The 57,671-nt window shown below is 40.4% G+C and carries 58 protein-coding genes and 1 other RNA gene (1 of these 59 running past the window's edge); 21 read left to right on the top strand and 38 right to left on the bottom strand.

Going from position 1 to position 57,671, the window contains the following annotated elements; genetic code table 11:
* On the top strand, positions 1 to 80 hold the end of the coding sequence (locus Q0O89_RS03535) for a co-chaperone GroES (RefSeq protein WP_293730336.1). It extends 211 nt beyond the left edge of the window; the window shows 80 of its 291 coding nt (coding positions 212-291); its start codon lies beyond the left edge, outside the window; the stop codon is at positions 78 to 80.
* Between the two features lie 75 nt (positions 81 to 155).
* A complete protein-coding gene (groL, locus tag Q0O89_RS03530) occupies positions 156 to 1,799 on the top strand; it encodes a chaperonin GroEL (protein WP_293730335.1) in 1,644 nt (547 codons plus the stop codon).
* Positions 1,800 to 1,903: 104 nt separating this feature from the next.
* Here the strand turns inward: groL and pepP are convergent, their stop codons facing one another.
* Both pepP and Q0O89_RS03520 read right to left on the bottom strand, forming a co-directional pair.
* Positions 1,904 to 3,229 carry a Xaa-Pro aminopeptidase gene (gene pepP / locus Q0O89_RS03525; protein ID WP_293730334.1) on the bottom strand — a complete coding sequence of 442 codons (1,326 nt, stop codon included), beginning with the start codon at positions 3,227 to 3,229 and terminating at the stop codon, positions 1,904 to 1,906.
* A 9-nt stretch (positions 3,230 to 3,238) separates the two neighbouring features.
* A complete protein-coding gene (locus tag Q0O89_RS03520; protein WP_293730333.1) occupies positions 3,239 to 3,784 on the bottom strand; it encodes a YecA family protein in 546 nt (181 codons plus the stop codon).
* Positions 3,785 to 3,888: 104 nt separating this feature from the next.
* On the opposite strand from Q0O89_RS03520, the gene zapA reads away from it, so the two are divergent.
* The 3 genes from zapA to Q0O89_RS03505 all read left to right on the top strand — a co-directional run bounded on the left by zapA (position 3,889) and on the right by Q0O89_RS03505 (position 5,044).
* Positions 3,889 to 4,206, top strand: coding sequence for a cell division protein ZapA (gene zapA / locus Q0O89_RS03515; RefSeq protein ID WP_135709338.1), 318 nt, complete (start codon positions 3,889 to 3,891; stop codon positions 4,204 to 4,206).
* 66 nt (positions 4,207 to 4,272) lie between these two features.
* Positions 4,273 to 4,456, top strand: a non-coding RNA gene (ssrS, locus tag Q0O89_RS03510) — 6S RNA.
* Positions 4,457 to 4,471: 15 nt separating this feature from the next.
* Entirely contained in the window at positions 4,472 to 5,044 is a 573-nt protein-coding gene (locus Q0O89_RS03505; RefSeq protein ID WP_293730332.1) for a 5-formyltetrahydrofolate cyclo-ligase, read from the top strand.
* Between the two features lie 49 nt (positions 5,045 to 5,093).
* On the opposite strand, the gene ispC is transcribed toward Q0O89_RS03505, so the two are convergent.
* The 3 genes from ispC to pyrH all read right to left on the bottom strand — a co-directional run bounded on the left by ispC (position 5,094) and on the right by pyrH (position 7,712).
* A complete protein-coding gene (ispC, locus tag Q0O89_RS03500; RefSeq protein ID WP_293730331.1) occupies positions 5,094 to 6,281 on the bottom strand; it encodes a 1-deoxy-D-xylulose-5-phosphate reductoisomerase in 1,188 nt (395 codons plus the stop codon).
* Between the two features lie 109 nt (positions 6,282 to 6,390).
* Entirely contained in the window at positions 6,391 to 6,948 is a 558-nt protein-coding gene (gene frr / locus Q0O89_RS03495; RefSeq protein WP_293730329.1) for a ribosome recycling factor, read from the bottom strand.
* Positions 6,949 to 6,998: 50 nt separating this feature from the next.
* Positions 6,999 to 7,712: a UMP kinase gene (gene pyrH / locus Q0O89_RS03490; RefSeq protein ID WP_293730328.1), complete on the bottom strand. Its 714-nt coding sequence runs from the start codon at positions 7,710 to 7,712 to the stop codon at positions 6,999 to 7,001.
* A 166-nt stretch (positions 7,713 to 7,878) separates the two neighbouring features.
* Here pyrH and Q0O89_RS03485 point away from each other — a divergent pair, with 166 nt between their 5' ends.
* The 6 genes from Q0O89_RS03485 to menC all read left to right on the top strand — a co-directional run bounded on the left by Q0O89_RS03485 (position 7,879) and on the right by menC (position 12,884).
* A complete protein-coding gene (locus Q0O89_RS03485) occupies positions 7,879 to 9,450 on the top strand; it encodes a phosphoethanolamine transferase (protein ID WP_293730350.1) in 1,572 nt (523 codons plus the stop codon).
* Positions 9,447 to 10,175 (top strand): 2-succinyl-6-hydroxy-2,4-cyclohexadiene-1-carboxylate synthase, encoded by a 729-nt coding sequence (gene menH / locus Q0O89_RS03480; RefSeq protein ID WP_293730349.1) that lies wholly within the window; start codon positions 9,447 to 9,449, stop codon positions 10,173 to 10,175. The genes Q0O89_RS03485 and menH overlap by 4 nt, the downstream gene beginning before the upstream one ends.
* Positions 10,176 to 10,264: 89 nt before the next feature.
* Entirely contained in the window at positions 10,265 to 11,122 is an 858-nt protein-coding gene (menB, locus tag Q0O89_RS03475; protein ID WP_135709344.1) for a 1,4-dihydroxy-2-naphthoyl-CoA synthase, read from the top strand.
* Positions 11,123 to 11,179: 57 nt separating this feature from the next.
* Positions 11,180 to 11,599, top strand: coding sequence for an HI0074 family nucleotidyltransferase substrate-binding subunit (locus tag Q0O89_RS03470; protein WP_273314579.1), 420 nt, complete (start codon positions 11,180 to 11,182; stop codon positions 11,597 to 11,599).
* Positions 11,581 to 11,895: a nucleotidyltransferase domain-containing protein gene (locus tag Q0O89_RS03465; protein ID WP_293730327.1), complete on the top strand. Its 315-nt coding sequence runs from the start codon at positions 11,581 to 11,583 to the stop codon at positions 11,893 to 11,895. The genes Q0O89_RS03470 and Q0O89_RS03465 overlap by 19 nt, the downstream gene beginning before the upstream one ends.
* Positions 11,896 to 11,897: 2 nt before the next feature.
* Positions 11,898 to 12,884, top strand: a complete 987-nt coding sequence (gene menC / locus Q0O89_RS03460) for an o-succinylbenzoate synthase (RefSeq protein WP_293730326.1) — start codon at positions 11,898 to 11,900, stop codon at positions 12,882 to 12,884.
* 61 nt (positions 12,885 to 12,945) lie between these two features.
* Here menC and fis read toward each other — a convergent pair whose 3' ends face one another.
* The 9 genes from fis to plsY all read right to left on the bottom strand — a co-directional run bounded on the left by fis (position 12,946) and on the right by plsY (position 20,350).
* Positions 12,946 to 13,248 (bottom strand): DNA-binding transcriptional regulator Fis, encoded by a 303-nt coding sequence (gene fis / locus Q0O89_RS03455; RefSeq protein WP_135709348.1) that lies wholly within the window; start codon positions 13,246 to 13,248, stop codon positions 12,946 to 12,948.
* Entirely contained in the window at positions 13,241 to 14,224 is a 984-nt protein-coding gene (dusB, locus tag Q0O89_RS03450; RefSeq protein WP_273398341.1) for a tRNA dihydrouridine synthase DusB, read from the bottom strand. The genes fis and dusB overlap by 8 nt, the downstream gene beginning before the upstream one ends.
* Positions 14,225 to 14,394: 170 nt before the next feature.
* Positions 14,395 to 15,276 carry a 50S ribosomal protein L11 methyltransferase gene (gene prmA / locus Q0O89_RS03445; RefSeq protein ID WP_293730325.1) on the bottom strand — a complete coding sequence of 294 codons (882 nt, stop codon included), beginning with the start codon at positions 15,274 to 15,276 and terminating at the stop codon, positions 14,395 to 14,397.
* A gap of 50 nt (positions 15,277 to 15,326) precedes the next feature.
* Positions 15,327 to 16,811, bottom strand: coding sequence for a sodium/pantothenate symporter (panF, locus tag Q0O89_RS03440; protein ID WP_135709351.1), 1,485 nt, complete (start codon positions 16,809 to 16,811; stop codon positions 15,327 to 15,329).
* Entirely contained in the window at positions 16,808 to 17,101 is a 294-nt protein-coding gene (locus Q0O89_RS03435; RefSeq protein WP_293730324.1) for a DUF997 family protein, read from the bottom strand. Before Q0O89_RS03435 ends, panF begins: the two co-directional genes overlap by 4 nt.
* Before the next feature lie 76 nt (positions 17,102 to 17,177).
* A complete protein-coding gene (gene accC, locus Q0O89_RS03430; RefSeq protein ID WP_273314567.1) occupies positions 17,178 to 18,521 on the bottom strand; it encodes an acetyl-CoA carboxylase biotin carboxylase subunit in 1,344 nt (447 codons plus the stop codon).
* A 70-nt stretch (positions 18,522 to 18,591) separates the two neighbouring features.
* Positions 18,592 to 19,053, bottom strand: coding sequence for an acetyl-CoA carboxylase biotin carboxyl carrier protein (gene accB / locus Q0O89_RS03425; protein WP_293730348.1), 462 nt, complete (start codon positions 19,051 to 19,053; stop codon positions 18,592 to 18,594).
* Between the two features lie 171 nt (positions 19,054 to 19,224).
* Positions 19,225 to 19,677, bottom strand: coding sequence for a type II 3-dehydroquinate dehydratase (aroQ, locus tag Q0O89_RS03420; protein WP_293730347.1), 453 nt, complete (start codon positions 19,675 to 19,677; stop codon positions 19,225 to 19,227).
* Positions 19,678 to 19,753: 76 nt separating this feature from the next.
* On the bottom strand, positions 19,754 to 20,350 hold the full coding sequence (gene plsY, locus Q0O89_RS03415; RefSeq protein WP_135709355.1) for a glycerol-3-phosphate 1-O-acyltransferase PlsY: 597 nt from the start codon (positions 20,348 to 20,350) through the stop codon (positions 19,754 to 19,756).
* Positions 20,351 to 20,433: 83 nt separating this feature from the next.
* On the opposite strand from plsY, the gene folB reads away from it, so the two are divergent.
* Complete coding sequence (folB, locus tag Q0O89_RS03410) at positions 20,434 to 20,790, top strand: dihydroneopterin aldolase (RefSeq protein WP_293730323.1); 357 nt, start codon at positions 20,434 to 20,436, stop codon at positions 20,788 to 20,790.
* Positions 20,791 to 20,983: 193 nt separating this feature from the next.
* Here folB and fadR read toward each other — a convergent pair whose 3' ends face one another.
* Positions 20,984 to 21,721, bottom strand: a complete 738-nt coding sequence (gene fadR, locus Q0O89_RS03405; protein ID WP_135709357.1) for a fatty acid metabolism transcriptional regulator FadR — start codon at positions 21,719 to 21,721, stop codon at positions 20,984 to 20,986.
* Between the two features lie 135 nt (positions 21,722 to 21,856).
* Here fadR and nhaB point away from each other — a divergent pair, with 135 nt between their 5' ends.
* Together nhaB and dsbB are read left to right on the top strand one after the other, a co-directional pair.
* On the top strand, positions 21,857 to 23,425 hold the full coding sequence (gene nhaB / locus Q0O89_RS03400) for a Na(+)/H(+) antiporter NhaB (protein ID WP_293730322.1): 1,569 nt from the start codon (positions 21,857 to 21,859) through the stop codon (positions 23,423 to 23,425).
* Positions 23,426 to 23,442: 17 nt separating this feature from the next.
* Complete coding sequence (gene dsbB, locus Q0O89_RS03395; protein ID WP_273314559.1) at positions 23,443 to 23,976, top strand: disulfide bond formation protein DsbB; 534 nt, start codon at positions 23,443 to 23,445, stop codon at positions 23,974 to 23,976.
* A gap of 221 nt (positions 23,977 to 24,197) precedes the next feature.
* Here the strand turns inward: dsbB and Q0O89_RS03390 are convergent, their stop codons facing one another.
* The 14 genes from Q0O89_RS03390 to Q0O89_RS03325 form a co-directional block, all read right to left on the bottom strand.
* Positions 24,198 to 25,256: an AI-2E family transporter gene (locus Q0O89_RS03390; RefSeq protein ID WP_293730321.1), complete on the bottom strand. Its 1,059-nt coding sequence runs from the start codon at positions 25,254 to 25,256 to the stop codon at positions 24,198 to 24,200.
* Positions 25,257 to 25,449: 193 nt separating this feature from the next.
* Positions 25,450 to 25,824, bottom strand: coding sequence for a cytochrome b562 (locus Q0O89_RS03385; RefSeq protein ID WP_273318679.1), 375 nt, complete (start codon positions 25,822 to 25,824; stop codon positions 25,450 to 25,452).
* A gap of 24 nt (positions 25,825 to 25,848) precedes the next feature.
* Entirely contained in the window at positions 25,849 to 26,187 is a 339-nt protein-coding gene (gene glnB, locus Q0O89_RS03380) for a nitrogen regulatory protein P-II (RefSeq protein WP_273383963.1), read from the bottom strand.
* Positions 26,188 to 26,199: 12 nt separating this feature from the next.
* The gene (locus Q0O89_RS03375) at positions 26,200 to 26,661 is read right to left on the bottom strand and encodes a DMT family transporter (protein ID WP_135709363.1); all 462 of its coding nucleotides are present in this window, start codon (positions 26,659 to 26,661) and stop codon (positions 26,200 to 26,202) included.
* A gap of 12 nt (positions 26,662 to 26,673) precedes the next feature.
* A complete protein-coding gene (mog, locus tag Q0O89_RS03370) occupies positions 26,674 to 27,267 on the bottom strand; it encodes a molybdopterin adenylyltransferase (protein ID WP_135709364.1) in 594 nt (197 codons plus the stop codon).
* Positions 27,268 to 27,287: 20 nt separating this feature from the next.
* On the bottom strand, positions 27,288 to 29,144 hold the full coding sequence (locus Q0O89_RS03365) for an SLC13 family permease (RefSeq protein WP_273318683.1): 1,857 nt from the start codon (positions 29,142 to 29,144) through the stop codon (positions 27,288 to 27,290).
* A gap of 11 nt (positions 29,145 to 29,155) precedes the next feature.
* On the bottom strand, positions 29,156 to 29,755 hold the full coding sequence (gene rnhB / locus Q0O89_RS03360) for a ribonuclease HII (RefSeq protein ID WP_273318684.1): 600 nt from the start codon (positions 29,753 to 29,755) through the stop codon (positions 29,156 to 29,158).
* 1 nt (position 29,756) lies between these two features.
* A complete protein-coding gene (lpxB, locus tag Q0O89_RS03355; protein WP_293730320.1) occupies positions 29,757 to 30,932 on the bottom strand; it encodes a lipid-A-disaccharide synthase in 1,176 nt (391 codons plus the stop codon).
* Positions 30,933 to 30,985: 53 nt separating this feature from the next.
* Positions 30,986 to 31,774 (bottom strand): acyl-ACP--UDP-N-acetylglucosamine O-acyltransferase, encoded by a 789-nt coding sequence (gene lpxA, locus Q0O89_RS03350; RefSeq protein WP_273318688.1) that lies wholly within the window; start codon positions 31,772 to 31,774, stop codon positions 30,986 to 30,988.
* A 29-nt stretch (positions 31,775 to 31,803) separates the two neighbouring features.
* Entirely contained in the window at positions 31,804 to 32,256 is a 453-nt protein-coding gene (gene fabZ, locus Q0O89_RS03345; protein WP_273397994.1) for a 3-hydroxyacyl-ACP dehydratase FabZ, read from the bottom strand.
* A gap of 204 nt (positions 32,257 to 32,460) precedes the next feature.
* The gene (locus Q0O89_RS03340; protein ID WP_293730319.1) at positions 32,461 to 33,588 is read right to left on the bottom strand and encodes a porin; all 1,128 of its coding nucleotides are present in this window, start codon (positions 33,586 to 33,588) and stop codon (positions 32,461 to 32,463) included.
* Positions 33,589 to 34,075: 487 nt separating this feature from the next.
* Positions 34,076 to 35,221, bottom strand: a complete 1,146-nt coding sequence (locus Q0O89_RS03335) for an N-acetylneuraminate epimerase (RefSeq protein WP_273318691.1) — start codon at positions 35,219 to 35,221, stop codon at positions 34,076 to 34,078.
* A gap of 104 nt (positions 35,222 to 35,325) precedes the next feature.
* Entirely contained in the window at positions 35,326 to 37,173 is a 1,848-nt protein-coding gene (locus tag Q0O89_RS03330) for a TRAP transporter large permease subunit (RefSeq protein ID WP_273394003.1), read from the bottom strand.
* Between the two features lie 113 nt (positions 37,174 to 37,286).
* Positions 37,287 to 38,270, bottom strand: coding sequence for a sialic acid TRAP transporter substrate-binding protein SiaP (locus tag Q0O89_RS03325; protein WP_273318695.1), 984 nt, complete (start codon positions 38,268 to 38,270; stop codon positions 37,287 to 37,289).
* Between the two features lie 364 nt (positions 38,271 to 38,634).
* On the opposite strand from Q0O89_RS03325, the gene Q0O89_RS03320 reads away from it, so the two are divergent.
* From Q0O89_RS03320 to nagA, 7 genes are all read left to right on the top strand, one after another.
* The gene (locus tag Q0O89_RS03320; RefSeq protein WP_273383062.1) at positions 38,635 to 39,324 is read left to right on the top strand and encodes an N-acetylmannosamine-6-phosphate 2-epimerase; all 690 of its coding nucleotides are present in this window, start codon (positions 38,635 to 38,637) and stop codon (positions 39,322 to 39,324) included.
* A 12-nt stretch (positions 39,325 to 39,336) separates the two neighbouring features.
* Positions 39,337 to 40,230 carry an N-acetylmannosamine kinase gene (locus Q0O89_RS03315; RefSeq protein WP_273397988.1) on the top strand — a complete coding sequence of 298 codons (894 nt, stop codon included), beginning with the start codon at positions 39,337 to 39,339 and terminating at the stop codon, positions 40,228 to 40,230.
* A gap of 9 nt (positions 40,231 to 40,239) precedes the next feature.
* Complete coding sequence (nanQ, locus tag Q0O89_RS03310) at positions 40,240 to 40,713, top strand: N-acetylneuraminate anomerase (protein ID WP_293730318.1); 474 nt, start codon at positions 40,240 to 40,242, stop codon at positions 40,711 to 40,713.
* 36 nt (positions 40,714 to 40,749) lie between these two features.
* Positions 40,750 to 41,616, top strand: a complete 867-nt coding sequence (locus Q0O89_RS03305; protein WP_273314746.1) for a MurR/RpiR family transcriptional regulator — start codon at positions 40,750 to 40,752, stop codon at positions 41,614 to 41,616.
* Positions 41,617 to 41,625: 9 nt separating this feature from the next.
* Positions 41,626 to 42,504 (top strand): N-acetylneuraminate lyase, encoded by an 879-nt coding sequence (gene nanA / locus Q0O89_RS03300; protein WP_273314747.1) that lies wholly within the window; start codon positions 41,626 to 41,628, stop codon positions 42,502 to 42,504.
* Between the two features lie 293 nt (positions 42,505 to 42,797).
* A complete protein-coding gene (gene nagB / locus Q0O89_RS03295) occupies positions 42,798 to 43,604 on the top strand; it encodes a glucosamine-6-phosphate deaminase (protein ID WP_273383070.1) in 807 nt (268 codons plus the stop codon).
* 18 nt (positions 43,605 to 43,622) lie between these two features.
* Positions 43,623 to 44,768: an N-acetylglucosamine-6-phosphate deacetylase gene (gene nagA / locus Q0O89_RS03290; RefSeq protein ID WP_293730317.1), complete on the top strand. Its 1,146-nt coding sequence runs from the start codon at positions 43,623 to 43,625 to the stop codon at positions 44,766 to 44,768.
* Between the two features lie 175 nt (positions 44,769 to 44,943).
* Here nagA and Q0O89_RS03285 read toward each other — a convergent pair whose 3' ends face one another.
* The 9 genes from Q0O89_RS03285 to Q0O89_RS03245 all read right to left on the bottom strand — a co-directional run bounded on the left by Q0O89_RS03285 (position 44,944) and on the right by Q0O89_RS03245 (position 57,481).
* A complete protein-coding gene (locus Q0O89_RS03285) occupies positions 44,944 to 46,377 on the bottom strand; it encodes an HlyD family type I secretion periplasmic adaptor subunit (protein WP_293730316.1) in 1,434 nt (477 codons plus the stop codon).
* The gene (locus tag Q0O89_RS03280; RefSeq protein WP_293730315.1) at positions 46,377 to 48,497 is read right to left on the bottom strand and encodes a type I secretion system permease/ATPase; all 2,121 of its coding nucleotides are present in this window, start codon (positions 48,495 to 48,497) and stop codon (positions 46,377 to 46,379) included. Before Q0O89_RS03280 ends, Q0O89_RS03285 begins: the two co-directional genes overlap by 1 nt.
* A gap of 78 nt (positions 48,498 to 48,575) precedes the next feature.
* The gene (locus Q0O89_RS03275; RefSeq protein WP_293730314.1) at positions 48,576 to 54,593 is read right to left on the bottom strand and encodes a S8 family serine peptidase; all 6,018 of its coding nucleotides are present in this window, start codon (positions 54,591 to 54,593) and stop codon (positions 48,576 to 48,578) included.
* A gap of 83 nt (positions 54,594 to 54,676) precedes the next feature.
* The gene (locus Q0O89_RS03270; RefSeq protein WP_293730346.1) at positions 54,677 to 55,489 is read right to left on the bottom strand and encodes an IS3 family transposase; all 813 of its coding nucleotides are present in this window, start codon (positions 55,487 to 55,489) and stop codon (positions 54,677 to 54,679) included.
* An 11-nt stretch (positions 55,490 to 55,500) separates the two neighbouring features.
* The gene (locus Q0O89_RS03265) at positions 55,501 to 55,824 is read right to left on the bottom strand and encodes a transposase (protein ID WP_293730313.1); all 324 of its coding nucleotides are present in this window, start codon (positions 55,822 to 55,824) and stop codon (positions 55,501 to 55,503) included.
* Between the two features lie 63 nt (positions 55,825 to 55,887).
* Positions 55,888 to 56,145 (bottom strand): hypothetical protein, encoded by a 258-nt coding sequence (locus tag Q0O89_RS03260; protein WP_293730312.1) that lies wholly within the window; start codon positions 56,143 to 56,145, stop codon positions 55,888 to 55,890.
* Positions 56,146 to 56,169: 24 nt separating this feature from the next.
* Complete coding sequence (locus Q0O89_RS03255; protein WP_293730311.1) at positions 56,170 to 56,694, bottom strand: hypothetical protein; 525 nt, start codon at positions 56,692 to 56,694, stop codon at positions 56,170 to 56,172.
* Positions 56,691 to 56,876: a hypothetical protein gene (locus Q0O89_RS03250; RefSeq protein ID WP_293730310.1), complete on the bottom strand. Its 186-nt coding sequence runs from the start codon at positions 56,874 to 56,876 to the stop codon at positions 56,691 to 56,693. The genes Q0O89_RS03255 and Q0O89_RS03250 overlap by 4 nt, the downstream gene beginning before the upstream one ends.
* Positions 56,877 to 56,893: 17 nt before the next feature.
* Positions 56,894 to 57,481: a hypothetical protein gene (locus Q0O89_RS03245; RefSeq protein ID WP_293730309.1), complete on the bottom strand. Its 588-nt coding sequence runs from the start codon at positions 57,479 to 57,481 to the stop codon at positions 56,894 to 56,896.
* Positions 57,482 to 57,671: the final 190 nt, after the last annotated feature.

Below are 57,671 nucleotides of genomic sequence, written 5' to 3'. Positions count from 1 at the left end.
ATGGTGTGAAAACCGAAAAAATTGATGGTGAAGAAGTGTTAATCGTTTCTGAAAACGATATTTTGGCTATCGTAGAATAATAAAGCGCGGTCAATTTTGACCAAAATTTTTGTAGGGGCAAATCGCATTTGCCCGATTAATAAAGGAAAATAAAAATGGCAGCAAAAGACGTAAAATTTGGTAATGATGCTCGCGTAAAAATGTTAGCAGGTGTGAATATTTTAGCCGATGCAGTAAAAGTAACCCTTGGTCCTAAAGGTCGTAACGTAATTTTAGATAAAGCCTTTGGTGCACCAACTATCACGAAAGATGGCGTGTCTGTCGCACGTGAAATCGAATTAGCGGATAAATTCGAGAATATGGGCGCGCAAATGGTGAAAGAAGTGGCATCTAAAGCTAATGATGCGGCTGGTGATGGTACAACCACAGCCACAGTGCTTGCACAAGCTATCGTAAACGAAGGCTTAAAAGCCGTTGCAGCAGGTATGAACCCAATGGATTTAAAACGTGGTATTGATAAAGCGGTTGCAGCTGTGGTAGCTGAATTAAAAGCACTTTCAAAACCATGTGAAACTTCAAAAGAGATTGAACAAGTAGGAACTATCTCTGCAAACTCTGATAGTATTGTTGGACAATTAATTGCTCAAGCGATGGAAAAAGTGGGCAAAGAAGGGGTTATTACCGTTGAAGATGGTACCGGTTTAGAAGATGAATTAGATGTGGTTGAGGGGATGCAATTTGACCGTGGTTATTTGTCTCCTTACTTCATCAACAAACCTGAAACCGCAACTGTTGAGTTGGACAACCCATTTATTTTATTAGTGGATAAAAAAATCTCTAACATTCGCGAACTTCTTCCGGTATTAGAAGGCGTGGCAAAAGCAGGTAAACCACTTTTAATTATTGCAGAAGATGTAGAAGGCGAAGCATTAGCAACATTAGTAGTAAATACGATGCGTGGTATCGTGAAAGTGGCGGCAGTGAAAGCACCAGGTTTTGGTGATCGCCGTAAAGCGATGTTGCAAGACATTGCAATTTTAACTGCAGGTACGGTGATTTCTGAAGAAATCGGTATGGAACTTGAAAAAGCGACTTTAGAAGATTTAGGTCAAGCGAAACGTGTTGTCATCAACAAAGATAACACCACCATTATTGACGGTATTGGCGATGAAGCACAAATCAAAGGTCGTGTAGCACAAATTCGTCAACAAATCGAAGAATCAACGTCTGATTACGACAAAGAAAAACTTCAAGAACGCGTGGCGAAATTAGCCGGCGGTGTGGCGGTAATCAAAGTAGGTGCAGCGACTGAAGTTGAAATGAAAGAGAAAAAAGATCGTGTTGATGACGCATTGCACGCGACTCGCGCAGCGGTGGAGGAAGGTATCGTTGCCGGTGGTGGTGTGGCATTAGTACGTGCTGCAGGCAAAGTGGCTGCAACCTTAAAAGGCGACAATGAAGATCAAAATGTGGGTATCAAACTTGCCTTACGTGCAATGGAAGCACCACTTCGCCAAATCGTAACGAATGCGGGTGAAGAAGCATCAGTAGTCGCAAGTGCGGTGAAAAATGGCGAAGGAAACTTCGGTTATAACGCGGGTACTGAAACTTACGGCGATATGATCGAAATGGGTATTTTGGATCCGACCAAAGTAACACGTTCTGCATTGCAATTTGCAGCATCAATTGCAGGTTTAATGATTACTACAGAATGTATGGTAACTGACTTGCCAAAAGATGACAAAGCTGATTTAGGTGCCGGAATGGGCGGTATGGGTGGAATGGGCGGCATGATGTAATCCGTCTCTACTCATCGGGGCAGGTATCAAAACCTGCCCCAAACAACATAAAGCGCGATCAAAATTTTTGTTTTTTTGACCGCGCTTTTGCTTGAGCTTTATCGCTATCTCTCCGCCATTAACCGCTCAATATCCTCAATTTCTTTTGGTACCGCGCAAGTTAAGTTTTTGTTACCGTATTCCGTAATCAAAATATTATCTTCAATACGCACACCAATCCCCTTATATTGCTCTGGCACATTGGATTTCGGCGAAATATAAAGCCCGGGTTCAACGGTTAATACCATCCCCACTTCCAAAGTGCGGTCGCGTTTTTTCGAGTTTCGGTCGCCGTTTTCTGTGGCATTAGAATAACTGCCCACATCATGCACATCCAAACCTAACCAATGCCCTAATCCGTGCATATAAAATTCACGATGCGCATTATTCGCGATCAACTCGTCCACATCCCCCTGCAAGATCCCTAAACGCACCAAACCTTCCACTTTAATGCGCACCACTTCATCATTGGCTTGTTGAATATTATTGCCCACCACCAACAATTCCAAGGCACGTTTTTGCGCTGCCAATACGATTTCATAAATTTCCCGTTGTGGCTGACTAAATTTTCCGTTCACGGGAAAGGTTCGCGTAATATCGCCGGCATACATGGCAAATTCACAGCCCGCATCAATGAGCACTAAATCGCCGTCTTTTAAGGGTTGATCATTTTCGGTGTAATGTAAAATACAGGCATTTTCTCCCCCTGCAACAATGCTGTTGTAAGAAGGGTAACGTGCACCAAATCGGTTGAATTCATGTAAAATTTCACTTTCAATTTCATATTCAAAACGATTTGGACGCGTTTCACGCATCGCTCGAATATGCCCTAACGCACTAATTTGCCCTGCTTGTTGCATTAACCGTATTTCATTTGGGGATTTAAACAACCGCATTTCGTCTAAGTGCGGTCGTAAATTCATGCGTTTTGCACTAGGCGGTAACAACGCCAACATTAAGGTATCATTATGCTCACGCAAATCTTGCAAATGATAAATCTGTTCAACATTTGCCAATAACGCAGGCAGTTCGTCTTTCAGTGTTTCAATTGAAAAGGCATAATCCACATTGAGCGTAGCCGGCGCATTTTCTACGCCCAAACGCCGTCCGTTCCACGTTTCCATTTCAGGATCATTGGGACGCAAAAAAAGTGCGGTCTGGTTTTGCCCGTTTTGGCGGGTTAAAACCAGCACAGAATCAGGTTCATTAAACCCCGTTAAATACCAAAAATAACTGTCTTGACGAAATGGATAAGCGGTGTCATTTGAACGTGTTTGTTCGCTTGCCGAGAAAATAATGGCGGCAAAATTATCGCCTAAACGCTCAAATAACGTTGTACGCCGTTCTATAAATTCTTGCTTTGGCAAGGCTGCCATATAAGCCAAATCCATCACAAACTCCTAGTGAATTGTCGGTTTTTCGGTATCGGTTTGCGGTTTAAAATGAGCATAAAATAACGCCGCGATGGTACGCACATATTCAATGATTTCTTCCAGTGCTTCCGCTAATTCTTCTTGATTATCATCTTCATCATAACCTAACTGACAAATATCATTTAAGTCATCTAATGCTTCACCGATTTCGCCTTTTTCTTTGTCCAATTTAGGTTGATTTAAGCCTAAACCCAGTAAGAAATGATTTGTCCATTCGCATAATGCGTCCGCTTGCACAAATACATTATCATCTTCAGGTAACAATAATTCAAAATTAAAGCCATCAATATCCGATAAAGTGCGGTCAATATCTTGATAGATTTGGGTAATATCAGCAAGTAATGCCATTGGATAAGCATGATTGTCGTTGGTCATTTGATACAACAATGTTTGCCAGCTTTGATCTCGCACACCGCCACAAATTAAACCGGTTAAAAAGCCATGTAATTCTGCCGCAGTGAGTTCAATTTGCGCGCTTTTTAATTGTTGTTGAAGTGTTGAATATTCAGTCATTTACTCTTCCTTTCTGTTAAGTTATCCGCATTCTATCAGATTCTCTATGACGAAAATATTTCTCTGTGGCATAATAGCCAAAAATTTTTAGAATGGTAAAAGTTATGGCAATGATTGAGCTGAATTTTTTAGGGCAAATTGTGCGTTTAAATGTGCCTGAAGAACAACACGACAGTTTGCGTGAAGCGGCACGTATTTTGGATCAACGCGTCATGGAAATGAAAGATCGGATGCAAACGGTGCAAGTTGAACGCGCATTAAATATTGTGGCATTAAATCTCAGTTTTGAATTATTACAAGAAAGAAGCAAAATTACGGAAACGGAAAAAGTGTTACAGAATCAAATTCAGCAATTAAGTGCGTCTTTGGAAAAAATTATTGCATGTTCAACAAATCAGCAAACAACCTATGAAATTCAATAAAATTTGATAAAAATCACGTTTTGACACTGTTCAAATTCGCTAATTTCAGTTAGTATTTAACGCAAAGATTACCTGAGATGTTCGCCAAAGGGTTACGTCCCTGAGCCGATATTTACATACTTAGAGTTGGCTTCTCAGCTGTCGGTGTGCAGGCTTAGTTTAACTAAGAAGCCTAATGATAGTTATAGTTAACTCCCTTGAACCATCGGGTTCAAGGACCGACCACCCAAAACGGCATCTCGGGGCTCTTCCCTAACAATTTCCTATGAAAAAATCAATTTCTGAGCTACGCGCTCAACTCCGCAATCAAATTCGCCAAACTCGTCAGCTTTTAACCGCACTTGAACAAGCTCAAGCGGAAAAAATTGTAACGCAAAAAGCCTTAGATCTCATTGCACAACGTCAAGCGCAAAATATCGCTATTTATTTATCCTTTGATGGTGAAATTTCCACTCAATTACTGATTGAACAACTGTGGGAAAAAGGAAAAAATGTCTATTTGCCCATTCTTCATCCATTTTGTAAAGGGCATTTGTTATTTATTCATTACACACCGCAAACTCCATTAATCCCTAATAAATTTGGTATTCTTGAACCGCAGTTAAATGTTCAACACATTCTACCGTTAGAAAAATTAGAGATTATTTTTACCCCTTTAGTTGCCTTTGATAAACCAGGTAATCGTCTCGGCATGGGGGGCGGGTTCTATGATCGCACTTTACAAGATTGGCGTTCAAAAAATTTCATTCCTGTTGGGCTGGCACATCAATGCCAACAAGTGGAAACCTTGCCTATTGAAAGTTGGGATATACCGCTATTTGATATTTTGGTGGGTTGATTAGATTTGGGGCATTTATTGCCCCATTTCATAATAAAATTTGAAGGGATTAGATAAACGCTTTCGCCAATTCACGCGCCTGACCATCGACTTCAAGCACATCGTCAACGCAATCAATAGCTTGCGGTTGTATCGCTTCAACTACTTTGCTATTCACTTTGGCAATATCCGTAAACTTAATCTGACCATTTAAGAAGGCGTCTACCGCAATTTCGTTCGCCGCATTCATTGCCGTTGTCGCATACTGCCCTGCGGCAAAGGCATCCATGGCCAATTTAAGATTAGGGTAACGATTAAAATCCGGTTCTAAAAATGTCAGCCCATTTAACATATAAAAATCCAAGGGTTCAACCCCGGCAAAAGTGCGGTTTGGATAAGCCATGGTTTCTGCAATTGGCATGCGCATATCAGGGTTGCCCATCTGTGCAATCACGGAACCATCCACATAACGCACCATAGAATGAATAATAGATTGCGGGTGAATAATCACTTCCATTTCATCTGCACCGGCATTAAACAACCAACGTGCTTCAATATATTCCAACCCCTTATTCATCATGGTTGCACTATCTACAGAGATTTTCTTACCCATTGACCAATTCGGATGCGCTACCGCCTGTGCCGGCGTAATACCATCAAATTCGCTTAAATCCGTATAACGGAAAGGCCCGCCAGATCCCGTCAACACAATCTTCGAAATACCCAAATCCTTTAACGGACAAAAGCCGATTTTTTGTTGTGCTTCGGGCGGCAAAGACTGGAAAATCGCATTATGCTCACTATCCACCGGCAATAATTGCGCACCGTATTTTTGCACGGCATCAATAAAAAGTTGCCCACAAGTTACCAAACTTTCTTTATTTGCCAACAACACACGCTTACCCGCTTTCACTGCGGAAAGGGTTGGCAACAAACCTGCCGCACCCACAATTGCCGCCATCACCTGATCGGCTTGTTCGTGTGCCGCCAATTCACAAATGGCTTTTTGCCCGCTCAACACTTGAGTTTTGCTACCAAGTGCGGTCAATTTTTCCCGCAAATTTTTTGCCGCACTTTCATCATCTAAGGCGGCAAAGGTAGGTTGAAACTTCATACATTGTTCAACCATCAAATCCACATTTCGCCCACCAACTAAAGCAAAAGCATGATATTTCTCAGGATTATGTTCAACAACAGACAGCGTGCTTGTACCGATTGATCCGGTTGAACCAAGAATGACTAAATTTTGTTTTTTCATCGAAAAGCCCGAAGTGATTTAGGGGGAAACCCACTACGCTCATATAAAAAAACGCAGAAAAATCTGCGTTCTATATTGGTGGGGGCATTACCCCACCCTATAAGTTAAATTAGAAATCCATTAACTCTTTTTCTTTATCCGCTAACACTTCATCTACTTTTTTGATAAATGTATCGGTAATTTTTTGGATTTCTTCTTCTGCTTTGTGCTGTTCGTTTTCGCTGATTTCTTTATCTTTTAATAACGCTTTAATTTTATCATTGGCGTCACGGCGCACATTACGAATAGCCACTTTACCTTGCTCACCTTCGCCTTTCACTAATTTAATAAGATCTTTACGACGTTCTTCTGTTAATGGCGGCAATGGTACGCGAATTGTTGTACCTGCTGAAGAAGGGTTTAAACCTAAATCTGAGGTTAAAATCGCTTTTTCTACCGCACTAATTAAAGAACGGTCGAAAACGCTTACCGCTAATGTACGAGCATCTTCCGCTACAACATTTGCTAATTGACGTAATGGCGTTGCTGCACCGTAATATTCCACTTGAATACCATCTAAAAGAGAAGGTTGTGCACGACCTGTACGGATTTTTGAAATGTGACCTTTAAGTGCTTCAAGGCTCTTTTCCATACGCTCTTGCGTATCTTTTTTAATTTCGTTGATCATTGTTTTTCCTTGTTATTAAATGTTTTTAAGGTTATGCGATAAAATGCTTATTAAGAAATAATCGTGCCTTCAGTTAATCCTGTCACCACTTCACGTAATGCCCCTGGTTTGCCCATATTAAACACACGAATCGGCATACCGTGGTCGCGCGCTAACGTAAATGCGGCTAAATCCATAACTTGTAATTCTTTTTCGATCACATCTGCGTAGCTTAACGTATTAAATAATTTCGCTTCAGGATTTTTGGCAGGATCACAATCATAAACGCCATCAACTTTTGTCGCTTTTAATACGACATCCGCTTCAATTTCAATACCTCGTAAACAAGCAGCAGAATCCGTTGTAAAGAATGGGCTACCCGTACCACCTGAGAAAATCACGACACGTTTTTCACGTAGCATTTTGATCGCTTCAGACCAGTTATAAGTATCACAAATACCGTTTAATTGGAACGCGGACATCAATTTCGCATTGACATCGGCACGATGCAACGCATCACGCATGGCCAAACCGTTCATCACGGTAGCAAGCATCCCCATATGGTCACCAACAACACGGTTCATACCGGCTTTTGCTAATTTGGCACCACGGAATAAATTACCACCGCCTAATACCACACCGACTTCAACGCCCATCGATAATAGTTCTTTAATCTCAAGTGCCATTCTGTCCAAAATAGAAGGATCAATACCAAAACCTTCAGCACCCTGTAAGGCTTCGCCACTTAATTTTAGAAGAATACGATTATAAATTGGTTTGCTCATTTTCTTGCTCCCACGAGGATTGAACACAAAATTCTCGCTATTATAAAATAATCTCCAATAACAACCAATAGAATGCAGCATAAAAATTCGGTAAAATTGCACCACACTTTCGACAATAGGGTCTGTTTATCTTTTAACATAAGGAAAAATCGTGTTTGCCAAATTGATAAATAAATTATTTTCCCACGCAACAACCAAACATGTTATTGCAACAATTTTATCCCTCATTTTAGTGATTTTTGCCAGCCGATTAATGATTATCGGTTCTGGATTTGATGCTCATCCAAGTATCAACGCCGTATTATTTATGGCGATTTTATTGGTGATGCTCAATGCCTCTAAAAAAATCTTTTGGTGGATTGTTTTTCCTTTCGTGTTCGTACATGCACTTTACGCTCCCGTTGGACTCACGTTTGGTGCACCTTCCTATCAGTATATTGCATCCATATTTGCAACAGATCTTCTTGAGAGTAAAGAATTTTTTTCTCAACTCCCATTACTCAACTTCTTATACCCAATCGGTATTTTATTTTGTATTTGGCAATTCCGCTCGCTCACGCAAAAATTTCATGTTCATTTTTACAAAAATAAAATCTTCCTCGCTATAGTGACCCTCTTTCTACTTTGGAATGCCGGTCCACTAAAATTTATTACAGAAACCTATACCGCAACGGTAAAAGTACAAGATGAATTAGCACGATTAAATGAATTAGCGATTGAAAGCCAATGGGGAAATTCAACGCTTTCTAACGCAAAATATGATGATTATGTATTGATCATCGGCGAAAGTGCGAGAAAAGATTATCATCATGCATATGGCTACCCTGTAGAAAATACTCCCTTTATGTCAAATGCCAAGGGGATATTAATCGATGGATTGACCGCAGGTGGCACAAACACTATTGCTTCCCTAAAATTGATGCTCACCAAACCGGATACCAAAATTTGGGAAGGCAATTATGCATTAAATTTCATTGACTTAATAAAATCAGCGGGCATAACAACGATTTGGATTTCAAATCAAGGTTATTTAGGGCAATTTGATACGCCAATTTCAGCAATTGCTAACCAAAGCGATGAAAAGATTTTTTTAAAATCGGGCGACAGCTTAAACGCCAATACGAGTGATTTTGCGTTACTCCCTAAATTGACCCAAGTACTCGAACAACCGGCACAAGGTAAACGTTTTATTGTGCTACATTTATACGGATCACACCCTATTACTTGTGACCGTTTAAGCGATTACGGAAAACTTTATAGCGATTACGATATTGATGAAAAATATTACAACGTCAACTGTTACGCGTCTTCAATGAAGAAAACTGATGAAGTGATTAAAGGCGTATATGATGAATTAGTTAAAAACAACGAAAAATCACACCGCACTTTTTCGATGATTTACTTTTCCGATCACGGGTTAGCACAACACGAAACGGAAACCAGCGTCGATATTCACAATAGCACGGGCAAAAGTAAACGTCATTTTGATATTCCATTATTTAAAATTTCCAGTGACGATACCGAACGCCACGTCTATAAAGTGTTTAAATCCGGCTTAAACTTTACAGATGGCATAGCAAAATGGATAGGCATTCAAAATGCCAAACTCAATGAGGAGGCGGATTTATTTAGCAATGCACCGGATAAAGATGACTATGGGTTAAAAGCACAAATCGATAAAATAGAGGCACCAGATGATCCGGCTATTGTCATTCCATTAAAGAAAAAGGCGCAATAATGAAACTCGTTTTTTTGCACGGATTGCTTGGTGATAAGGATGATTGGCAAAACGTCATCCAAAACTGTCCGCACGTTGACTGTATTTCATTGGATTTACCTTTTCACGGCAACGCAAAAAATATTGCCGTAAAAGACTTTGAGGATTGTGCAGATTATTTATCATCCCAACTCCAAAATGCGGTGAAAAATGAAGCTTATTTTTTAGTGGGTTACTCGCTCGGTGGGCGAATTGCTTTGTATTATGCGTTGCAAGCGCAATGTAAAAAAGGCAATCTTCAAGGTTTAATTTTAGAAGGCACCAATCTCGGGTTACTAGACAAAACAGAAAAAAACGCCCGTTGGCAAAATGATGAAAAATGGGCAAATCGATTTTGTACTGAAAGTGCTGAGAACGTACTCAATGATTGGTATCAACAACCTGTTTTTGCCCATTTAAACGAACAGGAACGTGCGGCGTTAATTCAAAAACGCGTGGGGAATTGTGGTGAAAATATCGGAAAAATGCTGAGAGCCACATCCCTTGCCAAACAACCCTATTTGGGCGATAAAGTGCGGTCAAGTTTGTTGCCGATTTATTATTTCGTGGGCGAAAAAGATCAAAAATTTCGCCAAATGGCAGCGTTGGAAAAATTAAATACGCGCATTATTCCCAATGCAGGGCACAATGCCCATTTGGAAAATCCCAAGGGTTTTGTGGAAGCGTTGCAAGGAATTTTGGCATAGAGAAATCAATTCTACATTTATGCCCAAACTTCCGTTATAATTACCCCACTTTTTTAATCAGTTAACTTTTACTCAAATAGGAAACTCAAATGTTATATCCAAGTGAAGAATTTTTATACGCCCCGGTTGAATGGGTTGACCATAGCGAAGGCTACACGGATATTCGTTATCACAAATCAACAGACGGTATCGCGAAAATTACCATTAACCGTCCGGAAGTGCGCAACGCATTCCGTCCGCAAACGGTGAAAGAAATGATTCACGCCTTTGCTGATGCACGTTTTGATGAAAAAATTGGCGTCATCGTGTTAACCGGCGAAGGCGAATATGCCTTCTGCGCAGGCGGTGACCAAAAAATTCGCGGCGACTACGGCGGTTATAAAGACGACAGCGGCGTACACCATTTAAACGTTTTAGAATTCCAACGCGATATTCGCACCTGTCCAAAACCTGTAGTAGCAATGGTAGCAGGTTATGCAGTGGGCGGCGGTCACGTGTTACATATGATGTGTGATTTAACCATTGCCGCGGATAACGCGAAATTCGGTCAAACCGGCCCGAAAGTGGGTTCATTTGACGGTGGCTGGGGCGCAAGCTATATGGCGCGTATCGTAGGTCAGAAAAAAGCCCGTGAAATTTGGTTCTTATGCCGTATGTACGATGCACAAGAAGCCTTAAATATGGGCTTAGTCAATACCGTTGTGCCTTATGCTGACTTAGAAAAAGAAACCGTGCGTTGGTGTCGTGAAATGTTACAAAACAGCCCAATCGCATTACGTTGCTTAAAAGCGGCATTAAATGCGGACTGTGATGGTCAAGCCGGCTTGCAAGAACTGGCCGGCAACGCCACCATGTTGTTCTATATGACGGAAGAGGGTCAAGAAGGTCGCAACGCGTTCAACGAAAAACGCGAACCTGATTTCAGCAAATTCCGCCGTAATCCTTAATGTTGTCCACAAAGTGCGGTTATTTTTGACCGCACTTTTCTCTTGAAAGGTGGTTATATGGTCGAACAAGATATTCGCTGGAAACAGCGGTTTCAAAACTATAAAAAGGCGTTAAGTTATTTAGTTAAAGATGTTAATTTTTGCCTAGAAAATGACATAGATATCGCAAAGCGTGCTGTGATTAAAGATTTTGAAATGACACATGAATTAGCGTGGAAGTTAATGAAAGATATCTTACTTGAAGCTGGTCACATCGATATTTTAGGTTCTCGCATTGCGACTCGTATAGCCTTTAACCAAGGTTTAATTACTGATGGTGAAACTTGGGGTGAGATGATCAAAACTCGAAATATCACGGTGCACACTTATGATGATAGTATATTTAATACTGAATTCGATAAAATTGCCCACCAATATTTACCATTGCTTTTAATATTCCAACAACGAGTTGAAAACCTATGGCAGACTTTGGATTAAGCGAAAAATCAATTGCATTAATTCACGAAATCTTAAAAAAATACCCTGAAGTTGAGCAAGCGATTATTTATGGTTCAAGAGCAAAAGGGAATTATCGAGAAGGTTCAGATATTGATTTAACACTCAAAGGTGAGCGGCTCACAAGTTCAATCTTATCATCTATTTGGCTAGATTTAGATGAATCTTACTCGCCTTATCTTTTTGATTTATCTATTTATTCTCAACTTACAAACCCAGATTTCATTGCTCATATTGATCGTGTAGGCAAAATTTTTTACCAAAAGGAAAGCTCTTAATTATGCGTGAATATCATCTTTACCGTTATTCCATTCCCGTTGACAGCCAATTAATTTTGCGCAACCGTTTTTTAAAACGCCGCGAAGGTTTGTTGGTGCAAATTAAATGTAAGGACAATGAAGGCTGGGGCGAAATTGCGCCGTTGCCTGAATTTAGTGAAGAAACCCTAGACCAAGCGCAAGAACAGGCGATTCAGTGGTTGCAAGATTGGGATAAAGCGCGGTCAGAAAATCAAAAACTTTCTTTTGACGGTTTGTATCCTTCCGTTGCCTTTGGCTTAAGTTGTGCATTGGCTGAGTTAAAAGGTGCATTACAAGCAGACGGCAACTATCAAGTGGCACCGCTTTGCTACGGCGATCCTGACGAGCTTTATGAACCCTTGGAGCAAATGCAAGGGGAAAAAGTGGCAAAAATTAAAGTAGGCATGTATGAAGCAAACCGCGATGGTTTAATTGCGGATATGTTGCTGGAAGCTATTCCTGATTTGCAGTTGCGTTTAGATGCCAACCGCAGTTGGACACCGGCAAAAGCGGCGATGTTTGCCAAATACGTGAAACCCGAACACCGCGCGCGTATTCAATTTTTGGAAGAACCTTGCAAAACACGTGATGAAAGTCGTCAATTTGCCCAAGAAACAGGGATTCATATTGCGTGGGACGAATCGGTACGTGAAGCGGATTTTGCCGTGAAAGCAGAGCCTTACGTAGCTGCCATTGTAATTAAACCAACATTAGTGGGTTCGCTGGAAAAATGCGTGAGTTTGATTGAACAAGCTCATCAACAAGGCTTAAAAGCGGTGATTAGTTCAAGTATTGAAAGTAGCTTTGGTTTAACCCAATTAGCGCGTATTGCCGCTCAATACACCCCCAACGTCACCCCCGGATTGGATACTTTGAATTTAATGGAACATCAGATTGTTCGCCAATGGCAAGGGTCTGAATTACCTGTGATCGATTTAAATCACGAATTTATTACGAAAATTCTTTAAATTTTAGAAAAGCAAAATGCGGTCAAAACGACCGCACTTTTTTCATCAATACAGCTAACAATTAGCCCATACCGTATTTTTTCAATTTTTTGCGTAATGTACCGCGGTTTACGCCAAGCATTAATGCCGCACGAGTTTGGTTACCGCGTGTATATTGCATCACCATATCTAACATTGGATGTTCAACTTCTGCTAACACTAATTCATAAAGCTCTGTGACATCTTGACCATCTAATTGAGAAAGATAGTTGCGTAAAGCCTGTTTTACTGAGTCACGAAGTGGCTTATTGGTTACTTGAGATTGTGAATTTAGCACCGATACCGTTAACGCATCAGCTGCTGGAGTACGTTGTTGTTCAAACATTGTGGTTTCCATTACAAATTAAATTAAAAAAATCTTCCAAGGCAAAAAGTTGCATTTTTGCTTCTGTAATGCTGTTGAAAGTTTGTCTAAAATCGGAATTAGGTTGAATTCCCTGTAAATACCAAGCTACATGCTTACGCGCAATGCGATAACCTTTTTCTGCACCATAAAATTGATGTAATTCTTCAATATGACGCAAAATCACACCGCACTTTTCAGCTAAACTTGGCTCTAAAATGGTCGAGCCTTGTTCAATAAGACCCACCACAGATTGGAAAATCCATGGATTGCCTAATGCGCCACGCCCGATCATAATCGCATCTGCACCTGTGTAATCAAGTACAAATCTGGCTTTTTCAGCCGAAATGATATCTCCATTCGCAATAACCGGAATAGAGACCGCTGCTTTCACAGCTTTGATATTGTCATATTCCGCATCGCCATTATATAGGCACGCTCTCGTACGTCCATGAATTGTCAGCGCCTGAATGCCGCTTTGTTCTGCAATTTTCGCAATTTCAAGGCAATTACGATTATCGCGATCCCAGCCCGTTCTAATTTTTAAAGTAACAGGGACATTAACAGCATTAACCACTGCATCAAGAATTTCAGCGACTAAATCAGGAAATTGCAGCAATGCAGAACCTGCAAGCTTTTTATTTACCTTTTTAGCGGGGCATCCCATATTGATGTCAATAATTTCAGCACCATAATCGACATTAACTTGTGCCGCCTGTGCCATTTCTTGCGGATCAGAGCCCGCAATTTGCACCGCATTGATACCGATATCTTGATGATGAGCCAAGCGTAATTTTGATTTTTCTGTATGCCACACTTGTGGGTTGGTTGACATCATTTCCGAAAACGTAAGTCCCGCACCATAATGCGCACACAGTTTACGAAACGGTTGATCTGTAATGCCAGCCATTGGTGCCAACAAAATGCGATTTTTGAGTTGATACTGACCAATTCGCACGCGTTGTTTACTCCAAGTTCATACAAAAAAATAAACCGAACAGTTCTAAAACCATTCGGCTATCGACACCGATAAGGGCGTGTATAATACGCATTTTTCGGCATTTTGAAAAGGGTAAAAAGTAAACAATTTTTACAAAAATTTACCTTTCTCCCGTTGACATTTCTAAATTAAGCCAATTTGCCTGTAATTCGGCACCATTCTTCGCGTTCCACCACAGGATCAAGCTCAAAGGTTTGCGCATAAGCATCACAAACAGATTGCGCTTGGGTGGCTAAAATACCTGATAATCCTAAATCACCTTGCGCTTTTGGAAGCTGGCTAATGACAGGATAAAGCTCTTTCAGTGGCCCTGCTAAAATATTAGCAACCACCACATCCGCTTTTAAATCCGCAGGTTTATCATCAGACAAAAAGAGCTGTAGGCGATCCGCTACGCCATTGGCTTCCGCATTATTACGGCTCGCCAAAATCGCTTGCGGATCGATGTCAATTCCCACCGCACTTTTTGCCCCCAGTTTTAACGCTGCAATGGCAAGAATGCCCGAGCCGCAACCAAAATCAATTACAGTTTTGCCTTCTAAATCTAAACTGTCTAACCATTCTAAACATAAGGCAGTGGTTGGGTGGGTTCCTGTACCAAATGCCAATCCGGGGTCTAACATCACATTCACCGCATCAGGTTCAGGAATTTCGCGCCAAGTCGGGCAAATCCATAAGCGTTTGCCAAACTTCATTGGGTGGAAATTATCCATCCATTCACGTTCCCAATCTTTATCTTCAATTTGTTCGATTTTATAAGCAAAACCTTGTTCTAATAACTGACTTTCTTGAAGCGCGGTCAAAATCGGGTTCATATCTGTTTCCGCATCAAATAGCGCGATGACATCCGTATTGCCCCACAGGCGCGTTTCCCCCGGTAATGGTTCAAAAATCGGCGTATCTTGGCTATCCATAAATGTCACGGACACCGAGCCAAGTTCTTCTAAAAAATCGCTGATTGCTTCAGCGCGTTCATTTGTGCTGTTTAGGCGAATTTGGATCCAAGCCATTTTGTTTCCTTTTTTGTTTCGTTATATTTTCTCTAAAGAGCCGAATTTTATCATAGATTCTCTTTCGCTTCGCCGAATTTGTTGCCGATGAGAAAAGCAATAAGCCCCCAAACTAATGACGGAACAATTTCGTGAAATTGGCTAAATAATTTGATGCTTTGAATGGCATATTGTAGCGGTTCAACCAAAGTCGTTAAATCTACCGATTTCATTTGCGTTAAGAAAATATAAATTCCCAACCCCACAACCATAGAACTGATCGCGCCATAAGCATTCGCCTTATCCCAATAAATACCCAAAATGATCACCCATAAAAATGCTGCTTCTAAGCCACCAAAAGCAAATAAATTCAGCCAAATAATCATATCAGGTGGGTTAAGTGCGGCGAAAATTAAAAGCACCGTGATAGTTAACGTAATAATGGAAGATAACCAACTAATGCGCTTTTGATTATTCGCGGCTTCGGGTTTCGCGGATAAATAAAGATCTTTAACGAAAATAGCCGATGATTGGATCAGTTGTGCGTCAATCGTGGACATAATAGCGGACATGGGCGCCGCTAAAAAAATCCCTGCCACTAGTGGCGGTAAAACTTGCAACATTAAGCTCGGAATAACTTGGTCGGGAATGGTTAAATTAGGTACAACAGCGCGTCCCAATGCCCCGGCCAAATGCATCCCCAGCATAATGATGCTCAAAATTGCCGTTCCAATGAGCATACCACGATGCAAGGCGCGGCTGTCTTTGAATGCCATACAACGCACCGCGGTATGGGGCAGTCCCACCACACCAAAACACACTAACACCCAAAAGGATGCCATAAATTGGAAGCTTAACATTTCATTCGGGCCGTAAGGACTGACTAAGTGCGGATCAATTTCGGTGAGTTTTGTCACCGCACTTTCAACACCACCCGCCGCATAAATCACCCCGATTAACAGGACGATTGTCCCTAAAATCATCACTGTTCCTTGGATAGTATCCGTTAACACAACGGCACGGAAGCCGCCGATAAAGGTGTAAAGCCCAACGGTTAAGGCAAAAATTAATAAGGCTTGAGTATAGGAAATCCCAATGGTGGTTTCCAGTAAACGTGCGCCGCCAATAAATTGGGTCATCATTGCCGCAAAAAACGCCATTAATAAGGCAAAACCGGCAATCCAAACGAGATATTTATTTTTATAGCGATAAAGTAATAAATCATTGAGTGTTAAGGCATTGGTTTCACGAGACAACAGAGCGAATTTTTTCCCTAACGCGCCCAAAGCTAACCACACCGCCGGTACTTGGATCATAGCAAGCAGTACCCAACCTAAACCATATTTATAGGCTGCCCCGGGGCCACCGATAAAAGAACTGGCACTGGCATAAGTTGATGCGGTCGTCATTGCTAACACAAAGCCTGTCATCGAGCGATTGCCCACATAATATTCTGTTAAGAAATCCCCTTTTGAGCGTTTGACATAGGCATACAATGCCGCGCCAAACACAAAGACAAGGTAAATGACTAACGGAAGAATAATGCCTAAATTCATTGTTTCGTCTCCTTGGCATCTTGCGTTAAAGTGCGGTGTTTTTCCGGGGAATTTTCGATATCTAAATCAATGTCTTGGTAAAAAATTTGAATCACCCAATAAGCAACCACTAAAAATAGCACCGGCAAATAAATACAGGCTAATTCAAACCACAATGGAAATCCCAAAGGGCCCGCACTATTGTCCGGTAAATAAGCGCAAGCTATCCAGCCAAATAGATATAACACAGTTAATCCCAACGCCCATTTGGCTTCAAGGGCGGCTTGTTTATAACGTTGTTTGAGAGTCATTCTTTTATCCTTTCAATATGATGACTAGCGAAAAAGAGCATACAAAAAATGGAGCCTAAGCTCCATTTTATTTACATTATGCCAGACCCAATTTCTTCTCAAGGTAGTGAATATTTGTGCCACCTTTTTGGAAATTTTCATCTTCTAAAATCAGATTATGCAACGGAATATTGGTTTTAATTCCGTTAATAATGGTCTCTGACAACGCGTTTTGCATACGGCGAATTGCGCTTTCGCGGGTGTCACCATAAGAAATCAATTTTGCAATCATTGAATCATAATGTGGTGGCACGGTGTAACCGCCATACACGTGGGAATCCCAACGAATACCTAAACCACCCGGTGCATGCAAGTGTGCAATTTTACCCGGTGATGGTAAGAATGTTTTTGGATCTTCCGCATTAATACGACATTCAATCGCATGGCCTTTCACTTTAATATCTTCTTGTTTGAACGATAATGGAAGCCCTGCTGCAACACGCAATTGTTCTTTAACTAAGTCAATGCCCGTAATCATCTCAGTAACAGGGTGTTCAACCTGAATACGCGTATTCATTTCAATGAAATAGAATTCACCGTTTTCGTATAAGAACTCAAATGTCCCTGCGCCACGATAGCCGATTTCTACGCAAGCTTTCGCACAACGGGAACCGATATCACGGCGAACTTCTTCTGAAATACCCGGTGCCGGCGCTTCTTCTACTACTTTTTGATGGCGGCGTTGCATTGAACAATCACGTTCAGCCAAATACACCGCATTACCGTGAGTATCTGCAATTACTTGAATTTCCACGTGACGTGGGTTTTCCAAGTATTTTTCCATATAAACCATATCGTTATTAAATGCGGCTTTCGCTTCCGCTTTTGTCATCGCAATAGATTCTTCTAAGCTTTCAACATTACGCACAACGCGCATACCGCGACCACCGCCGCCACCTGAAGCTTTGATAATCACAGGGAAACCGATACGTTTTGCGATTTCTTTATTTTTCGCCATATCTGAACCCAATGGACCATCAGAACCCGGTACACAAGGTACGCCTGCTTTTTTCATTGCGTTAATCGCCGAAACTTTATCGCCCATTAAACGAATAACGTCCGCTGTTGGACCAATGAAAGTAAAGCCGGAACGCTCTACTTGTTCAGCAAAATCTGCATTTTCAGACAAGAAACCATAACCGGGGTGAATCGCATCTGCCCCTGTTACTTCTGCTGCTGCAATAATTGCCGGAACATTTAAATAACTTTTTACAGATGGCGCAGGACCGATACATACGGTTTCATCTGCTAATAAAACATGTTTTAAATCACGGTCTGCTGTTGAGTGAACGGCGACTGTTTTAATGCCTAATTCTTTACAAGCGCGCAAAATACGCAACGCGATTTCACCGCGGTTGGCAATAACCACTTTTTCTAACATAAGATTATTCCAATTAGAAATTGATAGGATAAAAATAGTGGGCAAATCTGCCCACCTACGAATTTGCTAATTATTCAATAACGATTAATGGTTCGTCAAATTCTACTGCTTCGCCATCGTTGATTAAAATTGCTTTCACCATACCCGCTTTATCTGCTTCGATACGGTTCATCATTTTCATTGCTTCAACGATACATAAAGCATCACCCACTTTAACCGCTTGACCCACTTCAACAAATGCTTTCGCTTCAGGGCTTGGGCTACGATAGAACGTTCCCACCATTGGCGAACGGATAACGTGGCCGGCTAAATCATCTGATGCCGCTGGTGCTGTTGCAGCAGCCGGTGCAGCTTGAGCAACAGGTGCCGGAGCTGCAACCGGTGCAGCCGCCGGAATCGTATATTGTACTGAGCTTGGTGCCGCTGTGCCGCGGCTAATACGTACTGATTCTTCGCCTTCTGAAATTTCAAGCTCCATAATGCCTGATTCTTCAACTAATTCGATTAATTTTTTAATTTTACGAATGTCCATTGCCATTGTTGTATTTCCTAAATGATGAAAAAACGAACCGCGCTTTTGGATGCTTGATTTTATCAATCAAAAGCACGGCAAAATAAATTCTTTTTTGTGAACGCAAGATTACCCGAAAATATGACTTTTTGCGACAACTTTCTACTATTTTCGGTGAAAATTCTAAAAAAATTATGCTTTTTTAGCTAAATACTCCAGTGCAAATTGAAAAGCACAGTCATAACCCTGAGCACCTAAACCACAAATGACCCCTTCGGCCACATCAGAAAAATAAGAATGATGGCGAAATGGTTCACGTTTATGAATATTAGATAAATGCACTTCCACAAACGGGATTGCCACCGCTAATAAGGCATCACGTAACGCAACGCTGGTGTGCGTATAAGCCGCCGGATTAATAATAATAAAATCCACTTTTTGAAAACTTTCATGAATTTTATTGATCAGTTTTTCTTCGCTATTCGCTTGAAAACAATCCAAATTTACACCGCACTTTTCCGCCTGCGCTTGCATATTCGCTTCAATTGTCGCCAATGATAAAGAACCATAATACTTCGGTTCTCGCGCCCCTAACATATTCAAATTCGGGCCATTTAACAGCAAAATTCGTGGAGATTGCATAATTTATCCTTAATTTTTAGGGAGATGTAGTATAACTGAAAATAGATCATGGGTGGTTAAACCACTATTAGTCAACCTATTAGGATTTTTTGCGCCATAAAAATTTATCTTCTTGCCCGCGCCACAAACGTTGAATATTGCCGTGATGACGATACACCAAAAGACAACAAACCAAAGCAACAGGGAACGTAAATTCAGGGCGAAAATACCACACATAGAGCGGCGTCAGCAAAGCAGCAACAACCGCACTTAATGAAGAATAACCACTAATCAAAAAGACCAGTAGCCAAGTGCCTAACATGGTGCCTGTGACACCCCAAGCAATAGGGGCAATCGCACCAAACGCCGTTGCAACGCCTTTTCCCCCTTTAAATTTAAAGAAAATCGGGAAAATATGCCCAAGGCAAGCACCCAACGCCACCATGCCCAACTCAAATTGGGTTAATCCCAGACGATAACCAATCCACACAGGTAACGCACCTTTTAGTGCATCAAAAACAAATACTGCTAATGCCGCCCATCTTCCCCCTATACGGAGCACATTGGTTGCGCCGGGGTTGCCCGAGCCATTTTCACGGGGATCAGGCAAACCTGCCATACGGCAAATTAAAATGGCACTCGAAATTGAACCAAGCAAATAGGCTGCAAGCATATAACAAAGGGCAAATTGGCTCATAATCTCTTCCTTAATAAATTTTTGTTTATTTTACCTAAACTTGATAGCATTAGGGCAAATTTTTTCTCAGGAATAAAAAATATATGACAGATCGTATTTTTATTGAAGAACTTATCGTTTTTGCTCAAATTGGTGTTTATGAGTGGGAGCAACAAATTAAACAGAAACTCATTTTTGATATTGAAATGGCGTGGGATAGTCGTAAAGCGGCGGAAACGGATGATGTGAAATTTTGCTTGAATTATGCAGAAGTGAGCGAATTTATTATCCATTATGTCGAAAGCAAACCTTTTTTATTAATTGAACGGGTCGCCAATGAAGTTGCCGCTCAGTTGCAAGAGAAATTTGGGATTCAATGGCTTCGTTTAAAGTTAAGCAAACCCAAAGCCGTTGCGCAGGCGAAGAATGTGGGGATCATTATTGAGCGTGGTAAGCGTTAATAAGTAATAAAGGGAAACAATTAAGTCTCCCCTGTTATTCACTACAAATTATCAATATTAGGTTGCTGTTACACAAGACGGTCGTTGAGCCTGTCGAAACGTGAGTCTTGTACAGTCGCTGAAATGTCTTATGGTTCGACAGGCTCACCAACCGACATTTCAGCTTTGTACGAGTGCTACATAATGCTACAAATTATTTATTATTCTGAATCATTGCCGCGATAAGTTGATCTTGTAGCTTCGCATAAATCGCACCGCTTGCTCGCCCATATTCACGGATACATTCTACGATTTCATTAAAACGCTGTTCTTCGCCTAATTTGGCTAATTCTGCATAAAAATCAACCGCTAACGCACGGGCTTCCGGTAATGAAAAATACACCATTCCAACACGCGTATAAAGTCCTTTTAAGCTATTTAACACTAAACCATAAATTGGATTTTTAGATACAAAGGTCAAATTACGGAAAATGGCATAATCAAATTCTACGTAAGCCTTTGGTTCATCGGGTAATTTATCGTAATCCTTGAATAAGGCTAAGGACTCTGTTGGGGCAATTTTAAATGCACGCGGCACATAAATAGTCGCCAAATTCGTTCGAGCAGAAAGGACATTTGCAATTAAAATGGGTGAAAGTGTACTATCAAGATTGATTAACACTTCTAAAATATTAAGTCCTGAAGTTTCCCACACATCATTAACCAGCGTAGGTTTGCCATGTTGAATGGTTAGCCATCCATCGCGAGATAAGCGTTGCAATACTTCTCGCAATGTCGTACGTGTTACACCAATACGTTCAGCGAGTTCACGTTCCGCAGGAAGAGCAGAACCGGGAGGGAAATAGTTATTCCAAATACTTTTAATAATATATTCTTCTGCAAGTGCAGCAGGGCTCCTGGCTTTAAGAATAGGCTCGATTGGATTGCTCATTAATGATTTCTCTTCTTGTATAAAATGGGGAAATAAAAAAATGAAAAAATTTATAATTTATGCTGTAAATTTGCGCCATTATCCGTTAAAGTTGGACGCATTGAAAGTGTTTTTTGCCAAAGGACAAAAATTTATATGCAGTACATACAAGCATTTATGAATAACTTTATGGGCAAAAGCCCAAATTGGTATAAAGTTACCATTGTCGCCTTCCTATTAATAAATCCTGTTGTATTCTGGATTAACCCCTTTGTAGCCGGTTGGCTATTGGTGGCTGAATTTATTTTCACTCTTGCTATGGCGTTAAAATGCTATCCATTGCAACCCGGCGGTATGCTCGCTTTAGAAGCGGTCACCATCGGTATGACAAGCCCTGAACATGTTAAAGCAGAAATTATGGCAAACTTTGAAGTCATTTTACTGTTAATGTTTATGGTGGCGGGTATTTACTTTATGAAGCAATTATTGCTTTATGCGTTCACCAAACTTCTTCTCCGAATCCATTCTAAAATCACCCTATCCCTTGCTTTCTGCTTAAGTGCGGCGTTTTTATCTGCCTTTTTAGATGCACTGACCGTTATCGCTGTAATCATTAGCGTTGGCATGGGGTTCTATGGGGTTTATCACAAAGTGGCATCAGGGGTTTCTTTTGAAGATTCGACTGATATTACCAATGATAACAAAATCACCAGACATGTGGATATTTTAGAAAATTTCCGCGCATTCTTGCGTAGCCTATTAATGCATGCCGCTGTGGGAACCGCATTAGGTGGTGTAATGACCATGGTGGGAGAACCACAAAACTTAATCATCGCGGAACAAGCGGGCTGGGGATTTAAAGAATTTTTCTTCCGTATGGCACCTGTTACTCTCCCCGTCTTAATCTGTGGCGTTTTAACCACTGTCACCGTGGAAAAACTCCGTTTATTTGGCTACGGCGAAAGACTACCACGTAAAGTTTGGGCTGAGTTAGCAAAATTTGACCGTTTCCAAGAACAAAAACTCACTAAACAAGATCGCGTAAAATTAGTGGTACAAGGGTTTGTGGGCGTATGGCTCGTGATCGGTTTAGCCTTCCATTTAGCTGCAGTAGGTTTGATTGGCTTAACCGTGATTATCTTAACCACCAGCTACAATGGCATTACCGATGAACATGCTCTTGGACATGCTTTCCAAGAATCATTGCCATTTACGGCATTATTAGTCGTCTTCTTCTCTGTGGTTGCCGTTATCATAGACCAGCATTTATTTGCCCCCATTATCAGTATCGTGTTAAGTGCGGCGGAAAATGTTCAACTTTTATTATTCTACGCATTTAATGGTGTTTTATCTGCGATTTCGGATAACGTTTTCGTTGCAACGGTCTATATTAATGAAGCGAAAAGTGCCTTAGCCAATGGTGCTATTTCACCTGAACAATTTGAGATGATTGCAGTCGCCATTAATACAGGGACAAACTTACCATCGGTTGCCACACCAAATGGGCAAGCGGCATTCTTATTCTTATTAACTTCTGCGATTGCGCCACTTATCCGTTTATCTTATGGCAGAATGGTCGTTATGGCGTTGCCTTACACCATTGTTCTTACGTTGGTAGGGCTAGCCGCCGTGGAATTCATTTTACCTAGTGCAACACAATGGTTATTCCAAGTGGGGTTAATTAGTTCGCCACATGTTCCTGCAGCTGTTGCGGTAGGTCATTAATCATTAAGGAAAATGCAATGTTACGATTTTTTAAAGATTGGTCCGTAGAACGTTCAGGTTGGTTATTGCTGTTTGTCAGTGCAATCGCCCTAGAATTGACCGCACTTTATTTCCAACACGGAATGGAACTTCAGCCCTGCGTCATGTGTATTTATGAACGCGTTGCCGTTCTTGGCATTGCATTTGCCGGATTGATTGGATTTATTGCGCCACGTTTTCTCGCGATCCGCTTAATTGCTCTCGCGCTCGGTTTATTCAGTGCAATTAAAGGGTTACTGATTGCGATTCATCATATGGATTTGCAAATGAACCCTGCACCATGGAAAACCTGTCCAATTATTCCGGAATTTCCACAAACATTGCCGCTACATGAATGGCTACCTTTTATGTTTAAACCTACCGGGTTATGTAGTGAAATCAGTTGGCAATGGCTTGGGTTAACCATGGTGCAATGGTTAGTTGTGGCATTTTCCATCTACACTCTCGTGCTTATCCTTGTGCTTATCAGCCAAGTTAAGAAAAGTAAAGAAACTCGGGATATTTTCCACTAAAACAACAAAAAGTGCGGTTAATATGACCGCACTTTGGACTGATGACAAACCTAATAATGTTGTAGGGGCGAAATATTTTTCGCCCCAAAATAATCATGATAAATCAGGGCGAAAGATGTTTCGCCCCTACAGTCATTTCATATTAAAAATATTAAATAAAAAAACTTTGTCAGCAATCTGAAGTGCGGTTAATATGACCGCACTTTCCACATCAATAAGAACTATGACGCTGTCTTGTCCTGTTCGGGTAAATCCCCTAACAACACCGCATATCGTGCGGTTTTAGGGCTGGATTCCAACGTAATTTTTAACGCCATGGTTAATGGCACCGAAAGCAACATCCCGACCGTTCCCAATAACCATCCCCAAAATAAGAGCGAAAGGAAAACCACGAGCGTTGAAAGCCCTAACTTTTTGCCCATCATTTTAGGTTCTAACACATTACCAACCACCATATTAATGGCGATCACGCCTATTGCAACAGCAAACCCGACCGAAAAACCATTGAGCAAAAACGACTGCACAATAATTGGAATGGCTGCCAAAATTGAGCCGATATTCGGGATATAGTTAAATAAGAAACTCAATGTTGCCCAAAGTACAGCGTACTGAACCCCGGCAATTTCGAGCAACACCCAAACTAAGAAACCCGTTAATAGGCTCACCGTGGTTTTCACTGCAAGATAACCGATAACGCCTTGCAATACGCGATCTAAATAACGTTCTGACACATTCTCTTCGTTATTATTTTTTGAAAACGCAACGGCAAATTTTCGTTTAGCGGTTGGAGCTTCCGATAACATAAAGATCACCACGAGAATTAATACAAAGGCATTTGAAACCACATTTGAGAAATTAACCAGTAAGCGACTGACAAAATTCATAATAATATTGGGATCAAACTGCTTGGCCATTTTGCCGGAATCAATATTAAAGGGAACCTTAAACCGCTCCGCCAAGGCTTTCACATCATTTAAACGCTCAGCCATCAACAGCTTATATTGTGGCATTGACTGCGTAAATTCTTGCACCGTGCCATTAATCAAGCTAATCAAAGAAAAAAAGATCAACAGAATCAGCGTAAATAACAAGGAAATCGCTAACCAGTGAGGTATGCGATGATTTGTCATGAATTTAATCATGGGTGAACAAATAATCGCAATGAACAAGGACAACAAAAAAGGCACGATAATTTCTGCGGATAACTTTACCCCGGCTAAAATAACCACCAGACTTGCCGCCCCTAAGAAATAAGGAACAAGAGATTTTTCTGTATTCATAAAAACTCAGTAAATTTTAACCGCGCTTTCAGTTCAAACTGTTTTCCCCTATACGAGCCGTATAGGGTTACTTAATCTGAGCCGCTCTGCGGCTCTTTCTTTCAGCCCCGGCGGGGCTGGGCTTAATAAACCTAGCACGGCGCGTGCTAGGTTTTTCTCAAAGATGAACTTTATTCGCCATCTGACCTTTTGGTTATTTATATTTCACATGAAATTCTTTCTTCAATTCAAACAAGCGTTGCGTTGCACGTTTGGCTTCATCTAAATCCCCTTGTTGCGCTAACGCATCCGCTTGATCAAGGGCATCGATAAATTGTTGCATACCGGCTTGATAACCTTTGAAATCTTCTGCATTTTTAATGCTTGAAGGTTGTTTAGCCATGGCTTGTAAAGAAGCATCACGTAACATCATCGCTGCCTGATGAAATTCATCCGTAGTTTTCGCATCCGTTAATTTATTCACCGCCAACGACATTTGCCCCATCTCGGCTTTAACATTTGAGCCATTATCGCAAGCTGCCACAAATGCCAAAGTAACAATACTAAATAACGTCCAAAATTTTTTCATACTCATTTCCTATAAAAATCCAAGTTAAATTGCTTCTTCGTTTTCTTCACCGGTACGAATACGGATCACGCGTTCCACGTCATACACAAAAATTTTGCCATCCCCAATTTTGCCCGTTTGTGCCGTTTCAATAATGGCTTCCAAACATTGCTCAACAATGTCATCTGTCACAATAATTTCCACCTTCACTTTAGGCAAAAAGTCCACCATATATTCCGCGCCACGGTACAGTTCCGTATGCCCTTTTTGGCGACCAAAGCCGCGTACTTCGGTGACAGTCATCCCGTTAATACCAATATCAGACAAAGCTTCACGCACATCATCTAATTTAAATGGTTTAATAATGGCTTCAATTTTTTTCATTTTTTTATCCTTTTATCCAAATAATTTCTTACCAAAAAAGAAAATCGTTAATCCCAAAGCAATCACCAACAAACCGATAATTTGCCAAATTTGCATTGGGCGTTCATTCATGCCAAGCAGCCCAAAGTGATCAATCAACATTGCCGCAATCAATTGCCCCACGATAATAAAAAACAGCATATTGGTAACGCCAATTTTGGGGGCGAGAAAGATGGTCGTAAACACCACCAACGCGCCAAGGGGGCCGCCAATTAATTTCCACCAAGGTTGCTTCGGGATATGTTGCCAAGCGATAGCCAGATCCGCTTTCCACCAACAAATTACAAGCAACACAATAGTTCCTGTTAAAAAGGAAATAAATGCTGCCACAACAGGTTGTCCAATCAACGCCCCTGCAAGCTGGCTATTGATTGCCGCTTGTATCGCCAGGGCAAAGCCTGCACAAAGCGCAATAATCACAAAAGAGAGCGTCATAGCCCCTCCTTCTTATGCTCGGCGAGCTGATTTCGGTCTAAAACTTTCAATCACTTCAGGTTTGGTATCAATGTAAATACCGTCAATAAGTTGCAAGCAATAAGGCACTGCCGCAAAAATCCCTTTCACCAACACCTTACCGTCCCCATCTTTCACCCCTTCTAAGGTTTCTTTAATAGCTTTAGGTTGCCCCGGTAAATTTAGAATTAAGCTATTTTTACGAATAACCCCCACTTGGCGCGACAAAATTGCCGTTGGCACAAAATGCAAACTCACTTGGCGCATTTGCTCGCCAAAACCCGGCATTTCGCGATCGGCAATGGCTAATGTGGCATCAGGGGTTACGTCACGTTTGGCAGGTCCTGTACCGCCTGTCGTTAACACTAAATGGCATTGGCAATTATCCACCAAATCCACTAAAGTTTGCTCAATCTCAGCTTGTTCATCGGGGATTAATCGGGTTTCTACATCAAACTCATCCACCAGCGCGCTTTCCAACCACGCCTGTAATTCAGGGATACCTTGGTCGGCATAAACACCGCTTGAAGCGCGATCTGACACTGAAACCAAGCCGATTTTTAATTTTTTCTCTAAAAGTGCGGTCATATTTTTCCTTGTTTTATGCATTAAAATGGAAATAAAAGCGGTACAACAAACACCGTTACCAACATCACCAAAATCGTAAACGGCACACCAATTTTAACGAAATCACTAAATTGATAGTTACCCGGCCCTAACACCATGGTATTCACCGGCGATGAAATCGGGGTCATAAAAGCCGCAGATGAAGCAATGGCTACCGTCATAGCAAAAGGCACAGGCGATAATCCTAATTGTTGTGCCATGGTAATGGCAATAGGCGCCATCAAAATGGCTGTGGCAGTATTGGAAATAAACAACCCCACCACTGCACACAAAACAAATAAACTGATTAACATCCAATGTTTACCCATTGTACCCACGGTGTGAATCATAAAATCCACCACCAAATTCACACCACCTGTTTTTTGTAGCGCAATAGAAAACGGCATCATGCCAATAATCAAAATTAACGTTGCCCAATGTACACTGCCATAGGCACTTTTGGCGTCAACACAGCGGAATTTCCCTAACATTAAACAAGCGATAAGTGCGGCGATAACGTTGGGAACAATGCCTGTCACCATCAACACCACCATGGTGACAATGGAAAAAATCGCGTGCCACGCTTGGCTTCTTGCCGGAACCGCTTTATCAATTTCGCTCGGGTAATTCAAAATAAAGAACGATTTGGTTTTTTCACGCAGTTGCTGGATCAGTTTCCAATCCCCAACCACCAATAACAAATCCCCCAGTTGAAAAGGCTCTTCCACTAAATTGCCCTGCAATAACTCGCCATTGCGTTTAACCCCAATAATATTAACACCATAACGGGATCTAAAGCGTAATTCCACCGCACTTTTACCAATGGCGCTGGCGTCCGGAATGGGGGTAATTTCTGCCATCCCAATAGATTTCGCTTGCTCATTAAAGTTTTGACTGCGAATTTCCGCTTGTTCCAAATGCAATAAACGGCAAAGATCATTCAAATCCAACTCGGGATTGGCAATATCAATCACTAAAATATCTTTTTCTTTGATTTCCGTTTTACCCAATGATGCCGCAAGAAAAACGGGACGAAAACGCTTCCAGCGTTCAATGGCTAAAATATTTAGACCATAATTGGAACGCAAATGTAATTCTTCCACGGGCTTACCAATAAAACTTGAACCGCTTTTTACCACAAAACGCTTAACGCGCTCGTGTAAATGATAGGTTTCAATCAAATCTTCAATAGAATGGCGATCAACGGTTTCTGTGGTGCCTTCGTCTGTTGATGACAACCAACGGCGCACCACCAGCATATACACAATACCTAACGCAAGCACAAGTAAACCAATTGGGGTAAAAGAAAAGAAGCTAAAACGCCCTGCGTGAACGCGCACTAATTCCGCATTGACCACCAAGTTAGGGGCAGTTGCAATCAATGTCATCATACCGCTAATTAAGCCCGCCACTGAAAGGGGCATCATCAATCGCTTCGGCGAAATCTTCATTTGTTGACAAATCACTAATACCACAGGAATAAAAATTGCCACAACGCCCGTTGAACTCATAAATGCGCCCAGTCCGGCCACTGCTAACATCAGCAAAATCAACACCTTGGTTTCGCTATTTTTGGCGGCTTTCATCAACCATTCGCTAACCTGATAAGCGACACCGGTACGGACTAACCCTTCCCCCACAATAAAAAGCAAGGCAATTAAGATCACATTGGGATCGCTAAAGCCGGCAAACACTTCTTGTACCGATAAAATGCCGGTCAAACAAAAGACCAACATCACCAATAACGCAATCACATCCATTCTGACTTTATTTTGCACAAATAAAAAAATCGCCGCGCACAGTAAAGACACCGTAATCACCAAAGGCGATGGCAAATAGGAAAGTATCGCGTCATTCATAATTTTTCCTTTTATTTATCTTGTAAACATTTTTTGACCGGGGCAAAACTACGGCGATGTTGCGGCAATGCACCGAATTCCGCCAATTTTTCTAAATGCACCTTAGTAGGATAGCCTTTGTGCTTAGCAAATTCATATTGCGGAAATTCTCGATCCAACTCTTCCATTTCTTGATCGCGCGCCACTTTAGCCAAAATAGACGCCGCGCTAATTTCTGCCACTTTGCTATCACCTTTAACGACCGCTTGGGCCGGCATCGCCAAAGAAGGGATACGATTACCGTCCACCAACACAAAGTGCGGTTGAATTTTCAACGATTTTACCGCTCGTTGCATCGCTAACATCGTGGCGTGCAGAATATTCAGCTCGTCAATTTCTTCCGGTTCCGCACGCCCTAAACTCCAAGCTAAGGCTTTCTCTTTAATTTCTGCTGCCAACGCCAATCGTTTCTTTTCGCTCAATTTTTTACTGTCCGCCAACCCTGCTATCGGATTATTCGGATCTAAAATTACCGCTGCCGTCACCACCGCACCGACTAGCGGGCCTCGCCCAACTTCATCGACACCGGCAATCAGCGCATAACCTGTTGGATATTCAAATTTTTCTGTCATGTTATCTTTCAGTGAGTAAATCCACTACCGCTTGCGCGGCTTGTTTATCCGCATTTTTACGGACTAATTCGTGTAATGCCGTAAAACGATCAATTAAAACCCGGCGATTTTCCACCGCGCTTTCGCCCAAATATAACGCCAATTTCTCCGCCAATTTCTCCGGCGTACAATCCTCTTGCAGCATTTCAGGCACTAACATTTCATTTGCCAATAAATTTGGCAAAGAAACATAAGGGGTTTTCACCAAACGTTTTGCCAACCAATAGGTCAAGGGTTTCATTTTATAACCCACCACCATCGGTGATTTGCAAAGCATACATTCCAATGCGGCGGTTCCCGAAGCCAGCAACGTTGCTTCCGCGACCGTCATTGCCTGACGCGCGTTGCCATCCAGCAAAATCAATGTGTCAGCCGGAAAGTGCGGTGCAATTTGCGCGCGAATTTGTTCAAATTGGCTACGGCGTTTTTGATTAATTAAAGGAACTAAAAATTTTAAATCCGGGTATTTGGCTTTTAAAATCAGCGCGGTCTTAATAAAAGGTTCCGTGAGCATTTCTACTTCTGCCCCACGGCTACCCACCAAAATCGCCACATAACGTTGATCTTCCTCTAAATGTAACGCTTGGCAAGCGGCACTGCGATCAGGATGTAACGGAATCGCGTCCGCCATTGTGTGCCCAATAAAGCGGCAAGGCACATTAAATTTATCATAAAAGGCTTTCTCAAAAGGCAAAAATGCCAACACCATGTTGGTTGCACGCGCAATTTTATGAATACGATTTTGTCGCCACGCCCACACGCTCGGGCTGACATAATGAATGGTTTTAATCCCTTGCGCTTTAAGTTTATCTTCCACATAAAGATTAAACTCAGGGGCATCAATGCCAATAAAAATATCCGGTTTGTGCTGAGAAAAATAGTGGACGATATGGCGGCGAATTTTCAATAAACGCGGTAAATGCTTCAGAATTTCCACCAGCCCCATCACCGCAATCTCTTCCATATCCACCAAGCTTTCGCAGCCTTCGCGCAACATTTGTTGCCCGGCAATGCCAATAAATTTAGCGTCAGGGTAAATGGCTTTGAGTTCACGAATTAAACCTGCGCCAAGAATGTCGCCAGACACTTCGCCTGCCACAATAGCAATGATTGGGTTAGTTTTATTTAGGTTTTGCATACAAATTCCTAAAAAAATAGGCGGACACCTTGGTCCGCCCACTACGGATTAAATTAACGAATAATTCCGCGCGTTGAACGTTTAAAGAATTCTAAGAAGAAGCTAATCGCTGCTTCGGTTTTGGCGTAATGCTCAATTTCCGGCATCACTTCTTCCAAGGTACGCTCGCTACGATAAATTAATTTATACACATTGCGGATTGCGTGTAAGGTCGGTTTATCAAAACCGCGGCGTTTTAAGCCTTCGATATTCACACCAAAGGGACGCGCGTGATTACCTTGCGCCATAACATAAGGCGGCACATCTTGGCTTACCATTGAACCGCCGCCCAACATAACGTGCGCGCCAACAATTACAAATTGATGAATGGCTGACATGCCGCCTACAATCACAAAATCATCTAATTCTACGTGTCCTGCCAAGGTAGCATTATTGGCAAGAATACAACGATTTTTAATTTTACAATCGTGGGCAATATGGGCGTTAACCATAAATAAGTTATCGTCACCCACACGGGTTACGCCCCCACCTTGAACCGTTCCACGGTGAATAGTCACATTTTCGCGAATTCGGTTGCGATCGCCTACAATGGTTTTTGTCGGCTCACCTTGATATTTTAAATCTTGGTTAACTTCGCCAATGCTTGCGCCTTGGAAAATTTGGTTATCTTCACCAATTTTTGTTACGCCACGAACTACAACGTGCGAATGTAAAACGGTGCCTTTGCCAATTTCCACATCTTTTTCAACGATACAAAATGGGCCGATAACCACGTTTTCGCCAATTTTTGCGCCTTCTTCAACAATAGAAGAAGGATGAATTTTTGCTGTAGGGTGAATCATATTTTGCCCCTTTTCCTTGTACTAAACTGTTATCTACGTGCGCACATTAATTTTGCTTCACAAGCCACTTCACCGTTCACGCGAGCGACACCGGTGAAAGATGTAATGCCACGGCGTTCTTTGACCACTTCAACGTGCAATTCCATTTGATCACCGGGTAATACCGGACGTTTAAAACGTGCATCATCAATCCCTGCAAAATAAAATAACTCACCGCCTTGAAGTTCATGGGTTTTGAACGCCAAAATCCCCATTGATTGGGCTAATGCTTCCAAAATTAAGACACCTGGTAAAATAGGTTCACCCGGGAAATGCCCTGTAAAACAAGGTTCATTTACACTGATATTTTTAATGGCAGTCAACCATTCGCCTTCTTGGAAATCCACAACACGATCCACCAATAAGAATGGATAACGATGTGGTAATAAGGCCATGATTTCTTTTGCTTCAATAATTCGAGGTGTTCTGGTTTCAGTTGTCACAGTCTTGTCCTTTGAGAAATGTTTTCGCTAATTGGGTGAAATTATACGTTATTTTATAAGGAATGAGTAGTGGGGAAAAGTTAGGGGGTGTTTATCTTTTGAAAAAAGTGATATTGATTAAGAACGTAAAAAAATCCCCCATCACAGCAAAATGGGGGAAGGATCAAATGAAAAAAACATTAGTATGAAGTTTGTTATATCATGTTAGAACATGATTCGAGTACCAACGAGTACACGATGGTTGTCTTTGAGTGTTACGCCTGATTGTTTCACTTTGCCTTTACCGCCTTCAGCATAAACAGCAACGTGTTTGTTGAAGCGATGGTCAGCACCAATCATCCAACCGCGCATTTTGACATCATCATCCCCTGCCACTGCGGTATCCGCATTGGCGAAATAATATTGACCGTAAATGGCGTTTTGTGGTGTAACATCCACTTTTAAGCCCACTAAGTAACGGTTGTTTTTGTTAAAGGAGGCCTTATATGCGGCAATTTTTTGGAAGCCGATATTTTCAGAACCCACGCCTTTTTTATCCACTTTACCGTACGCCCAGTCAAAGCCAAGGGTGACGATTTTATATTTCACGTCAAAACCGATACCGGCTCGTTTCAATTTGTATTCATCCGCTTTAAGACCGGTATTTGATTGAAGCACTTCGGTGAAACCTGAACCGAAACGAACGGCTAAATCATCCCATTTGCCATCATAGAATAAACCGATACCATAACCTTGTCCTTGATCCCAGTTTGAGCTTCCACTTGAAGCAGGACCTTTTCTTTCATGTTCTACATTTGCGGCATCTTTCCATTTATAAGTGATATCACCTTTATCTGATCCGCCAAAATAGTAATCCGCTGCGAAGCGAACGCCTGCAAATTTAGCAGACATAAAGGTTGCCGCTTTTCTGTGACCGTCAAAGAAGACGTTGCCACCCCATTCATAAGTGTAGTTCGCTTTTGGAATATGGTCACCTAAATGTAATTGACGACCGAAAGTTAATGTACCAATATCTTTATGAATCAAACCCGCATAAAGGCGATGAGTACGTAAGTTAGAACCAATGCTGCCTGCATTTCCTTTATCGTCAGAGAAGCGTAATTCAACGCCACCATAAGCGGAGAATCCTGCACCAATTTCTTGATAAGCACGAACGCGGAGACGAGAGCCAACATCGCGTAAATCTGTGCGGTTATCTTTATCATTTCTTAATTCAAAGTGAGCTCGACCATCGATATCAATTTTTGTGCCGTCTTTTTGATAAATGACGGTAGCTTGAGCCGAACTGGCTGCGAATGCAGCAACTGCTAATGCGAGAAGTGTCTTTTTCATAATATGTTCCTCAATTTTAGGTTTTATCATCCTGCCAGTAAGAAGAAAGTTTCTTCTTGGGGCTTACTATACAAAGAGTTATTTTTGGCGTAAATATTCAAAACACTCCAACTCAAATTTAAACACAAATAAAATCAATAAGTTACAAATGAAGCGAGCTATTTTTTAGGTGATACAGATCACAAAATAAACAAATTCCATGGAGCGAGTTGATTTGCTATATTTCATAACCCATTGTTAAATAATGAATTATTTGGAGTGCTTACGCTTTATTACAATGAAACAAATGGAGAAGAAGTTTCTTTTACTTTTTTTGCAGGATTGTGATAGGGATCACAGAAACAATGGAACTTTTTAAAATTAAGGAAAAAATAACCTAGTACAAGTCGTGCTAGGTTCATTCAGTCCGGCCTTGCTGGGGCTGAAAAAAGAGCCGCAACGCGGCTCAGATTAGGGAACCCTATACGGTTCATATAAGATTTGGTTATTATTCTACAACCAATTTTTTACCGTCATAAGACATGGATTGTACTTTGCTGAGTGCTTTGCCGCCGTCTGTTTCACCGCCAATCAAAAGCACTTTATTGTCATAGGATACCGCAAGACCTGCTGCGATATTTTCCGGTAATTTACCTACGATTTTCCAAGTACCATTTTTCTCATTTAACGCATACACATCGTTATGATATGTTTTTTTCAAGCCACCTGTACGATGGGCATCGGTAATGCCTTTTTCATAATTGGCTCTTGCGCCTGGGAAGTTTGCACCGCCTGTGACGATATAATGACCGTTAGAGTAACCGCCCATTGCCGCGGCAATACCATCTTGTTGTGCCATGCCTGCCGGGGCTGGAAGATCACCGAGTTTTTTCCACGTAATACCATCTTTGCCAATGGTGCCTAACTCTGTACTCGCTGTACGTAAACCGGCTTTGATTTCACCGTTAACCACGAGCAACTTGCCGTTTTTAAGTCCTAAAGCCGCGCCTGCTCTTGGTGGGAATGGGAATACACCTTCGTTGCGCCAAGTGTTAGTGGCCGGCTCATAGCTGGCGATTTCAGGTGAGAAGAAGAAGTCTTGAGCACGTAAGTTAAAATATGGGTCGAAGACCGCTTTTTCTTTCTCTTTATCACCGCCCGCTGCGGCAACATCTTGGAATAAGCCGTTCCAAATTTCTTGGTTAACGCCACCTACAAAGTAAATTTTCTTACCGTCAGAAATCGCGCTGGTGCCTGCTGTCGCGCCTTTTGGTGAACGTGTTTGTAATTTCGTCCACATATTATCGGCAGGGTTGTAAACATAAGCATCATTAATACTTTCGTTTTTATGATTTGCCGTATCTTGGAAACCACCAAACACATAAAGTTTACCATCCACACCTGCTGCAGTCGCTTGATTACGCATACCGCCAGGGAAAGCCGCGATTTCTTTCCATTGACCCTCTTTTTCTTTTAAGTTCAAGGCATAGAATTTATCGCCGCCGGAACCTAGCCCAATATAGACGGTGTCGCCAATCAATGCGCCCGCACCACCTTTAATTCCAACAGGAAGATCTGGGTATTGCGCTGCTTGTGCAGCAAATGCAGTTAAACCTAATACAGATACAGCTAAAAGAGATTTAGTAAATTTCATAGGAATACTCCTTTTGGTTTTATGAAAGTTTGCTTTTTTAGGCGAACCTGTGTCCGTCCGTGTATTGATTGGGTTGTAAAATTACCCAAATTTTTCACCGCACTTTAAGGCATAAGCAAGTTCGGTATGAAAGTAATAATTTGTGGGAATATCGTAATTAACACCAATGTGACAAAAATTGGCACTAAGAACGGCAATACCCCTTTGGTCACCGTAGACACTGACATATTGCCAACCCGTGCGACCACAAACAACGCCATGCCCATTGGCGGCGTAAGAATACCAATCATCATATTAAGTGTTGTCATCACACCAAAGAACACAAGATCGATACCAAATTGTTGCGCAATTGGAATAAGCATTGGTAATACAAGGAATTGTAAAGCTAAAGCATCGATGAACATGCCTAAGAACAACAATAATAGGTTGATCATCACTAACACCATAATTGGGCTATCCGCCAAGGCAACGAAGGCTTCACCAATTTTCATTGCCACTTGCTCACGGGCAATCATGTCGCCAAAGAATGTTACCGTCATGACCATCAACGCCGTAACCCCGGTAATAGAAATGGCTTCTACACAGCTTTTAAATAAGCTTTCTAAGGTCAATTCTTTGTACACAAATTTACCAATAATGATGGCGTATGCTGACGCAAATACCGCCGCTTCCGTTGGGGTAAATAAGCCGGAGAAAATCCCTGCAATAATTAAAACCGGGGTTAAAATTGCCCAAATACTTTCTTTAAATGATTTGCAAAGTTCTTCTCTTGTGGCTTTTGGTGTTCTTGGATAACCTCGTTTTTTCGAGACGAAATAGTTCATACTCATCAACGCAATGGTAACAAGCACACCCGGTACAAAGCCTGCTATAAAAAGCTTCGCGATGCTTTCATTGGCAATTACACCATAGATAATCATAGCAATACTTGGCGGTACAAGCGGCCCGATAATACAAGATGCTGCGGTAATTCCACCGCTGATCTCATCGTCATACCCGGCATCGCGCATAGATTTAATTTCAAGTTGTCCGAGACCGCCTGCGTCAGCCAACGCCGATCCTGACATCCCTGAGAAAATCAAACTTGCCCCAATATTCACATGCCCCATACCGCCGGTGTAATGTCCTAATAAGGCTTTCGCAAAGGTGAAGATTTTTGTGGTTATCCCACCTGTATTCATCAAAATCCCCGTTAGGATAAAAAATGGCACACTCAATAATGGGAAGCTGTTCAAGCTGTCCACCAATTTAATGGACGCGGAATTGATGATATTCCAACGTGTCATAGCAAAATAAAGCACGGTGGCAATGAATAAAGACCAGCCCACAGGCGTGCCAAGGAACATAATCACCAACCAAATTCCCAAGGTCACATACACGGCAGAGCTACCGAATTTGACGTAATTCGAAATGCGTAATGCTTTAAACCAATCCGGTTGGAAAAACAAAATCGCAAAAATTATCACCGCGCTTACAACAAAGAATAGCGCAGGCAAATAGGTTAATTTTTTGTGGAAATTTTCCTGTTGCGCCTGTAAAAAACGGAAAAACATCAGCAATGAAATAAATGGCAAACCGCCATAAAGCCATTTTTCCGAAATGCCCAAAGACACAATTTCAAAGGTCGCGCCAATCCATGTTTTAAAGCCAAGGTGTACAAATAACACAATAGAAATAAAAATCAGAATTTGCACAAACGAATTGGTAACACGGCGAATATAATCAGGCATTAAGTTCGTGAGAAAATCGATATACACATGTTGTTGGCTGCGAATTGCCATACTGATACCGAATAGCCCTGCATAAATAAATAAGAGCCGCGCTAATTCTTCGCTCCAGATAATAGGTGAATCAAAGATTTGACGGGCGATGATTTGTGCCACAAGAATGGCAAAAATAATGAGTAATAAGGTTCCACCGAGCCATTCTTCTAATTTATTGATGAATTTCATAAAGCCTCCAAAATCAGGCTTGTTAATCGAGACAACAAAGGTCATCGACATGTGCTAAGGGCGTATTGCTACGCCCTCATTGAACAGAAATACCGTTACTGAAGTGCGGTCAATTATTGAGAGAATTTTGAAAATTCTTCCATGGCTTTTTTACCTGCATCCCCGGTGCGTTTCACATAATCGTCATAATAAGGTTGTAAAGCAGCCTTAAACGGTTTGAGATCAGGTTGGGTAACTGTCACATTTTTCTCTTTGAAAAATGCAATTAACTTGGTTTCATCATCCATAAATAATTTGGTGTGATATTCCGCTGCTTTCGCCGCTGAATCTTTCACGACTTTTTGTAAGTCTTCCGGCAAATCATTTAAGGTTTCGTTGCTGATCAAATAAAGTTGGTCATTCAAAATATGGTTGGTTAATGCCAAATATTTTTGCACTTCATAGAATTTTTGCGCTTGAATCGTTGGCAATGGATTTTCTTGACCATCTACAGAATTGGTTTGTAATGCTAAATACACTTCAGAGAACGCCATCGGTGTTGGCGCTGCCCCCACGTATTTCGCAAAGGCAAGGTTAGTTGCCGCATTTGGCACACGAAGTTTTAACCCTTTCATATCCGCAATGCTGTTGATTGGACGGTTTGAAGTAGTTTGGCGTGTCCCGTTATAGGCGATACCAATAACTTGCATATTGAGTTCTTTATCGATTTTTGCCAATAAACCTTGACCGAATTTGGTGTCAAACAAGGCTTTTTTCGCTACATCGAAATTTGGAATCATATAAGGCAACGCAAAAATTTCTGCTTCAGGATAGAAAATTTGGAAACGAGCGGATTCACTAAAGGTGAAATCCAATGCGCCGTCTTTTAACTGTTTCAACATAACGCGGTCGTCACCTAATTGTGCTGCCGGATAAATCGAAATCTCAATTTTACCGGCTGATTTTTCTTTCACTTCTTTCGCAAAGAATTCCGCCGCTTTGTACTCATTCGAACTGGTGCCCGCCACCATACCAAATTTTAGGTCATAATCCGCTGCAAAAGCCGCGCCTGAAATAGCAAATGCCAATGCAGTAAGAGCAAATTGTTTCAATTTCATGGATATCTCCTTGTTTGTCATAACCAATAAGCGATAACAAATAAATGAACACTAAATACAACTTGTTTGTCCGTCTATTTACTGATTACATTTATAAAGCAATGAAATCATTTTTTCAATCAAAAATGGAGTTTAATTTCTAAATTTGTGACAAAGCTCACATTTCAATCATTTTATGAAATAAAACTCCAATTTATATTTTATTTTTAGGAACATTGCAGTTATAATTCAAAGCAATAAAAATTTGACCGCGCTTTCTACAAACAAGGACGTTAGGTTTATCTCATAGCTAACCTTGCTAACATAATTAAGGAATAAAGTAGCTAAAGAAAGCATCATCAACCACGTAGTTTATGGAGTAGATATGTCAAAATTAGATCATCAAAATGTACTAGAACAGATTCATTATGGATTAATCGCTTCTTGCCAACCTGTTGATGATGGACCTATGGATAGCCCATCTATTGTGGCGGCAATGGCACAAGCTTCTGTCATTGGCGGTGCCGCCGGATTGCGCATTGAAGGGGTTGATAATTTAAAGGCTACTCGACCAACGGTTTCAGTGCCTATTATTGGTATTGTTAAACGCGATTTGCCCGATAGTCCCGTTCGTATCACCCCATTCTTAGAAGATATTGACGCACTCGCCGCAGCAGGTGCCGATATCATTGCGGTGGACGGAACAAATCGCCCGCGCCCTGTTAGCATAAAAGAAGCAGTGGAACGAATTCATCAAAAGGGCTGTTTAGCGATGGCGGATTGCTCAAATCTGGAAGAAGGGCTATATTGTCAACAATTGGGCTTTGATATTGTGGGTAGCACAATGTCCGGCTATACCGGCGGCGAAGTACCGGAAGAACCGGATTATCAATTAGTCAAAGATCTCAAAGCGGCAGGCTGTTTCGTTATGGGCGAAGGGCGATATAACACACCGGAACTCGCGCGCTCTGCCATTGAAGCCGGCGCAGACTGCGTTACGGTAGGATCCGCATTAACGCGTTTAGAGCATATTGTCAGTTGGTTTGCTCAGGCAATTCAACAAGCCAAAAAATAAGGAAGGTGCATTATGCGTTGTTTAGCCATTGATATTGGCGGCACAAAAATTGCCGTTGCATTAGTCGAAAATCAGTTGATCTCTCAACGACAACAAATTGTCACGCCGCAAGATCAAGATGGAAGTGGAATGCGTCAGGTTCTAAAAGATATTGTGCAACAATATCAAGGGCAATTTGATTATATTGCCGTGGCATCAACAGGCATTATTAATCAAGGTATTTTAACCGCACTTAACCCTAAAAACTTAGGGGGATTAGCGCATTTTCCGTTACATGAAAGCTTGGCTTCAGTCAGTAAGAAACCCATTTTTTTGCTTAATGATGTGCAAGCGGCTGCCTTTGCAGAATATCAACATGAAGATCAAAGTGCGGTGAAAAATTTTGTCTTTATCACGGTCTCAACGGGGGTGGGCGGCGGCATCATTCAAAATGGACAATTGCTGACGGAACCGAATGGCGTTGCCGGTCATATTGGTCATACTTTGGCGGACCCCAATGAAGTGATGTGTGGTTGCGGTCGCCGTGGCTGTGTGGAAGCAGTGGCGTCCGGGCGCGCGATAGAAGCGGTTTCAAGCCAGTGGGAAAGCCCTTGCTCGCCTAAAGAAGTCTTTGAGCGTTTTCGTCAAAATGATGAAAAAGCCACCGCACTGGTGGAACGTTCCGCCAAAGCCATTGCCAATTTAATCGCCAATTTACGCATTAGCTTAGACACGCAAAAAATCGTCATTGGCGGTAGCGTTGGCTTAGCCGAAGGTTATTTGCCTTTAGTGGAAAAATACCTTAAAAAACAACCCTATTTTTATCGTTGCCCATTACGCCCAGCCCAATTCGGCGGTGACGCGGGTTTAATTGGTGCAGCCGCATGGGGCGAATATAATTTTCATCATAAAAATCGTAAATCATAAGGAAGTACTATGTATATCGGAACCTTAACCCGTCAAGATTATCAACGTCAGTTACCTAAAGTTTTAGTAGACGTTTGTAATTATTTAAAAAACATTAACTTACAAGCCTTAGAAAATGGACGACATGATATTACAGATGACATTTTTATGAATGTCATGACCCCAACCAGTGACGCGCCAGAAAATAAAAAAGCGGAACTTCATCATCGTTACATTGATGTGCAACTGATTATTGATGGGGTTGACGGCATGGAATATGGCGTTGAACAACCTGATTTAAGCCAATATGAAGAATATCATGAAGAAGATGATTACCAGCTCACAAGCGTTGCCATCGCCGATAAAAATTGGATTGAAGTACATCCACAACAATTTGTGGTTTTCTTCCCTTACGAACCGCATAAACCTTGCTGTAATGTCAATGGCAAAGTCGCACAATTGAAAAAACTCGTGGTAAAAGTACCCATTGAATTAATGGCATAAAACCCGCTTTCATTCGAGCAAAATATGGTAGGAAGTATGATGACCCAAAGCAATATTTTAGAAAGAATGACCGCACTTCAAGCAAGCTTGACCAAAAAGGAAAAGTACATTGCTGAGCAAATTCTACAAAATCCTGAGCTGCTCAATAGTTGCTCACTGGCTGACATTGCTAAAAATATCAATGTCGGTGAAGCCACCATTATTCGCTTTTGTCGCAGCTTAGGCTTTAAAGGATTTAGTGACTTCAAAATGGAATTTGCCATTGAACTTGCCACACAAAATCCAACGGTACAAACCCTATTAGATACGGATATTGCCAGTGATGATGAGCCGGATTTGGTGGCGAACAAAATCCAAGTGGCATTAAATAAAGTGGTCAGCGAAACCATCAGTCTTATTGATTTCAATGTGTTAGAACAGGTAGTCAATGAGTTGCGTTTAGCTAAACGCATTTTTTTATACGGTGTGGGAACCTCAGGTTTACTTGCACTTTGGGGAAAAAGCAAATTTATGCGCATTGGTCTGCAAGTGGATGCCTCTAGCAATAACCATTTGATGTATATGCAAGCGGCATTAATGCGTAAAGGCGATGTGGTCATTGGATTAAGCCATTCCGGTCAATCTGTTGAAACCGTGCAATCCCTTGATATTGCTCGTAAAGCCGGGGCAAAAACGATTGCCATTACCCATAATGTGCGATCGCCTATCACTAAAGTTGCCGATTATGTTTTGCACAATGGTAATCGCCAGTATTTACTGCAAGGCGATTCGATTGGTACGCAAATTGCGCAATCTTTTGTGCTTGATTTAATTTATACCTTGCTTGTGCAAGCGGAAGAAGAAAAAGCCATTACAGCAAAACAAAAAACCGTACATGTTATTTTAGAACAACGTCAAAAATAGGAGAACGTTATGAAAAATCTGAAAGGTATTTTTAGTGCTTTATTAGTTTCTTTTAACGAAGATGGGTCTGTTAACGAAAAAGGACTGCGTGAAATCATTCGCCACAACATTGACAAAATGAAGGTGGATGGTTTGTATGTGGGCGGTTCTACGGGAGAAAACTTTATGCTTTCCACCGCAGAGAAAAAAGAAATTTTCCGCATTGCCAAAGATGAAGCGAAGGATGATATTGCCTTAATTGCACAAGTGGGGAGCGTGAATTTACACGAAGCCGTTGAATTGGGTAAATATGCCACTGAATTAGGTTACGACAGCTTATCTGCCGTGACGCCGTTCTATTACAAATTCAGCTTCGCAGAAATCAAACATTACTACGACACCATTATTGCTGAAACGGGCAATAATATGATTGTGTACTCTATTCCGTTCTTAACCGGCGTGAATATGGGCATTGAGCAATTTGGTGAACTTTATAAAAATCCAAAAGTATTGGGCGTGAAATTTACAGCGGGCGATTTCTATTTATTAGAACGCTTGAAAAAAGCTTTCCCAAATCATCTCATTTGGGCGGGTTTTGATGAAATGATGTTGCCGGCGGTTTCTCTTGGTGCCGATGGCGCAATTGGTAGTACCTTCAATATTAACGGTATCCGCGCGCGTCAAATCTTTGAATTAGGTCAAGCCGGCAAGCTTGCGGAAGCACGCGAAATTCAACACGTGACCAATGACTTAATTGAAGGTATTTTGGCAAATGGCTTATATTTAACCATTAAAGAAATATTGAAATTACAAGGTGTTGATGCCGGTTATTGTCGTGAACCAATGACCAAAGCGGCAACCGAACAACAACTTGCTGTGGCGAAATCGTTGAAAGAAAAATATTTGTAACATCATCTAGGGTCTGGAACTGAAAAAGAGCCGCAAAGAGACTCGGATTACTGACAAAGCTCATCTTTGGGAAATCACCTAGCACGAGCCGTGCTAGGTTCCTTAAACCCAGCCCCGCTGGGGCTGAAAGGAAGAGCCGCAGAGCAGCTCAGATTAAGTAACCCTATACGGCTCGTATAGGGTTTGTCAGAAATCTAAGCCACAGCGCGACTCGAATTAAATAACCCTATACGACTTGTATAGGGTTTATCAACGACCATTGCTTTATACTTACCCCGAATGGAGATATTCCTATGCGTCTTATTCCCTTACAAACAGAACAACAAGTCAGCCAATGGGCGGCTCGTCATATTGTCGATAGAATCAATCACTTTAAACCTACCGAAGATCGCCCTTTTGTATTAGGTCTGCCAACGGGCGGTACACCGCTGAAAACCTATCAAGAATTGATTAAACTTTATCAAGCCGGCGAAGTGAGTTTTAAGTATGTTGTGACATTTAATATGGACGAATATGTCGGCTTACCGCAAGAACATCCTGAAAGCTACCATTCTTTTATGTACAACAATTTCTTCAATCATATTGATATTCAAGAAAAAAATATCCATATTCTTAATGGCAATACGGATAATCACGATGAAGAATGTCGCCGTTATGAAGAAAAAATCAAGTCCTTTGGCAAAATTCATTTGTTTATGGGCGGCGTTGGGCAAGATGGGCATATTGCCTTTAATGAACCGGCTTCTTCTTTAACTTCACGCACGCGCATTAAAACCCTAAACACAGACACATTGATTGCGAATTCGCGTTTTTTCAATAATGATATTAACAGCGTACCCAAATATGCCTTAACCATTGGCGTGGGAACATTAATGGACGCAGAAGAAGTGATGATTTTAGCCACCGGACATAACAAAGCTTTAGCGGTACAGGCAGGTGTGGAAGGTTCGGTCAATCATCTTTGGACAATAAGCGCGTTACAATTACATCGTCATTTTATCCTTGTTTGTGATGAACCTGCACAGCAAGAATTAAAAGTGAAAACCGTAAAATACTTCACGGAATTGGAACAACGCGCGATTCACAGCGTTTTAGACTAATAAGAGAAATGAAATTATATGGCTTATGCTTTAATTAACAGCACGATTTACACGGGGCAGGAAACCTTGCGCGGTTATGCGGTGGTGGTAAAAGATGACAAAATCCACGCCATTATTCCGCAGCAGGAATTAGATAAAAATATAGAAGTTATTGATTTGCAAGGAAATAATCTCACCGCAGGTTTTATTGACTTGCAACTTAATGGTTGTGGCGGTGTGATGTTTAATGATCAAACCAGCGTGCAAACTCTTGAAATTATGCAGGAAACCAACCTGAAATTCGGCACCACGAGTTTTTTACCCACATTTATTACATCCCCCGATGAAGATATGAAAACCGCGGTCAAAATCATGACCGAATATTTGGCAAAATATCAAAACCAAGCGTTAGGTTTACATTTGGAAGGGCCTTATTTAAGTGTTGAGAAAAAAGGCGTACATCGCCCTGAATATATTCGTGAAATCAGCCCTGAAATGAAGCAATTCTTACTGGATAATGCGGCAGTGATTACAAAAATCACCCTAGCGGCTGAAAATCCTACTGCGCAATATATTCCCGAATTTGTGGAAAAAGGCATCATTGTTTCCATTGGACATTCTAACGCCAATTACGCTACGGCAAAAAGAGCCTTTAGACAGGGCGCCGGTTTTGCCACTCATTTGCATAACGCCATGTCACCAATCAGTTCGGGGCGCGAATTGGGCGTTGTCGGTGCTGTTCTGGATTCGGATGTTTACACCGGCATTATTGTGGATGGTGTGCATGTGGATTTTGCCAATGTGCGTTTAGCCCAAAAATTAAAAGGCGACAAACTTTGCATTGTGACCGATGCACTGGCGGCGGCAGGTTCGGATATTAAAACCTTTACTTTTGTAGGCAAACCGATTTTTGTGGAAAACGGACGTTGTTTTGATGCCAATGGCGCATTAGGCGGTGCTTCTATTACGATGATTGAATCTCTCAGAAATATGGTGGAACAGGTTGGTGTCTCGCTTAGCGAAGCACTCAAAATGTGCAATCTCTACCCGGCACGCGCCATCCGTCAAGACCATAAATTAGGTTCCATTGAAACAGGCAAAATTGCCAATCTCACTGCATTTACTGCCGATTTCCAAGTGATCGGTACCGCGGTAAATGGTATCTGGAAAAGTGCTCATCATTAACAGGGATTAGACTAAAAAAACGACCGCGCTTGGTAGCAAGTGCGGTTAGAGTATTGACTATTCTATAGGGGTGTAATAGACAAAATATAGCCCAGAATTTGGGATAGGGTCTGATTGGGTGATCACTAAATTTAGTAAGAATTTAATGACCTTAATCATAAAGAACCTTTTGTAACTACCGTTCTTTAAAACTATCATCAACCACTTTTCTTAGTGGACTTAATAAGTAGTCAATTACCCGTCTTTCCCCAGTCTTAATTTCTGCGGATACAGCCATCCCAGCAATAAACTCTACATTTCTTCCCTCAATACTTAAATGGCTTTTATCCATCACAATAGTTACTGGAAATACTAGCCCTAATTTCTCATCCTGTATAGCCTCTAAACTAAAATACTTAACTTTACCTTTTATGTATCCATAACGAGTATACGGAAAAGCTTCTATCTTAATAGTGGCCTCTTGCCCTTCATGCACAAAGCCGATGTCTTTATTTGATAGCATAGCTTCTATTTCAAACTGTTCATCTTGCGGAACAATAGTCATCAGTGGCTGAGCAGTTGTTACAACACCTCCTATCGTATAGGTCTGTAATTGTTGTACTGTACCATCAACAGGGGCATAAATTTCACTGTATTCTTGTCGCTGTTGATTTTTCTCAACCTCTAATGTAAGTTGCTCAACTTGCTCATTGGCTTTACGCAGCTCATCTAACACATTACGGTGAAAAGATTGCTCAAACACTTGATATTCTTTACGAATTTGCTCTAATTGTGATTCTAATTCATAAATTTTGCTTTGCTGAATATTCTTTTCATTCTCTAATTCAATTACCCGATTCTCTTGAGAAAAATAGTCATGTTTCGAAGAATGTCCTTTTTTGTATAAGCCATATATATCATTACGTCGCTCTTTTTCATATTGTAGTATTCCTGTAATTTTTTGAATTTGAATATGAATTGTCTTTTTTTCAGTTTCCTTCTGACGAATTGTTGCTTCTAATTTTTGCTTTTCTGCAATCCATGTATGATATTGACTTAATGCTAACTGCTGTTCTCGTTTAAATAAATCATCTTCAATACTAAAAGTGACTTGTGCATTGCTATTTTTTAGATGTGGCACAGTGTTTTCTTGAATTGCCAAAAGCATAGCTTCTTGCCGTAATTGATTTAGACTAGCTAATTTAAGAGCTGACTTAGCCTTAAATAACTCAGATTCAACACCTAATATTGTTAACTCAAGAAGCAAATCACCTTTCTTTACTCTTTGCCCATTTCTTACATAAGATTGCTTAACTGTAGCAGTCTCTATCGGTTGGATAATTTTACTTCGACCGCTTGGTAAAATTTTCCCTGTTGCGACAGCAACAATTTCTATTTTTCCTAAATAAGACCAAACAAGGGCGATTAATAAAAGTAAGATAATGAGTCGCCCAATCCACCTTGGCAGAGACGATACAGGTGTTTCAATCAATTCTAAATGCGCAGGTAAAAAAGCACTTTCATCTTCTTGTCGATAAGGGACATCTAACGATTTTCTAACTTTCCATGTATCTCTAAAGACCTGAATATAGCGTTTAATTAAGCTACACAATCCACTTATATAATACATTATGCGCTCCCTGGTGTTGATTGAAGTTGATATAAGTAGTGGTAAAGCCCTTTTGCTGCAAGTAGCGATTGATGATTACCTTGCTCAATAATTGCGCCTTTATCCATTACAATAATTCGATTGGCTTGATTAACCGTAGAGAGACGATGTGCAATGATAATTACTGTCCTATTGCGACAAATACATTGCATATTCTTCATAAGAATGTGCTCTGACTCATAATCAAGTGCACTGGTCGCCTCATCAAAAATCAAGATTCTAGGGTCATTAACTAACGCACGAGCAATAGCAATGCGTTGCTTCTGTCCCCCCGATAAATTAGTGCCATGCTCACCAACTAACGTATCATAGCCTTCAGGTAACTGAGATATAAATTCATGTGCGCCAGCCAGCTTTGCAACATGCATAACATGTTCTATTGATATTGAGGGGGAACTTAATGCAATGTTATCTCGAATAGAGCGATTCAGTAAAATATTATCTTGCAAAACAACACCAATTTGACGACGTAGCCAAGATGGCTCTACTAATGCAATATCGTTACCATCAATAAAAATATTTCCTTGAGAAGGGGTATACATACGCTGAATCAATTTAGTCAAGGTACTTTTACCCGATCCAGAACGACCAACAATCCCAATGATCTCTCCTGCACCAATGGATAAAGAAACATCATTTATAACATTTTTTCCTTCTGGGCGATAACGAAAAGTAACGTCTTTAAATGTAATATCACCTTTAATTTCAGGTGGAACCAATTTGTTTTGAGAATTTTCTGTCGGTGTATTCAAGATATCACCTAAACGACTTACTGAAATACCAACTTGCTGAAAGTCTTGCCAAAACTGAGCTAGCCTAATTACGGGAGATGCAACTTGGCTTGCCAACATATTAAAAGCAATAAGCTGCCCAACAGTAAGTTCTCCAGTAATTACTAGATGTGCTCCCAACCATAAATTAATGACCATTACCAATTTTTGGATGAGTTGTATACCATGTTGACCAATCGTTGCAATTTTTGTAACTTTAAAACTCGATTGTACATAACCAGATAATTGTTTATCCCAGTGCTCTGTCATTTGTGGAACAACCGCCATAGATTTAATGGTTCCCATAGCAGCTACTGACTCCACTAAAAAGGCTTGATTATCTGCGTTACGAGCGAATTTTTCATTCAGACGTCTACGTAGTATTGGGCTAATAAATGCAGACCAGATCGCATAGCAAGGAAGCGAAATAAGCACAACTAATGTTAGCCAAACACTGTAATACCACATTACTGCAAGGAAAATGAAAGAAAAAAGCAAATCCAACACTGAAGTTAAAGCTTGCCCTGTTAAAAAAGTACGTATTTGCTCTAGTTCTCTTACTCTTGCGACAGTATCCCCAACGCGTCGAGCTTCAAAATAGGCAATTGGGAGAGCAAGTAAATGTCGGAATAATCTTGCACCGAGCTCAACATCTATTCGACTGGTAGTATGAGAAAATACATAAGTACGAATAGCTGAAAGTAAAACTTCAAAAAAAATCACAACACACAAAGCCACTGCAACAACATTTAACGTGCTAAACCCTTGATGAACTAAAACCTTGTCCATCACAACTTGGAAAAATAGTGGTGTTACCAATGCAAAGACTTGCAAGATAATTGATATAAAGAGTACCTCTAAGAAAATTCTTCGATACTTGACAATAGCAGGTATGAACCAAGTAAAATCAAATTTAGCAAGCTGCCCAGCGATATTTGCTCGAGAGGTAAATTGGATAATCTCACCAGAGTAACGCTTGGTAAATTCGTTATCCGACAAAACGATGGGCTGATTTGTTTCCAAATCATGGATCAAGTAACGTTGATTTTCAGTATCCACTTTAGCTAGGATGAAATGTTTACCATCATCACACCAGACCAAGATCGGCAAATGCAATAAAGCTAAACGCGATTTTTCTTTCTTACTGGCTTTAACTTTAAACCCTATATCTTTTGCAGCTAATAACAATTGTGTCTTGGTCATCACTTCCTGTATAGCAAATTTATGTTTTATTTGTTCAATATTAAAAGGAATACTATGTAGCTGAGAAAATATTGCTAAACTTGAAAGTGCTAAGTCCTGTGTATCCATACTATATCCTACTATTTAAACAAAAAGCTTCACAATATTTTTCGAGAACACCGTGAAGCTTTAAATAATTAATAAAATTTATGTCCAATTAGCAGCTAGAATTGGCTCTAATTTTGTATTGACTGCCTGTGGTAATGAAATCTGTCCTGCTGATGGTGGGGAAAAAACTGCCATTGCACTGACCAGTTTATCTACACTAGCATGGTTTAAAGACTTATTATTTGCAGCTGCAAAATTTTCTACTTTATAATTCTTACCATACCAATCAGAAATGACTACTTTATCCTGAGTACCAATAACACTGACTTCTAAATCCACGTTTAATTTACGGAACCAAAGTTGATTATGATTTATATTAGTAAAACGTAACGTGTCATTGCCTTGTTCATCGTAAATGGTATCAATACCGTCCCCTCTCTTAAAATGATAAGTGTCATTTCCTGCTCCTCCCATTAAGAAGTCATTTCCGCCCATACCATTTAGGGAATCATTACCTCCATAGCCAATCAATCGGTTATTTCCCGAATTGCCTGTAAGAGAATTATTGACATCATTTCCTGTTGCAGAAACATGTGCATTACCAATTAACTCTACATGCTCTACATTTTCTGGTAAGGTATAAGATACCGATGAAATAACAGTGTCAGTCCCCTGATCAACTTTCTCAACCACTTTATCAAGATGAGAATCAACGACATAGGTATCATTACCCAACCCCCCAATCATTGTATCAAACCCAGCCTTGCCATCCAGTCTATTATTACCTGAATTACCTACTAGACGATTATTTTCGTTATTTCCAATAGCATCAATTGCAGCATTACCCATTAATTGAATCTCTTCAACATAGTTAGACAATGTATAACTGGCAGAAGATTTGACGATATCGTATCCTCCATCTTTAATTTCTAACACTTTATCACCTACATTATCAACAATATAGGTATCATCGCCAAACTCACCGGACATACTATCAGCACCTGATCGTCCATCTATCAGATTACCTATCGCATTTCCTTTTAGAGTATCGTTACCATTAGTTCCAACAATGGTATGAACTAATTGAGGTAATTCTGCTTGTTCTTTGGAAAAGATAAACATCTCAGCTTTCAACTGATCAGGTCTAATGCCTTTTACTGTCACATATTGTGTACCTGCTTTAGGCTCACCTAGCCAGATTCTTGTATATTGTTCATTATTAACGCTAAATCCATAAAAGTTGATAGTAGTCACACCTTTAAACTGAGAAATATCAATTTTCTCATTTTTGTCATTGATATCAAAATCCCAAATGAGATTCTTCAACAGTCCTTTAGATGCGTTTGGAGACGTGTCTTTAACTACAACAAATCTATCACTTCCCTTACCACCTTCTGCTCTTGCCCAACTGAACTCAACATTATTGTATTGATTTAGTGTCCTATATTGTTGGTTACGATAAGTTGATGATAGTGCCGCATCATCACCTTCTAAGTACAAAACATCATTACCTGCACCACCACCAAGATAGTCAGAGCCAGCTCCACCATAGAGCGTATCGTTACCTCCGCCACCTAAAATACGATCATCACCATCATTACCGTATAGTGTATCATTGCCACCTGTGGCAGAATCCGCAGAATGCTCACCGACGATGACATCATTACCTCTTCCCCCTCGAAGGATATCATCACCATTACCCCCGAACAGGCGATCTTCACCTTCTGTTCCCCAGAAAGCCACACCAAAATCAGGTAGAGCAACTTCAGCATTATCATTCGAGAATCCATAGCCACCAGCTTGATTTAGCCAATAAGGCTTAAACACCTCTGTAGTTACCACAATATTGTTATTAGTTAATCTATTAGCTTGTACATTATTCAGTCGAACTGTTTGGCCATTGCCTAAAGAAATAAGGGTGTCATTCCCCTGCTGCTGTTTAGATAAATTAAAGGATTCAAATCCAGTAAAGACTAAACGATCAGTACCCACGCTAAAATCAGTAATCACATCCTGACTATTTAATTTCTTCTCAATAATGAAAGTGTCATTTCCCTGCTCTCCTGTCAATGTATTATTGCCTAGACCTCCCACTAGAACATCATTACCCTGTAAACCAACTAGGGTATCATGGCCTCGCCCACCAATAAGTATATTAGCAGCATTATTTCCAGTGAGTTTATCGTTGTAATCTCCTCCTGTCACATTTTCTATCTGTTGAGGATTTGTAATTGTCAACGCTTTTCCTGCTAAATCAGCTTTGCCTGTTGAGAGATTTACTTCAATAACACCATCCATAGCAGCCGCATTAATAGTGTCTATTCCACCATTCGTATCATTCAATGTATCGACCGTTTGGTTGTTATGGAACTCATCCGTATATACATAAGTATCACCAGCTCCATAAGCCCGTCCATAGAAACTCAATGACCAATCATGTAACGTTCCCGTGCTTCCTGTAGCAACATCAAAAACTTGTAATTTCCATTGCCCATTAGGATTCTCTCCTTTTAATAAGGCGGTATTGAATATGTAATTTAATGTGGATGACTCCCCAAATTTAATATCTCCTATCGCATTGTCATCTTTAGGATCTTTTCCAGGTCTATTCATTAAGATAGATTCTGTGCCTGACGGAGAAATTAATTTAATAATTAAATCACTGGCTCTGGTATGTGTCAGATTGACTTTAACTGCTACATTTTCGAGTAACATGGAAAAATTCGAAACGTCTACCGAAAATTGTCTGCCGTTATTATCTGTTATAGCCTGATTAACTTTCCCTGATTTATAGACATCCTCTAATCTTACTTCATTTTCATAAGTATGTTGAGTATTCCAATCTTGAGCTAATCTTACCGCTGCTTGAGCATCTATGACACCATAACCGTAATCGTGACTGATATGCATACCCGTTCCATTCCAGTTCTTAGCGCCATTACGTTGCCACTGACTATCTGTTACTCCTTTTGTTGTTGCGGTGAGTGCAAGAATTTCTTGAATATCACGATATCCGAGGTAAGGATTTGCTTCGAGCATTAGTGCAATTACACCTGAAACAATAGGTGCAGAGAAACTTGTTCCATTGTTACGAGCGTACTCCTGACCTAATGTTGAACCATTTTCGTTCACAATTTCACGAGAACTTGAATAGGCATCAGAGCCATGGGCTGTCACCAAAACACTTGCCCCCTGATTTGAATAGGAAGCAATTTTTGTCTCAAATTGCCGATTGAGTTCAGCTGAAGCCACCGCAATACCGTATCTAACATTCGTCAATTCAGAATAATTAGTATTGCCGCCTTTTTGTCTATCATTGCCTGCGGAGTTGACAATAACAGTCCCCAAACCATTGCGTCCATCTGTCAACGCGGGTTTATAGATATCAAAAATTGTTTTGCTTTTATCGGAAAAATTAATTTGTTGTTTAAAGTTTTGAGTATGACCCCAACTATGGTTCGCAATATCATAGTTTTTCATCTGATCCAAACTAGAAACATTTGCTCCAACCCAATAGCTTGCTACCGTGGCATCATAAGCAACACCAACGCCACCTTCCCCATTACGTTCGGCAACCATAATACCCGCAACTTCTGTAGCATGCTTACTGAAGACTTTATTCTCTTCTTGACGTTTATATTCGTAGTCATGTAACCACTTTTTATCGATCTTATTACGTAATTCGGGGTGTCGATAATCTGCAACTTCTTCTGCAACAGAAAATGGACCACTTGGCTCAAACTGCCCAATACGAATATTTTTACCAGTATAATGATTCCATACAGATGAAATATTATCTGCTTCCAAATAATATTGTCGAATGACATCAGGATCGGAAGGTAATGATGGTGGTACAAGATATACTTTACCTTTTAACTCGCCGCCACCAGCAGTTTGGATCGCTTTAACTCCTTTTGAATCCTCTATAGCGTATTCAAAACTTGCAATGCCTTTAAATCCTTTTGTTGGTGTAAACTCAATATCACCATTAGGTAATACTTTAAGAGAGCCACCCCTGATATTTGATGCTTGATAAATGATGATTTTATCGCCCTGTAAATCAATATCATTTTTAAGCAATTGAGATTGCTTAATGATATACGGACGTGAACCATCAAAACGTTGTCCTTTGCTATCTTGATAGAGAATATCTTCTACAGGTGTTGGATTGTCCCATTCTGAATTTACAGTAGGGGCAGCATAGTTTGTAATATCTTTAAAATTCAGCAGTTCAATATTACGTAAGAAATCAGTACCATCCCGCCCTTGTCTGGTATCACTAATTAATAAACCATCTCCCATTTTGGTAATTTTATAGTCAGCAAAATCACCTGAAAACTCAGCGGTGTCTTTACCCTCTCCGCCATCAAGATAATCATCGCCACCTTCACCAACTAAGGTATCATCCCCTTCGCCACCGTATAGCATATCATCGTCAGAACCACCAAAAATGACATCATTACCATCATCACCAAATAAGCGGTCATTTCCTCGGTGTCCTCGGATTAAATCTTTACCGCCATTGCCTGAAATAAAATCATCACCGTTTTCACCCGACAATGCATCATTGGCAATACTGCCCACAATCACATCATTACCATCACCACCACGCACAAATACTGAGCTATTACCTGAAGACACAAACGCATCATTGCCACCTCCACCGTGAGCAATTTCAATTTCAGCTACACCAAGGTCTAAGTTTACGCCCTTATTACCAACAACTTGAACAATATCATCACCTTTACCGCCGTGAATATTTTCTGGTAAATCATCACCATCAATCAGCAATACATCATTACCATCTCCACCAAAGAAGGTGTCTGCACCACCTCCACCAGCAAGCCAGTTATCTTTCTCATCGCCTCGTAGGGTGTCATTACCATCTCCCGCTTGAATATTTATTACACCTAGCTTTTTCACCTCTAAGGTGCGAGCCTGATTACCTTCGGCTGTAAAACTGCTCGTTCTGTCTAACACACCGGCTGCTTCGGTAACTGTTTTTTTACCGCCACTTACATTCGTGATGGTATGCCCCCTTGGGTTAGCTAAAAAGTTCACCGCTGCGGCTTCGTGCTTTTTGCCATTTCGAGTGAAATATCCTTTTGCTAATAACTCATTGCCAAAGAAGAGTTGCCCACCTGCGTTTTGGTAAGCCAGGTCAATTGCGCTGATTTTCAAGCTAGATAAGGTTTTTAACTCTCCAGCGTCTGTAATGCCATTATGGTTAGCGTCTTGCCACACACGCAGCGTATTAAAATCCTTATCTTTGCTATCAAAAATATTATCTTTATTACTGTCTAAACTTTTTAATGCTTCAAACCCATTAGCAAAACGCTTTTCCCCTGTTTCGCCATTACGTCCTGCTTTGCCAGCATAGTATTCAGAGAACACTTCAGACATATTGTCAATTTTGCCATTATTATTTAAATCCTTAACAAGCAAACCATCTTGCTGGCTCAACCAACCAGTTTCTTCTAGCGAGCCACCATCATTATCAATATCAAACAATACGGGTTTTTCGTTGTAGCTTACAGCCCGCACGCCATCCCCATTGAGATCGAGAATAAGAGGATCGATGGCAATTTTAAAAGGCTTACCCTGTGTACGGTTTAATTTAACGTTGTTCGCCTGATTGCTTCCAGGGAGATTGGAAATCACATAATTTGCAATATCAATGGATTTTAAAATCACAGGATTATGGTTCGCTATTCTAGTATCATCAGTAATAATTGATGAAGCAGCTAAATCTGAAGTTTTTGTACTATTATTTAACGCATCTTTATTAAAGCCTAATGATAATTTCTTCGTAATAGAAAAATGGTCAAAGTTTTGGTTTTTCTCTTTGTTTATTTCGGGTAAAGAGGGAAGAGAAAATTTATTTTTTGCTTTATTTTCATTAAGTGCCTTTGTTTTTTTATTTACTTGATTTAATATTTCAGTTTGTTTTAAGTAAATACCATATGAAGTTAACGGTACTATAAATCTATTTTCTTTAAAATTATTGACAACATCTACATTGGCAGATGGGACTAATTTTCCTTCATAGGCATAAGGGTTTAGACCTGCTTTATGTAATCCAACGAATACATAATCAACACAATTATTACTAAGCAAATCATAATTATAATCAAATAAACGGTTATGAAATGGATTATTTCCATGTTCAATAAGTATTTTATATTGTTTGTAGTGATCAACTAATTCAACAGTCCCCGATAAGTTTTTTCAGCTAACATCGGGGGCAAGCCTTGATTATAGCTATGTGGGCGAGTGTGGTTGTAATACACCACATAATCTCTCACATCTTTGACCGCACTTTCAAAATCAGCATAGCCACCATAGGCCATCCATTCATACTTAAAACTTCTAAACCAACGCTCCATTGGCGCATTGTCCCAGCAGTTGCCCCGTCGGCTCATGCTTTGCGTTAGTTTGTGTTTTTGCACGCATTGGGTAAATTGCTTGCTCCCATAAATACTGCCTTGGTCTGAGTGGAACAACATCGTTTTTGTGCGTTTGGTCTGCAACATAGCATGATTTAACGCATCGACAACCAATTGCGCATCGTGGTATCGACTCAGTTTCCAACCGACAACTTGACGGTTTAACAGGTTAATCACCACTGCCAAATAGCACCAAACACCATTGACTTTAATGTACGTCGTGTCGCCACAAAGCACCGTCTTTTGTGGCGTTGGGGTAAATTCGCGGTTCAAGTGATTAGCAAAAACTTGCCCGGTTTCTTTATTTCGGTTATACCATTTTTGTGGCTGTTTGCTAAATAATCCCTGTTGAATCATTAAATTACGAATCAGCGGCAGACCGGCTCGAATCCCTTTTTGTCTCAAACCTGATTGAACCGTTCGCTTGCCTGCAGATTGACGGCTTGCCTCAAAAATGAGCTTGATTTCAATCGCAAGTGCGGTGTGTTTTTTCACGGTTTTTGGCCGCTTCAAACGCGCGTAATAGGCACTTTCTGATACACCAAATAACGTGCATAAACGCTTAATGCTGCGCGATTTTAACGTCGTGACCGCTTGGTATCGCTGTTCTCGAGAGACATTAAAATCGCTGTAGCCTTTTTTAGAATTTCTTTATCCTCTTCCAGCTCTTTGATACGGTTTTCTAACTCTCGAATGCGTTGTTGCTCAGGGCTAATTGGCTTTGAGCCCGGCAATACATAACCCTGACATTCAGCCTGAACTTGACTTACCCAGCGACGCAACGCGGTTTCACCAATGTCGAGTTCTTTGCAAGCTTGTGCAATAGAATATTTACGATCGGTAATCAATTTTACTGCTTCAGCTTTAAATTCTGCACTAAAGGTTCTTCTAGGTCTTCGCATTTTTATATCCTCATTTTGGGTTTAATTTTACCACCTATTGAGGACTGCGGGATTAGTGTACCACTACAGTTTCTCTGTAATATTGAATTTTATAGTATGGATCTTTCCATCTTTGGTTTCTGAATAATCCGTATCATCAGTTTCTAGAATGTTGTTTTCTCCTCCTAATGTTTTATCACTTCCTGGTCCCCAACCAAAGCTTTTTCTATTGCCAAGCTGATCTACTAACACATAGTACATATGCCCAAAAGTAGACATTTCTCTTCCTTGATATAAAGTTCCTTTCTCAGCGACTTTAACTTCTAGAGTGTAATTTTTCATTGTAATCCCCTATAAAAACTTAAATCAAAATACGTAATGTGTTATAAATATAGTGAAATGTAAATGCTTATATTTGTCTTCATATTTATTTTTACTTATTCCTCTGATGTTAAATTTATAACATCCAGCCTTGGGGAGAGTATATTCGTTTAATGTTACAGAGTAATACGTATTCCTAGATTTATCACGAATTTTTGATGGGGTATCATAAAATAATAAATTATTATCACTATTATATATTGATACATGTATATCAAATTCATTTAATAAATTTTTTTTAGTTTCAAATGGCTTTATTGACTCATCTTTTAGATTGACATCAATTGTATAATTACCAAATAAACTTTTGTATGGAATACAGACGTTCTTTTCAAGAATAAATCCATTATGATTTAAAACTTTTATTCTTTTAGTTGGGAATATTATTTGTTCAAAGTAGGCAATTGACATTTTACCTAAAACATAAAGAATTATATAAGAAGAAGGATATGTGACCACAAATGTAGCAACAGTAAAAGCCAGAAATATAGATATTATCTTTTTTTTCATAGTATATTACTCTTTTCTTTATTTGGTTTATGAGCAAGTATTTCATAGGTATCAATAAACTTTTCAGCCTGTGTAGCAGGCATTTCTTCTTTTAATACATCCTGAAGTTCATCAGGGTTTTTAATATTTTTAAAATCAGCATATGAAGCGGCTGCTAATAAAGCCATATTATCATTAGACATTTACATTTCTCCTAAATTTAGTTTAAATATGTCTTTAATAACTTATTAGACTCTGAAATGCTATTTTCATTACAAGGGAAACGACCAGAGAAAAAATGATTTTTAAGATATCCTTCAATATCATTATATTGAACAATAATTTTCTGCAGTTTTTGATCGTATAAAATAAATGTATTATGACCAAACATCTTTGTTGTATTAATGTATGTATACTTATTCAAGTAGGGATATTTGCTATTTACTGCGATTAGAAAATGTTTATTTCCATTAAAGTCCATTTCTGGTTGGTACAAACCTTGATTTTTTATAAAAAAAGGATCTTTTTCTGCCTTTCCTTCAGTAATTGGATAATATATCCACTCAGTATCTTTTAATGATTCATTGACACCCGATAACTTTCGCCATTCTTCGGGTGTTAAAAAAACTTCTACTTCTTTGCCTTTCCACATATCACAACGGTAAGGAGTAATGATTTCTGCTAAAATCATGTCATAGAAAAAAGATACCCATAAAATATAGGGTATAAAAGGGATAAGTAGAGCAATGCAACAACAAGGATGCTTGCTAAAATGCTGTTTTAACTTATTACAAATGCTATGACTCATCGCAAAATCTCACTATCATTTTTATTCTAAACTCTAAATATAGGGTAATAAAAAGTGTCATTATTGTATTTATAACACACGAACTGCGCTTAATAAATAGCCAATCATTAAATTTGGGATCTACTTCATATTTTTATGAATAGAAATTTCAGAGAAGAGAATATTAAAAGAATTGAGACAGAAATTATTG

Source organism: uncultured Actinobacillus sp. (assembly GCF_945915845.1).
Taxonomy (GTDB): Bacteria; Pseudomonadota; Gammaproteobacteria; order Enterobacterales; family Pasteurellaceae; genus Exercitatus.
Note: the sequence above shows the minus strand (reverse complement) of the source record. Positions and strands in the feature narration are given on the sequence as shown.

What these genes read in the sequence shown, in the direction of transcription:
- groL (WP_293730335.1), top strand. Translation starts at nt 156, where the DNA reads ATGGCAGCAAAAGACGTAAAATTTGGTAATGATGCTCGCGTAAAAATG.
- pepP (WP_293730334.1), bottom strand. Translation starts at nt 3,229, where the DNA reads ATGGATTTGGCTTATATGGCAGCCTTGCCAAAGCAAGAATTTATAGAA.
- Q0O89_RS03520 (WP_293730333.1), bottom strand. Translation starts at nt 3,784, where the DNA reads ATGACTGAATATTCAACACTTCAACAACAATTAAAAAGCGCGCAAATT.
- zapA (WP_135709338.1), top strand. Translation starts at nt 3,889, where the DNA reads ATGGCAATGATTGAGCTGAATTTTTTAGGGCAAATTGTGCGTTTAAAT.
- Q0O89_RS03505 (WP_293730332.1), top strand. Translation starts at nt 4,472, where the DNA reads ATGAAAAAATCAATTTCTGAGCTACGCGCTCAACTCCGCAATCAAATT.
- ispC (WP_293730331.1), bottom strand. Translation starts at nt 6,281, where the DNA reads ATGAAAAAACAAAATTTAGTCATTCTTGGTTCAACCGGATCAATCGGT.
- frr (WP_293730329.1), bottom strand. Translation starts at nt 6,948, where the DNA reads ATGATCAACGAAATTAAAAAAGATACGCAAGAGCGTATGGAAAAGAGC.
- pyrH (WP_293730328.1), bottom strand. Translation starts at nt 7,712, where the DNA reads ATGAGCAAACCAATTTATAATCGTATTCTTCTAAAATTAAGTGGCGAA.
- menB (WP_135709344.1), top strand. Translation starts at nt 10,265, where the DNA reads ATGTTATATCCAAGTGAAGAATTTTTATACGCCCCGGTTGAATGGGTT.
- Q0O89_RS03470 (WP_273314579.1), top strand. Translation starts at nt 11,180, where the DNA reads ATGGTCGAACAAGATATTCGCTGGAAACAGCGGTTTCAAAACTATAAA.
- Q0O89_RS03465 (WP_293730327.1), top strand. Translation starts at nt 11,581, where the DNA reads ATGGCAGACTTTGGATTAAGCGAAAAATCAATTGCATTAATTCACGAA.
- menC (WP_293730326.1), top strand. Translation starts at nt 11,898, where the DNA reads ATGCGTGAATATCATCTTTACCGTTATTCCATTCCCGTTGACAGCCAA.
- fis (WP_135709348.1), bottom strand. Translation starts at nt 13,248, where the DNA reads ATGTTTGAACAACAACGTACTCCAGCAGCTGATGCGTTAACGGTATCG.
- prmA (WP_293730325.1), bottom strand. Translation starts at nt 15,276, where the DNA reads ATGGCTTGGATCCAAATTCGCCTAAACAGCACAAATGAACGCGCTGAA.
- panF (WP_135709351.1), bottom strand. Translation starts at nt 16,811, where the DNA reads ATGAATTTAGGCATTATTCTTCCGTTAGTCATTTACCTTGTCTTTGTG.
- Q0O89_RS03435 (WP_293730324.1), bottom strand. Translation starts at nt 17,101, where the DNA reads ATGACTCTCAAACAACGTTATAAACAAGCCGCCCTTGAAGCCAAATGG.
- accC (WP_273314567.1), bottom strand. Translation starts at nt 18,521, where the DNA reads ATGTTAGAAAAAGTGGTTATTGCCAACCGCGGTGAAATCGCGTTGCGT.
- accB (WP_293730348.1), bottom strand. Translation starts at nt 19,053, where the DNA reads ATGGACATTCGTAAAATTAAAAAATTAATCGAATTAGTTGAAGAATCA.
- plsY (WP_135709355.1), bottom strand. Translation starts at nt 20,350, where the DNA reads ATGAGCCAATTTGCCCTTTGTTATATGCTTGCAGCCTATTTGCTTGGT.
- folB (WP_293730323.1), top strand. Translation starts at nt 20,434, where the DNA reads ATGACAGATCGTATTTTTATTGAAGAACTTATCGTTTTTGCTCAAATT.
- fadR (WP_135709357.1), bottom strand. Translation starts at nt 21,721, where the DNA reads ATGAGCAATCCAATCGAGCCTATTCTTAAAGCCAGGAGCCCTGCTGCA.
- nhaB (WP_293730322.1), top strand. Translation starts at nt 21,857, where the DNA reads ATGCAGTACATACAAGCATTTATGAATAACTTTATGGGCAAAAGCCCA.
- dsbB (WP_273314559.1), top strand. Translation starts at nt 23,443, where the DNA reads ATGTTACGATTTTTTAAAGATTGGTCCGTAGAACGTTCAGGTTGGTTA.
- Q0O89_RS03390 (WP_293730321.1), bottom strand. Translation starts at nt 25,256, where the DNA reads ATGAATACAGAAAAATCTCTTGTTCCTTATTTCTTAGGGGCGGCAAGT.
- Q0O89_RS03385 (WP_273318679.1), bottom strand. Translation starts at nt 25,824, where the DNA reads ATGAAAAAATTTTGGACGTTATTTAGTATTGTTACTTTGGCATTTGTG.
- glnB (WP_273383963.1), bottom strand. Translation starts at nt 26,187, where the DNA reads ATGAAAAAAATTGAAGCCATTATTAAACCATTTAAATTAGATGATGTG.
- Q0O89_RS03375 (WP_135709363.1), bottom strand. Translation starts at nt 26,661, where the DNA reads ATGACGCTCTCTTTTGTGATTATTGCGCTTTGTGCAGGCTTTGCCCTG.
- mog (WP_135709364.1), bottom strand. Translation starts at nt 27,267, where the DNA reads ATGACCGCACTTTTAGAGAAAAAATTAAAAATCGGCTTGGTTTCAGTG.
- Q0O89_RS03365 (WP_273318683.1), bottom strand. Translation starts at nt 29,144, where the DNA reads ATGAATGACGCGATACTTTCCTATTTGCCATCGCCTTTGGTGATTACG.
- rnhB (WP_273318684.1), bottom strand. Translation starts at nt 29,755, where the DNA reads ATGACAGAAAAATTTGAATATCCAACAGGTTATGCGCTGATTGCCGGT.
- lpxB (WP_293730320.1), bottom strand. Translation starts at nt 30,932, where the DNA reads ATGCAAAACCTAAATAAAACTAACCCAATCATTGCTATTGTGGCAGGC.
- lpxA (WP_273318688.1), bottom strand. Translation starts at nt 31,774, where the DNA reads ATGATTCACCCTACAGCAAAAATTCATCCTTCTTCTATTGTTGAAGAA.
- Q0O89_RS03340 (WP_293730319.1), bottom strand. Translation starts at nt 33,588, where the DNA reads ATGAAAAAGACACTTCTCGCATTAGCAGTTGCTGCATTCGCAGCCAGT.
- Q0O89_RS03335 (WP_273318691.1), bottom strand. Translation starts at nt 35,221, where the DNA reads ATGAAATTTACTAAATCTCTTTTAGCTGTATCTGTATTAGGTTTAACT.
- Q0O89_RS03330 (WP_273394003.1), bottom strand. Translation starts at nt 37,173, where the DNA reads ATGAAATTCATCAATAAATTAGAAGAATGGCTCGGTGGAACCTTATTA.
- Q0O89_RS03325 (WP_273318695.1), bottom strand. Translation starts at nt 38,270, where the DNA reads ATGAAATTGAAACAATTTGCTCTTACTGCATTGGCATTTGCTATTTCA.
- Q0O89_RS03320 (WP_273383062.1), top strand. Translation starts at nt 38,635, where the DNA reads ATGTCAAAATTAGATCATCAAAATGTACTAGAACAGATTCATTATGGA.
- Q0O89_RS03315 (WP_273397988.1), top strand. Translation starts at nt 39,337, where the DNA reads ATGCGTTGTTTAGCCATTGATATTGGCGGCACAAAAATTGCCGTTGCA.
- nanQ (WP_293730318.1), top strand. Translation starts at nt 40,240, where the DNA reads ATGTATATCGGAACCTTAACCCGTCAAGATTATCAACGTCAGTTACCT.
- Q0O89_RS03305 (WP_273314746.1), top strand. Translation starts at nt 40,750, where the DNA reads ATGATGACCCAAAGCAATATTTTAGAAAGAATGACCGCACTTCAAGCA.
- nanA (WP_273314747.1), top strand. Translation starts at nt 41,626, where the DNA reads ATGAAAAATCTGAAAGGTATTTTTAGTGCTTTATTAGTTTCTTTTAAC.
- nagB (WP_273383070.1), top strand. Translation starts at nt 42,798, where the DNA reads ATGCGTCTTATTCCCTTACAAACAGAACAACAAGTCAGCCAATGGGCG.
- nagA (WP_293730317.1), top strand. Translation starts at nt 43,623, where the DNA reads ATGGCTTATGCTTTAATTAACAGCACGATTTACACGGGGCAGGAAACC.
- Q0O89_RS03285 (WP_293730316.1), bottom strand. Translation starts at nt 46,377, where the DNA reads ATGTATTATATAAGTGGATTGTGTAGCTTAATTAAACGCTATATTCAG.
- Q0O89_RS03280 (WP_293730315.1), bottom strand. Translation starts at nt 48,497, where the DNA reads ATGGATACACAGGACTTAGCACTTTCAAGTTTAGCAATATTTTCTCAG.
- Q0O89_RS03265 (WP_293730313.1), bottom strand. Translation starts at nt 55,824, where the DNA reads ATGCGAAGACCTAGAAGAACCTTTAGTGCAGAATTTAAAGCTGAAGCA.
- Q0O89_RS03260 (WP_293730312.1), bottom strand. Translation starts at nt 56,145, where the DNA reads ATGAAAAATTACACTCTAGAAGTTAAAGTCGCTGAGAAAGGAACTTTA.
- Q0O89_RS03255 (WP_293730311.1), bottom strand. Translation starts at nt 56,694, where the DNA reads ATGAAAAAAAAGATAATATCTATATTTCTGGCTTTTACTGTTGCTACA.
- Q0O89_RS03250 (WP_293730310.1), bottom strand. Translation starts at nt 56,876, where the DNA reads ATGTCTAATGATAATATGGCTTTATTAGCAGCCGCTTCATATGCTGAT.
- Q0O89_RS03245 (WP_293730309.1), bottom strand. Translation starts at nt 57,481, where the DNA reads ATGAGTCATAGCATTTGTAATAAGTTAAAACAGCATTTTAGCAAGCAT.